At 65.5% G+C, this 55,828-nt stretch carries 54 protein-coding genes and 1 other RNA gene (1 of these 55 only partly in view); 21 read left to right on the top strand and 34 right to left on the bottom strand.

What is annotated here, in order from left to right:
* From FIU28_RS24110 to FIU28_RS24100, 3 genes are all read right to left on the bottom strand, one after another.
* Positions 1-195 carry the beginning of a carbohydrate porin gene (locus tag FIU28_RS24110; protein WP_143575631.1) on the bottom strand. The gene continues 1,776 nt to the left of window position 1, outside the view, so the window shows 195 of its 1,971 coding nt (coding positions 1-195); its start codon is at positions 193-195; its stop codon lies off the left edge, out of view.
* A gap of 290 nt (positions 196-485) precedes the next feature.
* Positions 486-767 (bottom strand): hypothetical protein, encoded by a 282-nt coding sequence (locus FIU28_RS24105; protein WP_143575630.1) that lies wholly within the window; start codon positions 765-767, stop codon positions 486-488.
* A gap of 282 nt (positions 768-1,049) precedes the next feature.
* Positions 1,050-1,868, bottom strand: coding sequence for a creatininase family protein (locus FIU28_RS24100; protein WP_143575629.1), 819 nt, complete (start codon positions 1,866-1,868; stop codon positions 1,050-1,052).
* 136 nt (positions 1,869-2,004) lie between these two features.
* Between FIU28_RS24100 and FIU28_RS24095 the strand changes: the two genes are divergently transcribed.
* The 5 genes from FIU28_RS24095 to FIU28_RS24075 all read left to right on the top strand — a co-directional run bounded on the left by FIU28_RS24095 (position 2,005) and on the right by FIU28_RS24075 (position 6,302).
* Positions 2,005-3,027 carry an ABC transporter substrate-binding protein gene (locus FIU28_RS24095; RefSeq protein ID WP_143575628.1) on the top strand — a complete coding sequence of 341 codons (1,023 nt, stop codon included), beginning with the start codon at positions 2,005-2,007 and terminating at the stop codon, positions 3,025-3,027.
* A gap of 3 nt (positions 3,028-3,030) precedes the next feature.
* Entirely contained in the window at positions 3,031-3,801 is a 771-nt protein-coding gene (locus FIU28_RS24090) for an ABC transporter ATP-binding protein (protein ID WP_143575627.1), read from the top strand.
* A gap of 62 nt (positions 3,802-3,863) precedes the next feature.
* Positions 3,864-4,625 (top strand): ABC transporter permease, encoded by a 762-nt coding sequence (locus tag FIU28_RS24085; RefSeq protein ID WP_246661042.1) that lies wholly within the window; start codon positions 3,864-3,866, stop codon positions 4,623-4,625.
* Positions 4,625-5,608 carry a 2-hydroxyacid dehydrogenase gene (locus FIU28_RS24080; RefSeq protein ID WP_143575625.1) on the top strand — a complete coding sequence of 328 codons (984 nt, stop codon included), beginning with the start codon at positions 4,625-4,627 and terminating at the stop codon, positions 5,606-5,608. Before FIU28_RS24085 ends, FIU28_RS24080 begins: the two co-directional genes overlap by 1 nt.
* Position 5,609: 1 nt before the next feature.
* Complete coding sequence (locus FIU28_RS24075; RefSeq protein WP_143575624.1) at positions 5,610-6,302, top strand: AprI/Inh family metalloprotease inhibitor; 693 nt, start codon at positions 5,610-5,612, stop codon at positions 6,300-6,302.
* 197 nt (positions 6,303-6,499) lie between these two features.
* Here FIU28_RS24075 and radC read toward each other — a convergent pair whose 3' ends face one another.
* The gene (gene radC / locus FIU28_RS24070) at positions 6,500-7,222 is read right to left on the bottom strand and encodes a RadC family protein (RefSeq protein WP_143575623.1); all 723 of its coding nucleotides are present in this window, start codon (positions 7,220-7,222) and stop codon (positions 6,500-6,502) included.
* Between the two features lie 79 nt (positions 7,223-7,301).
* Positions 7,302-8,126, bottom strand: a complete 825-nt coding sequence (gene map, locus FIU28_RS24065; RefSeq protein ID WP_143575622.1) for a type I methionyl aminopeptidase — start codon at positions 8,124-8,126, stop codon at positions 7,302-7,304.
* A 327-nt stretch (positions 8,127-8,453) separates the two neighbouring features.
* Here map and FIU28_RS24060 point away from each other — a divergent pair, with 327 nt between their 5' ends.
* Entirely contained in the window at positions 8,454-9,152 is a 699-nt protein-coding gene (locus FIU28_RS24060; RefSeq protein WP_168203027.1) for a LuxR C-terminal-related transcriptional regulator, read from the top strand.
* 57 nt (positions 9,153-9,209) lie between these two features.
* On the opposite strand, the gene FIU28_RS24055 is transcribed toward FIU28_RS24060, so the two are convergent.
* The 4 genes from FIU28_RS24055 to FIU28_RS24040 form a co-directional block, all read right to left on the bottom strand.
* Positions 9,210-11,114 (bottom strand): S8 family serine peptidase, encoded by a 1,905-nt coding sequence (locus tag FIU28_RS24055; protein WP_143575620.1) that lies wholly within the window; start codon positions 11,112-11,114, stop codon positions 9,210-9,212.
* 46 nt (positions 11,115-11,160) lie between these two features.
* Positions 11,161-11,403 (bottom strand): hypothetical protein, encoded by a 243-nt coding sequence (locus tag FIU28_RS24050; protein WP_143575619.1) that lies wholly within the window; start codon positions 11,401-11,403, stop codon positions 11,161-11,163.
* Positions 11,404-11,514: 111 nt separating this feature from the next.
* Positions 11,515-13,242: a hypothetical protein gene (locus FIU28_RS26725; protein ID WP_210247743.1), complete on the bottom strand. Its 1,728-nt coding sequence runs from the start codon at positions 13,240-13,242 to the stop codon at positions 11,515-11,517.
* A 254-nt stretch (positions 13,243-13,496) separates the two neighbouring features.
* On the bottom strand, positions 13,497-14,813 hold the full coding sequence (locus FIU28_RS24040) for a mechanosensitive ion channel family protein (RefSeq protein WP_143575618.1): 1,317 nt from the start codon (positions 14,811-14,813) through the stop codon (positions 13,497-13,499).
* Positions 14,814-15,006: 193 nt separating this feature from the next.
* Between FIU28_RS24040 and FIU28_RS24035 the strand changes: the two genes are divergently transcribed.
* Entirely contained in the window at positions 15,007-16,803 is a 1,797-nt protein-coding gene (locus FIU28_RS24035; protein ID WP_143575617.1) for a potassium/proton antiporter, read from the top strand.
* 104 nt (positions 16,804-16,907) lie between these two features.
* Here FIU28_RS24035 and modC read toward each other — a convergent pair whose 3' ends face one another.
* From modC to mepA, 4 genes are all read right to left on the bottom strand, one after another.
* Positions 16,908-17,576, bottom strand: coding sequence for a molybdenum ABC transporter ATP-binding protein (modC, locus tag FIU28_RS24030; RefSeq protein ID WP_143575616.1), 669 nt, complete (start codon positions 17,574-17,576; stop codon positions 16,908-16,910).
* 2 nt (positions 17,577-17,578) lie between these two features.
* Positions 17,579-18,274 carry a molybdate ABC transporter permease subunit gene (modB, locus tag FIU28_RS24025; protein ID WP_143575615.1) on the bottom strand — a complete coding sequence of 232 codons (696 nt, stop codon included), beginning with the start codon at positions 18,272-18,274 and terminating at the stop codon, positions 17,579-17,581.
* Between the two features lie 4 nt (positions 18,275-18,278).
* Positions 18,279-19,064, bottom strand: coding sequence for a molybdate ABC transporter substrate-binding protein (modA, locus tag FIU28_RS24020; RefSeq protein ID WP_143575614.1), 786 nt, complete (start codon positions 19,062-19,064; stop codon positions 18,279-18,281).
* A gap of 183 nt (positions 19,065-19,247) precedes the next feature.
* Positions 19,248-20,207, bottom strand: a complete 960-nt coding sequence (mepA, locus tag FIU28_RS24015) for a penicillin-insensitive murein endopeptidase (RefSeq protein WP_143575613.1) — start codon at positions 20,205-20,207, stop codon at positions 19,248-19,250.
* A gap of 397 nt (positions 20,208-20,604) precedes the next feature.
* Here mepA and FIU28_RS24010 point away from each other — a divergent pair, with 397 nt between their 5' ends.
* Positions 20,605-22,743: a sensor domain-containing protein gene (locus FIU28_RS24010; protein ID WP_441351658.1), complete on the top strand. Its 2,139-nt coding sequence runs from the start codon at positions 20,605-20,607 to the stop codon at positions 22,741-22,743.
* Between the two features lie 118 nt (positions 22,744-22,861).
* On the opposite strand, the gene FIU28_RS24005 is transcribed toward FIU28_RS24010, so the two are convergent.
* The 4 genes from FIU28_RS24005 to lepA all read right to left on the bottom strand — a co-directional run bounded on the left by FIU28_RS24005 (position 22,862) and on the right by lepA (position 26,641).
* Entirely contained in the window at positions 22,862-24,073 is a 1,212-nt protein-coding gene (locus tag FIU28_RS24005; protein ID WP_143575611.1) for an ABC transporter substrate-binding protein, read from the bottom strand.
* 126 nt (positions 24,074-24,199) lie between these two features.
* Entirely contained in the window at positions 24,200-24,541 is a 342-nt protein-coding gene (locus FIU28_RS24000) for a type II toxin-antitoxin system PemK/MazF family toxin (RefSeq protein ID WP_168203026.1), read from the bottom strand.
* Complete coding sequence (locus FIU28_RS23995) at positions 24,532-24,720, bottom strand: antitoxin MazE family protein (RefSeq protein WP_246660788.1); 189 nt, start codon at positions 24,718-24,720, stop codon at positions 24,532-24,534. The genes FIU28_RS24000 and FIU28_RS23995 overlap by 10 nt, the downstream gene beginning before the upstream one ends.
* 115 nt (positions 24,721-24,835) lie before the next feature.
* A complete protein-coding gene (gene lepA, locus FIU28_RS23990) occupies positions 24,836-26,641 on the bottom strand; it encodes a translation elongation factor 4 (protein ID WP_143575609.1) in 1,806 nt (601 codons plus the stop codon).
* Between the two features lie 123 nt (positions 26,642-26,764).
* Between lepA and FIU28_RS23985 the strand changes: the two genes are divergently transcribed.
* A complete protein-coding gene (locus FIU28_RS23985) occupies positions 26,765-28,399 on the top strand; it encodes a glycosyltransferase family 39 protein (RefSeq protein WP_143575608.1) in 1,635 nt (544 codons plus the stop codon).
* A gap of 183 nt (positions 28,400-28,582) precedes the next feature.
* Here the strand turns inward: FIU28_RS23985 and FIU28_RS23980 are convergent, their stop codons facing one another.
* The 5 genes from FIU28_RS23980 to FIU28_RS23960 form a co-directional block, all read right to left on the bottom strand.
* Complete coding sequence (locus tag FIU28_RS23980) at positions 28,583-28,921, bottom strand: HPr family phosphocarrier protein (protein WP_143575607.1); 339 nt, start codon at positions 28,919-28,921, stop codon at positions 28,583-28,585.
* On the bottom strand, positions 28,918-29,319 hold the full coding sequence (locus FIU28_RS23975; protein WP_143576368.1) for a PTS sugar transporter subunit IIA: 402 nt from the start codon (positions 29,317-29,319) through the stop codon (positions 28,918-28,920). The genes FIU28_RS23980 and FIU28_RS23975 overlap by 4 nt, the downstream gene beginning before the upstream one ends.
* Before the next feature lie 130 nt (positions 29,320-29,449).
* Entirely contained in the window at positions 29,450-29,974 is a 525-nt protein-coding gene (locus FIU28_RS23970; RefSeq protein ID WP_143575606.1) for an HPr kinase/phosphorylase, read from the bottom strand.
* Positions 29,971-31,776 (bottom strand): sensor histidine kinase, encoded by a 1,806-nt coding sequence (locus tag FIU28_RS23965; RefSeq protein ID WP_143575605.1) that lies wholly within the window; start codon positions 31,774-31,776, stop codon positions 29,971-29,973. Before FIU28_RS23965 ends, FIU28_RS23970 begins: the two co-directional genes overlap by 4 nt.
* 113 nt (positions 31,777-31,889) lie before the next feature.
* Entirely contained in the window at positions 31,890-32,591 is a 702-nt protein-coding gene (locus tag FIU28_RS23960) for a response regulator transcription factor (RefSeq protein ID WP_143575604.1), read from the bottom strand.
* A 216-nt stretch (positions 32,592-32,807) separates the two neighbouring features.
* Here FIU28_RS23960 and FIU28_RS23955 point away from each other — a divergent pair, with 216 nt between their 5' ends.
* Together FIU28_RS23955 and FIU28_RS23950 are read left to right on the top strand one after the other, a co-directional pair.
* The gene (locus FIU28_RS23955; RefSeq protein WP_143575603.1) at positions 32,808-33,545 is read left to right on the top strand and encodes a HugZ family pyridoxamine 5'-phosphate oxidase; all 738 of its coding nucleotides are present in this window, start codon (positions 32,808-32,810) and stop codon (positions 33,543-33,545) included.
* 180 nt (positions 33,546-33,725) lie between these two features.
* Positions 33,726-35,339 carry a phosphoenolpyruvate carboxykinase gene (locus FIU28_RS23950; RefSeq protein ID WP_143575602.1) on the top strand — a complete coding sequence of 538 codons (1,614 nt, stop codon included), beginning with the start codon at positions 33,726-33,728 and terminating at the stop codon, positions 35,337-35,339.
* A gap of 63 nt (positions 35,340-35,402) precedes the next feature.
* Here FIU28_RS23950 and FIU28_RS23945 read toward each other — a convergent pair whose 3' ends face one another.
* Genes FIU28_RS23945 through FIU28_RS23935 form a run of 3 tightly spaced genes read right to left on the bottom strand, consistent with a single transcriptional unit; the run spans position 35,403 to position 37,082 of the window.
* Complete coding sequence (locus tag FIU28_RS23945; RefSeq protein WP_143575601.1) at positions 35,403-36,197, bottom strand: sulfite exporter TauE/SafE family protein; 795 nt, start codon at positions 36,195-36,197, stop codon at positions 35,403-35,405.
* A gap of 13 nt (positions 36,198-36,210) precedes the next feature.
* Positions 36,211-36,741 carry a rhodanese family protein gene (locus FIU28_RS23940; protein ID WP_143575600.1) on the bottom strand — a complete coding sequence of 177 codons (531 nt, stop codon included), beginning with the start codon at positions 36,739-36,741 and terminating at the stop codon, positions 36,211-36,213.
* A 14-nt stretch (positions 36,742-36,755) separates the two neighbouring features.
* Entirely contained in the window at positions 36,756-37,082 is a 327-nt protein-coding gene (locus FIU28_RS23935) for an ArsR/SmtB family transcription factor (RefSeq protein WP_143575599.1), read from the bottom strand.
* An 81-nt stretch (positions 37,083-37,163) separates the two neighbouring features.
* On the opposite strand from FIU28_RS23935, the gene FIU28_RS23930 reads away from it, so the two are divergent.
* Complete coding sequence (locus tag FIU28_RS23930; protein ID WP_143575598.1) at positions 37,164-38,066, top strand: MBL fold metallo-hydrolase; 903 nt, start codon at positions 37,164-37,166, stop codon at positions 38,064-38,066.
* Between the two features lie 156 nt (positions 38,067-38,222).
* Entirely contained in the window at positions 38,223-39,587 is a 1,365-nt protein-coding gene (locus FIU28_RS23925) for an AmpG family muropeptide MFS transporter (RefSeq protein ID WP_143575597.1), read from the top strand.
* A gap of 193 nt (positions 39,588-39,780) precedes the next feature.
* Here FIU28_RS23925 and FIU28_RS23920 read toward each other — a convergent pair whose 3' ends face one another.
* From FIU28_RS23920 to ffs, 5 genes are all read right to left on the bottom strand, one after another.
* The gene (locus tag FIU28_RS23920; RefSeq protein WP_168203025.1) at positions 39,781-40,221 is read right to left on the bottom strand and encodes a hypothetical protein; all 441 of its coding nucleotides are present in this window, start codon (positions 40,219-40,221) and stop codon (positions 39,781-39,783) included.
* A gap of 17 nt (positions 40,222-40,238) precedes the next feature.
* A complete protein-coding gene (gene recR / locus FIU28_RS23915) occupies positions 40,239-40,844 on the bottom strand; it encodes a recombination mediator RecR (protein ID WP_143575596.1) in 606 nt (201 codons plus the stop codon).
* A gap of 1 nt (position 40,845) precedes the next feature.
* On the bottom strand, positions 40,846-41,166 hold the full coding sequence (locus tag FIU28_RS23910) for a YbaB/EbfC family nucleoid-associated protein (protein ID WP_143575595.1): 321 nt from the start codon (positions 41,164-41,166) through the stop codon (positions 40,846-40,848).
* Between the two features lie 18 nt (positions 41,167-41,184).
* Positions 41,185-43,044 (bottom strand): DNA polymerase III subunit gamma/tau, encoded by a 1,860-nt coding sequence (locus FIU28_RS23905; protein WP_143575594.1) that lies wholly within the window; start codon positions 43,042-43,044, stop codon positions 41,185-41,187.
* A gap of 131 nt (positions 43,045-43,175) precedes the next feature.
* Positions 43,176-43,272, bottom strand: an RNA gene (gene ffs, locus FIU28_RS23900) — signal recognition particle sRNA small type.
* 92 nt (positions 43,273-43,364) lie between these two features.
* Here ffs and FIU28_RS23895 point away from each other — a divergent pair.
* The 7 genes from FIU28_RS23895 to FIU28_RS23865 all read left to right on the top strand — a co-directional run bounded on the left by FIU28_RS23895 (position 43,365) and on the right by FIU28_RS23865 (position 48,687).
* Positions 43,365-43,748, top strand: coding sequence for a YkvA family protein (locus FIU28_RS23895; protein ID WP_143575593.1), 384 nt, complete (start codon positions 43,365-43,367; stop codon positions 43,746-43,748).
* Between the two features lie 96 nt (positions 43,749-43,844).
* A complete protein-coding gene (locus FIU28_RS23890) occupies positions 43,845-44,267 on the top strand; it encodes an HIT domain-containing protein (protein ID WP_143575592.1) in 423 nt (140 codons plus the stop codon).
* 3 nt (positions 44,268-44,270) lie between these two features.
* Entirely contained in the window at positions 44,271-45,206 is a 936-nt protein-coding gene (nudC, locus tag FIU28_RS23885; protein ID WP_143575591.1) for an NAD(+) diphosphatase, read from the top strand.
* A gap of 19 nt (positions 45,207-45,225) precedes the next feature.
* Positions 45,226-46,134 (top strand): sugar kinase, encoded by a 909-nt coding sequence (locus FIU28_RS23880; RefSeq protein WP_143575590.1) that lies wholly within the window; start codon positions 45,226-45,228, stop codon positions 46,132-46,134.
* 99 nt (positions 46,135-46,233) lie between these two features.
* Complete coding sequence (locus FIU28_RS23875) at positions 46,234-46,743, top strand: Lrp/AsnC family transcriptional regulator (protein WP_143575589.1); 510 nt, start codon at positions 46,234-46,236, stop codon at positions 46,741-46,743.
* A 184-nt stretch (positions 46,744-46,927) separates the two neighbouring features.
* Positions 46,928-47,215 (top strand): hypothetical protein, encoded by a 288-nt coding sequence (locus FIU28_RS23870; RefSeq protein WP_143575588.1) that lies wholly within the window; start codon positions 46,928-46,930, stop codon positions 47,213-47,215.
* 2 nt (positions 47,216-47,217) lie between these two features.
* A complete protein-coding gene (locus tag FIU28_RS23865) occupies positions 47,218-48,687 on the top strand; it encodes a methyl-accepting chemotaxis protein (RefSeq protein WP_143575587.1) in 1,470 nt (489 codons plus the stop codon).
* Positions 48,688-48,909: 222 nt separating this feature from the next.
* On the opposite strand, the gene FIU28_RS23860 is transcribed toward FIU28_RS23865, so the two are convergent.
* The 3 genes from FIU28_RS23860 to hrpB all read right to left on the bottom strand — a co-directional run bounded on the left by FIU28_RS23860 (position 48,910) and on the right by hrpB (position 53,891).
* A complete protein-coding gene (locus FIU28_RS23860) occupies positions 48,910-50,409 on the bottom strand; it encodes a phosphomannomutase/phosphoglucomutase (protein WP_143575586.1) in 1,500 nt (499 codons plus the stop codon).
* Between the two features lie 107 nt (positions 50,410-50,516).
* On the bottom strand, positions 50,517-51,029 hold the full coding sequence (locus FIU28_RS23855; protein WP_143575585.1) for a TIGR02281 family clan AA aspartic protease: 513 nt from the start codon (positions 51,027-51,029) through the stop codon (positions 50,517-50,519).
* 246 nt (positions 51,030-51,275) lie between these two features.
* Entirely contained in the window at positions 51,276-53,891 is a 2,616-nt protein-coding gene (gene hrpB / locus FIU28_RS23850) for an ATP-dependent helicase HrpB (RefSeq protein ID WP_143575584.1), read from the bottom strand.
* A gap of 180 nt (positions 53,892-54,071) precedes the next feature.
* Here hrpB and FIU28_RS23845 point away from each other — a divergent pair, with 180 nt between their 5' ends.
* Entirely contained in the window at positions 54,072-55,139 is a 1,068-nt protein-coding gene (locus tag FIU28_RS23845) for an acyltransferase family protein (protein ID WP_143575583.1), read from the top strand.
* Between the two features lie 4 nt (positions 55,140-55,143).
* Here FIU28_RS23845 and FIU28_RS23840 read toward each other — a convergent pair whose 3' ends face one another.
* A complete protein-coding gene (locus tag FIU28_RS23840) occupies positions 55,144-55,743 on the bottom strand; it encodes a hypothetical protein (RefSeq protein WP_143575582.1) in 600 nt (199 codons plus the stop codon).
* Between the last annotated feature and the right edge of the window lie 85 nt (positions 55,744-55,828).

Raw genomic sequence — 55,828 nt, 5'->3', positions numbered from 1 at the left:
GATCACGCCCTGCGCGGGCAGCGTGTTGGTGCCGGGGCCGAAGCTGCCGCCGCCCGTGCCGAAATGGCCACCAAGATAGAACCCGCTCCAGTCATAGGCCGGCGTCGTGCGCGGCGCCTTCACGCGCAGATCGGCCGCGACGGCGGAGCCGTCCAGCAGCGCGCCCAGGGCCAGGCCGGCCAGCACGCGCTTCATGGCAGCGGTCTCAAAAAATTCATATCGCTCGTCATTCCCGGCAATTCGCTAACGGCTAGCCAATCGCAATTTAATCCAAGAACCATCGATTCGACGGTAAGGCGAGCAATTTTCGGCTCGATCAGCAGCAAACGGCAGCGTGATGTGGCAGGAGATGATGACATCTAAATAACGGACGACCCGCCCGGGGGACAGCCGGGCGGGTCGATGCGACACGGGGAGGGTGGTACGACACGGGGTGGATGAGGCGCCCGTGCCGGACGCGGATCCACTTCGGTCGGACGGGAAGCTCAGTAGTTGCAGACCCGGGTGCGGCCGACGTAGTGGCCCCAGGCATCGTACTGGCGAACCAGGCCACAACGGCGATAGCCATAGCCGTAGCCGTAGCCGTAGCCGTAGCCGTCACTGGCGGCGATCGCGCTGCCGACGATGGCGGCGCCGGCGAGGCCGGCGGCGATGCCGTAGCCGTAGCCCGGGCCCTTGGCCTCGGCCTGCTGGGTCGAGGAAGCGATGGTGCCGGCGGCGGTCAGCGCGACGAGAGCGAAAGCAGCAATCCTGGTCTTGATCGACATGGGAAACTCCATCCGTTGGTGCGGCCGGTGTGGCCCGCATGCCCAGTAGTCGCAGGCTTCACGGACGGGGTTCGAGTGAGAGGTCGGCTATTTGGTTTCCGAAGGGTTTCATGGGTTTGCGAGAAGCGTTGCGCGGAGCCAAACTCACGGCCGTTATCCTGAGGTGCTCGTCCGAAGGACGAGCCTCGAAGGATGCGGCCACGGATGCCGGCGCTAGCGGCCATCCTTCGAGGCCGTCGCAACAGCGACGGCACCTCAGGGTGACGGCGGAGAGTGTGGCGACTAGCCGCTCTTCGGTCCATGGCTGAGCGCGGCCACGTCGAATCGCGCGACGTCTTCCAGCAACTCGCAGAACGCCTTCGCGCCGTGCGCGAGCAGCGCCTCGCCCTTTTCGGCTGATGCCTGCGTGGCGTTGCCAATCGCGCCGGAGCGGTTGAGGTCTTCGGCCTGCCAGGCGAACGGCGCCGGGCGCGAGGCCGACAGCCAGCGGTAGTCTTGCTCCATGGCGATCGCCGACGACGCGAAGTTCGCGATCTCCTTCTCGCGCACCAGCTGCGGATAGCGCGCCTGCATGATAGAGGTCTCGACCGCGCCGCCATGAATGCCATGTTTCAATTCATCGGCCGTGAACAGCCCGTCCGGCGCACCAAACCGGGCCCACGAGGTCGCGACGACCAGCATGCCGTATTCGGCGCGCAGATCCTGCGCCACCAGCGTCATCGCCGCCGAGTTGCCGCCATGGCTGGTGACCATCACCAGTTTCTCGATGCCGGCGCGCGACACGCTTTCGCCGATCGCCATCCAGTTCTGCAGCGCGACGTCGGTCGGCAGCGTCAGCGTGCCGGGGAAGGAAAGATGCTCGGTCGAGAGGCCGACCGGTTGCAGCGGCAGGAAGGTGGCGGGCACCTCGTCGGCCAGCTGCCTGCGGACCTCTGCCAGATAGGCTTCGGCGATCAGGATGTCGGTGCCGAGGGGCAGATGCGGGCCGTGCTGCTCGGTCGCCGCCAGCGGCAGCACGGCGATCCAGTCGGCGGGTTCGCCGCGGGCGATGTCGGGCCAGTGAATGGCGGTCCAGTCACGGGGAGGCAGCGCAGAAGTCATCGCAAGGCACGTTTCTTTGTCTGGATTTGCGGGGTATTTTGCAGCAACCCCCGGCGACGGGTAGCGTGTCAGACCGAACGCCTGTACCACCCTTTCGCTCGTGCATCATGGGCCAAAACGCGCCACGGAGTCCAATATGAGCCCGCTTTGCCTGTTGCGATCGTTAATCCTGGGCGTTGCCATGACCGCGTCGGTGCTGGCGCCGGCCCGTGCGCAAGCTACGCTGGACAAGGTCAGTTTCGGCACCAACTGGGTCGCCGAGGCCGAGCATGGCGGATTCTTCCAGGCCGTCGCCGACGGAACCTACAAGAAATACGGCCTCGACGTCACCATCGTGCCGGGCGGGCCGAATGTGAACAACCGCATCCTGCTGATCTCCGGCAAGCTCGATTTCTTCATGAGCGCCAACACGCTGCAGGGCTTCGACGCGGTGGCCAACAATGTGCCGGTGGTCGCGGTCGCCGCGGTGTTCCAGAAGGACCCGCAGGTGTTTCTGGCGCATCCCAATCCCAAGGTGAAGACGCTCCAAGACCTCAAGCCGATGACCATCCTGATCTCCAAGGAGGGCGTCGCCGGCTACTTCCAGTGGATGAAGAAGGAATACGGCTTCAGCGAAAGCAAGGTGAAGCCCTACACCTACAATGCGCAGCCGTTCATCGTCGACAAGAACAGCGCGATGCAGGGCTACGTGACCTCGGAGCCGTTCGTGGTCGAGAAGCAGGCCGGCTTCAAGCCGATCGTGATGCTGCTCACCGATTACGGCTTCGACGGCTATTCGACGCTGATCGAGGCGCGCCGCGACACGGTCGACAAGAAGCCTGACCTCGTGCAGCGCTTCGTCGATGCCTCGATGATCGGCTGGTACAACTACCTCTACGGCGACAACAAGGCCGCCAACGAGGTGATCAAGAAGCTCAACCCGGAAATGACCGACGAGTTGCTGGCCTATTCCACCGCCAAGATGAAGGAATACGGCATCGTCGATTCCGGCGACACGCTGAAGGACGGCATCGGCGCGATGACCGAGGCGCGTGTTGCCTCGTTCTTCGGCAAGATGTCGAGCGCCGGCGTGGTCAAGCCGGATATCGATTTCCGTCGCGCCTATACGCTGCAATTCGTCAACAAGGGCGTCGGCGTCGATCTCCGGCCGAAGAAGTAGCGCATGGCGGTATCCGCGATGCCGGCCACGAGCGACGCCGCGATCGCGCTGCGCGGCGTCACCAAGGTCTATGACAACGGCACGGTGGCCCTAGGCCCGCTCGACCTCACGGTGCGGCACGGCGAATTCGTCTCGCTGCTTGGCGCGTCGGGCTGCGGGAAGTCGACGGCGCTCCGCATCATCGCCGGGCTTACCCAGGCCAGCAGTGGCGTGGTCGATGTCGCCACGCGCTCCGGCCATACGATCGGCTTCGTGTTTCAGGAGCCGACCTTGATGCCGTGGTGCAACGTGCGCGACAATGTGCGGCTGCCGCTGAAGCTGGCGCATGTCGCAAATCGTGAGTCGGACGCGCGCGTCATGGAAGCGCTGGCGCAGGTCGGGCTTGCGGACTTCGCCAGCTCCTACCCGCGCGAACTGTCCGGCGGCATGAAGATGCGGGTGTCGCTGGCGCGGGCGCTGGTCACCGATCCGGATATTCTCTTGATGGACGAGCCGTTCGCCGCGCTCGACGAGATCACCCGCTTCAAGCTCAATAATGATCTGCTCGAGCTGTGGCGTCGCTTGCGCAAGACCGTCGTGTTCGTCACCCATTCGGTGTTCGAATCGGTGTATCTCTCGCAGCGCGTGGTGGTGATGACGCCGCGGCCCGGCCGCATCAGCGCAGACTGCCGGATCGATTCGACCGAGCCGCGCAGCGACGCGTTCCGCACCTCGGTCGCCTATGCCGAACATTGCCGCGACGTCTCGCAGGCGCTGATGCAGGCGAGCGCATGAACGGGCTGGAAGAGATCCCCGCCGCCACCCGCGAACCGCGCAGCCACGGACGCTGGCTGCGCATGCTGCTGCCGCTGATCGTGTTCGCCGTCGGGCTGTCCGCATGGGAGGCCATTGTCCGGCTTGGCGAAATCCCGCCCTATCTGCTGCCGGGCCCGTTGCTGATCCTGCAGACGATGATCTCCGACTGGACGGTGCTGTCGGAATCGCTCGGCGTCACGCTGCTCACGGCGCTGGAAGGCTTCGTCGCCGCAGCTATCGGCGGCATCGCGCTGGCGCTGCTGTTCAACCGCTCGCGGTGGCTGGAATATTCGCTGCTGCCCTATGCGGTGATCCTGCAGGTGACGCCGGTGATCGCGATCGCGCCATTGATGCTGATCTATCTGCCGCAGCAGACCGCCGTGGTTGTGTGCGCCTGGATCGTGGCGTTCTTCCCGGTGCTCGCCAATACCACGCTCGGGCTGAATTCCGTGGACCGGAATCTGGCGGGCCTGTTTCAGCTCTACGGCGCCACGCGACGGCAGATGCTGCTCTATCTCAAGCTGCCGGCGGCGCTGCCGGAAATCCTCGGCGGGCTGCGTATTGCCGGCGGGCTGTCGCTGATCGGCGCGGTGGCGGCGGAAATCGCCGCGGGCTCGGCCGGCGCCGGCTCCGGGATCGCCTATCGCATCTCCGAGAGCAGCTACCGGCTCAACATTCCCCGGATGTTCGCCGCCTTGCTGTTGCTCTCGGCCGCCGGGGTTGTCATCTATATGGTACTCGCGCTGCTGTCCCATGGGGTGTTGCGGCGCTGGCATGATAGTGCACTGCGAAAGGACAATTGATGGCCTCGGCAACTTCATCGGACAAGATCGACCTTCTGATCTACGGGCCGAGCAAGCCGCTGATCGAGCGCGGCTTCACCGATCAGTACGAATTGCATAAGTTCGAGACGCTGGCCGATCTCGAGCGACTCTCCGCTGAGGCCGCCGGGCGCATTCGCGGCATCGCAGTGACCGGCCTGGTGCCGACCAACGCGCCGGTGCTGTCGCGCTTTCCGAAGCTCGAAATCGTGTCCTCGTTCGGCGTCGGCTACGATCATATCGACGCCAAATACGCGGCCGAGCGCAACATCATCGTCACCAACACGCCGGACGTGCTGACCGAGGAAGTCGCCGACACCGCGCTCGGCCTGTTCATCGCCACCGCGCGCGAATTCATCAAGGCGGATAAATATGTCCGCTCCGGCCTGTGGGCGACGCAGCCCTATCCGCTGAGCGTCGGCTCGCTGCGCGACCGCAAGGTCGGCATGGTCGGCATGGGCCGGATCGGCCAGGCGATAGCGCGACGGCTCGAGGCCTCGCTTGTTCCGGTGGTGTATCACTCGCGCAACCCGGCCGCCGGCGTCACGCAGCAGCATTACCCGAACCTGATCGAGATGGCGAAGGCGGTCGACACGCTGATCGTGATCACGCCGGGGGGAGCCTCCACCGCCAACATGATCAATGCCGACGTGATGAACGCGCTCGGACCGCGCGGCATCATCATCAACGTCGCGCGCGGCTCGGTGATCGACGAGCCGGCGCTGATTGCGGCGCTGAAGTCCGGCACCATTCTCGCCGCCGGCCTCGACGTGTTCGCGCAGGAGCCGAAGGTGCCGGACGAACTGCGCGCCATGTCGAATGTCGTGCTGCTGCCGCATATCGGCTCGGCCTCGGTGGTGACGCGCAATGCGATGGACCAGCTCGTCGTCGATAATCTGAAAGTCTGGTTCAACGGCAAGGCGCCGATGACGCCGATCCCGGAAACCCCGGTGAGGGGCCGCTGAGATGCGCCTGCTGCTGCAGGCACTGGGGACCGTGCTGGCGATCGTGGGTGCGCTGCCGGCGTCGGCGCAGGATTCGGCAGCCTTGAAGAAAACCATGGTCGGGCAGTGGGAGCTGTCCACCACCGAGCGCAGCAAGACCTGCGTCGTGACGCTGAAGGCCGACGGCTCGCCGCAGGGACTGAAGCTCGAACTCGAGCCGACGTGCCCGAAGGCGCTGCCTTTTACGAAAGACATCGCGACGTGGTCGATCCGCGGTCTCGATATCGTCCGGCTGCAGGACGGCACCGGGCAGTCGGTGATCGACTTTACCGAAGTCGAGAGCGGAATCTACGAGGGCCTGCGCAGCGGCGAGGGCGTCTACATCCTGCAAAATCTGGCAGCGGCACGCTCGCTGGCGAAATCGATGGACCAGATGATCGGCGACTGGTCGATGATGCGCGGCAATGGCCGCAACATCTGCGGGCTGACGCTGACCAACACCGAAACGACATCGGACAATTTTGCGGTGTTCCTGAAGCCGCGCTGCGATCCTCTGGTGGCGGGCTTCAATCCGGTGCAGTGGCGGCTGGAGCGCGGCGCGCTGATACTGATGTCGGCTTCCGGCGAGACCTGGAGTTTTGAGGCCGACGACAACGCGCAGTGGCGACGGATGCCGGACAGCGCCGATCCGCTGATCCTGGTCAGGAATAATTGAAGTTGGAATAACTCGGTGTTCGTGTTGCACGCTGCCTTCGCATGTCGTCCCGCGCGAACGCGGGGACCCATACACGCTGTCGTGTTGCTTTGCTCGCTAGCAATAGCCTTTTTCAACTATAGCGTCGGAGGTTATGGGTCCCCGCGTTCGCGGGGACGACCGGAGAGTGCTGAGCGAACGACTGCGTCCGCGCCTTCCTAGATCAGCTTCAGCCCCTTCAAACTCGCATGACCGTTCTTGCCGACGATGATGTGGTCGTGCACCGAAATCCCGAGCGGCCTGGCGACGTCGATCACCGAGCGGGTCATCTGGATGTCGGCCTGCGACGGCGTTGGATCGCCGGAGGGGTGATTGTGCACCATGATGATCGCGGTGGCGGACAGCTCCAGCGCGCGCTTGACGACTTCGCGCGGATAGACCGGCGTGTGATCGACGGTGCCGACCTGCTGCACCTCATCCGAAATCAACTGGTTGCGCTTGTCGAGAAACAGGATGCGAAACTGCTCCTTGTCGGCGAAGGCCATCGCGGTACGACAATAGTCGATCACGGTGGCCCAGGACGACAATACGGTGCGGCTCTTCAACTGGCCTTTGCTGATGCGGGAGGCCGCCGCGGCGATCAGCCGGATCTCGGTGATCGCGGCCTCGCCGAGGCCGCCGACCTCACGCAGCCGCGCTTCGGGCGCGTTGACCGTTTCGGCGAACGAGCCGAACTTGCCGATCAGCGCCTTGGCCAGCGGCTTGACGTCGCGCCGCGGCAGCGCGCGGAATAGCACCATCTCCAGCAGTTCATAGTCGCTCAGCGCGTCGGCGCCGGCGCTGCGAAAGCGCTCGCGCAGCCGCTCGCGATGGCCGTGATAATGCGGGGCCTCTTCAAGGCCGGGGAGGGGATCGATGGGCTGCTTGGCATCTGCGGGCATGGACACAACAGGGCAGGTGGAACTGCCCGTCAGCATGCCGTGCCCGGCAGCTTTTGCAACTCCGAATTGCCGGCGGCGATCAGGCCGCGGTCGGCGGCTGTTCGTTATGCCGCTTCGACAGCGTGAAGATCTCGACGCCGGTGGCGGTGACGCCGACGGTGTGCTCGAACTGCGCCGACAGCGAGCGGTCGCGGGTCACGGCGGTCCAGCCGTCCGACAGCACCTTCACATGCGGCTTGCCGAGATTGATCATCGGCTCGATGGTGAAGATCATGCCGGGCTTGAGCGGCACGCCCTCGCCGGGGCGCCCGACATGGATGATGTTCGGTTCGTCGTGGAACAAGCGGCCGACGCCGTGGCCGCAGAAATCGCGCACCACGCTCATCTGCTGCGGTTCGACGAAGCTCTGGATGGCGTGGCCGATGTCGCCGGTGGTGTTGCCGGGCTTGACCACGGCGATGCCGCGCATCAGCGATTCATAGGTGACGTCGATCAGCCGCTCGGCCTTGCGGGCGATCGGACCCACGGCATACATCCGGCTCGAATCGCCGTACCAGCCATCGACGATCAGCGTGACATCGATATTGACGATATCGCCTTCCTTCAGCGCGCGGTCGCCCGGCATGCCGTGGCAGACCACATGATTGATTGAGATGCAGCTCGCGTAGCGGTAACCGCGATACATCAGCGTCGCCGGAAATGCGCCATGGCGGAAGCCGAACTCGCGGACGAAATCGTCGATGTTCGAGGTCAGCACGCCCGGCTTCACCAGATCGGTGAGCTCGTCGAGACACAGCGAGGTCAGCGCGCCGGCCTTCCGCATGCCGGCAAAGGCGCCGGGTCCGTGCAGCTTGATCTGCCCGGTCTTTCGCTGGGCGGCTTCGGTGGCTTCGACGTAACTCATCTGATTCTTGCCAGGCGGGTCAGGGACGGTGATGTCTGATTTGAATATTCAACTTAATGGCTTGAGCGCGTAGCGCAAGTCATGGCGGCGGTGTCCTGATGCTCCATTCAGGCAGGCTTGCTTGAGCGGGAGGCATCCAGCCATGCCGCGCAGCACGTACAGGTGTGGCATCCTGCCATATCAAATAGGGCGCATGCGACATTCAGACCTTACTGTTTCATGTTCTGGTCAAGATTGACTAGCACAATACACTTCCAGGTTGTCGTCCGGTCCTTTTTTTCAATTGCGCTCTCACGCCCCAATGCATCACACCGTCAGGAGAGCCAGATGGCGCGCCGATCTCAGGCTGCATCGTCCTCGAAGGCCGCCATTCGCATCGACGGCGCGCCGAGGCTGTGTACGCCGGTCCGGACCCTGATTATCAGCGACGTCCGGCTTTACCGCGATGCGCTTGCGCTACGGCTCGCCCAGAATGCCCGCATCAATATCGTCGGGGCGGCCGAACATCGCGGCGCGATGCCGGATGTCGAACGGCTCGAGCCCGAGATGCTGCTGCTCGATGTCTGCGACTGGCAGCATCTCGATCTGGTTCATACCCTGACGAAGCTGCGGCCCGGGCTTGGCATTGTGGCACTTGCGGTGCCCGAGGTGGCCGGCAACGTGATCTCCACCGCGCTGCAGGGGATTGCGGGCTGCGTGCCGCGTGACGGATCGATCGACGATGTCATCGCACTGATCGAACGGCTCGCGAGTTGCCGCGACGCCATCGCGCGCTCGGTCTCGATCGTGCCGCCTTCGGGGGATACCAACCTCAATGGCGAAGGCGTTCTAATCGATCTGACGCCGCGCGAAAGCGAGATCGCGCAGATGATCGAACTCGGCCTCTCCAACAAGGAGATCGCGCGCCACCTCGGCATCGAGGTCGGCACGGTCAAGAACCACGTGCACAATATCCTGGAAAAATTGCAGGTGCGGCGGCGCCATCAGGCCGCGCACCGGATACGCGGACGGCTCGCCTCGCTGTAAGGCATGCGGCCCGACCAAGCCGGCCGATCCGCTTCGCGCGGATCGGCCGGACGTTCATCACAGCAATCCTGCTGCCCGCAACTGGGCCAGCCGCTGCAGCAGTGCCGGGTGGATGCCCGGCGACGGCATCGGCGCGGCTGCAAACGGCGAGAATTGTCCCTGTTGCCCGCCGAAGGGCGCGTACACATTGCCCGGGAATGCCGCCGGAGCGAATTGGCCGGCCGCCTCGGCCAACGGGACGTTCTGGGCGGGAACCGCGAACGCACCGGGCGCAGCGGCGGCGGGCTGTGCGGAAGCCTGCGCGACGCCGGCCAGGCCGGAGGTCTGCAGATCCGGCAGCCCGGCGCCTTCGCGCGTCGGATCGCCGAGGAAGCGGACGCCGCCATTGGCGAGGATGGCGAAGAGCTGCGCGACCCGCTGCTCGCTGCGCGCCTGGCTGGCGTCGCGGAGCAGGGGGTGGTGGGCGAGCAGCAGCGCGCCGAGGCCCGTGACGTGCGGTGTCGCCATCGACGTGCCGTCCCAGGCCGCGTAGCCGCCGCCCGGCACGGTCGAGACGATCGCGACGCCGGGCCCGGCGATCGCTATCTGCGGACCAAAGCAGGTGAACTTCGGCGAGAACATCTGTCCGGCCACCATGTTGGGCACCACGTTCTGCGCATGGTAGCTGTCCGGCGGAAACTGGCCGAGCATCCCCATCGCCGCGACCGTGAAGACCGACGGCAGCATGCCGGGGAACTGCACCGGGCCGCTGGCATTGCCGGCGGCGACGATGCAGGCGACGCCGCTGCGCCGCGCCTCCACCAGCTTGTTGGCGACCAGCTCGGAGCCCGCGCTGCTGCCGAGACTCATATTGACGATATCGAGCCGGCGATCGATCGCCTGGTCCAGCGCATCGATCAGGTCGCTGAAGCGGCCGCCGGGAAATACTTTCAGCGCATGGACTTCGGCCTGCGGCGCAAAGCCGCGAATTCCGGCCACGGCGTTCGATGCGGCCGCGATGATGCCGGCACAATGGGTGCCGTGCGACATCGTATCGTTGGTCCAGCTCGTGGCATCACGGTTGTTGGTGAGGTCGACGCCGCGCGTGATGTGGGTGAGCTGCGGATGGCTGTTGTCGCAGCCGGAGTCGATGATGCCGATCTTGACGCCTTGCCCGGCGAGCGAGCCGGCGATCTGGTCGAGCTTCATCTGCCGCTGTCCCCAGCCGACCATCCCGGTATTGGGGAAGTTCGGGAAGGTGTCGCTCAGCGGGCGGAGCTGCAGCGTGTTGACGCCGCTGGACAGCCCCGGTCGTTGAATCATGCGATCCCAGTGATCGGCGAACGGCTTCACATAGATCGCCTGCACCGTTTCGATCGGGCCGCCGAACAGAGTGACGGAAACCTCGCCCCTGTCGTCGGTCTGGCCCTGCGCCGGGAAGCCCTGCCCGTACACATAGACGGTGGCCTTCGGCAGCGGACGACCGCCGAGGCCGACCACGCGGATCCGGATATCGATGCCGACGCCCGGCGCGAAGGCGAAGGCATTGTTGAAGGCCGTAAATCCCGCATCGTCGGCGTGCTGCAGCAGCGCGTCGCGCTCGATGATGACATTCGGCGGCGCGGAAGCGCTGAGCGCCAGGCCGCGCGCCGGATCCATCTCCGCGACGATGATCTCGCCGGTGGTGCCGGCACCGGCCGAGAACGCGCCGAAGCCGCGCGGCTGCACGCGCTTGACGATGCGGACGTCCGGCATGCTGTTCAGCGTCGAGAGAATGACCTCGGTCGCCATCGGCTGGACGCCGGGGATCGGCCGCGAGGCGACCAGATAGCGCGCCGGCCGCACCGCGACGGTGGCATCGACCGTTGTGCGTGGCGGCGCGCCGCCATTGCCGGATGAACTACCATTCGTGCCGTTCGTGGAGCCATTGCCAGACCCCTGGGTCTGGCCATGCGGGGAATCATTGTTGGTCGGCTCAGCCATTGCGTGTTCCTCTCACATTGGTACTGGATGAGCGCCGGCCGCGCGGTCAGAACGGCGTCAGCCTGGCGTTGGGCTCGATGATCAGCGTGTCGTTGAAGCGGGAGCGCAGTTCGTCGAACGACTGCGTCGGCAGATTGACGACCAGCCGCGGCTGGTCCGCGCGTCCGCCGCGCTCGAGAATTTGCGCGCCGGGAATTTTTTTGAGATGCTCTTCGAAGGCGGAAAGGTCGGCCGCGTTGCCGCGCGGCGCGATCAGGAATTGGTCGAAGTCGCCTGACCCATTGGCCATGATGTTCGTCCTTGCTGGAGGGAAGCGCCCGCGGCGATTCCGCCGCAGGCGCCTCGCAATGTGTCAGGTCCGCCGCGGCACGCAAGCGCCGCGGCGGACGATGTTGTCGCGTCACCCGATGTAGCTGCCGGGGTAACCGTAGTTCTGATAGATCGGGACATTGCCGAGACCCTGCGGGCCGGCTTCGAATGGCAGCAGGGTGCCAAGAGCCCCGCCCGCTATCCTGCCGATGTTCTGCCCGAGGTTGCGGTTGCCGAACGCCCGACCGATCGCACCGCCGCCGAGGCCGCCAAGCACGCTTCCGGCAAGGCCGCCGAAGAAGCCCTGCGGCGCGAGTTGCCCATTGGCATCCTGCTGCTGGGCCTGGGCGTAGGGGTCATAGCCCTGCGGTCCGGCCTCGAACGGCAGCAGCCGGCCGATCTGTCCGGCGATGCCGCCGACCTGCTGGCCAAGGCCGCGGTTGCCGAAGCGTCCGCCGATCCATCCGCCGACCGGACCTGCGATCTGGCCGATGGCGTCACCGATGAAACCCTGCGGCGCGAGTTGCGCAGCGGCTTGCTGCTGATATTGCCCATAGGGGTCGTAGCCTTGCGGTCCGGCTTCAAACGGCAGCAGCCGGCCGAGTTGTCCGGCGATGCCGCCGATCTGCTGGCCGAGACCGCGGTTGCCGAGACGCCCGCCGATCGCGCCGCCGATCTGCCCGCCGAACTGGCTGGCGAGGTCGCCGAAGAATCCCTGCGGCGCGAGCTGGCCGCCCGCATCTTGCTGCTGGTATTGCGCGTAGGGATCGTAGCCCTGCGGTCCGGCCTCGAACGGCAATAGCCGGCCGAGCTGTCCGGCGATGCCGCCGACCTGCTGGCCCAGCCCGCGATTGCCAAGGCGTCCGCCGATCCATCCGCCAACCGGGCCGGCGAGCTGGCCGATGGCGTCACCGAAGAATCCCTGCGGCGCGAGCTGACCGCTCGCATCCTGCTGCTGATACTGCGCGTAGGGATCGTAGCCCTGCGGTCCGGCTTCGAACGGCAACAGGCGGCCGAGCTGTCCGGCGATGCCGCCGATCTGCTGGCCGAGGCCACGGTTGCCGAACCGTCCGCCGATCGCGCCGCCGAGCGGGGCACCGACCTGTCCGAGCAGATCGCCGAAGAAGCCCTGCGGCGCAAGCTGCGCGGCGGCTTGTTGCTGGTACTGCGCATAGGGATCGTAGCCCTGCGGTCCGGCTTCGAACGGCAGCAGGCGGCCGAGCTGTCCGGCGATTCCGCCGATCTGCTGGCCGAGACCGCGGTTGCCGAACCGTCCACCGATCGCGCCGCCGAGCGGGGCACCGACCTGTCCGAGCAGATCGCCGAAGAAGCCCTGCGGCGCAAGCTGCGCGGCGGCTTGTTGCTGGTACTGCGCATAGGGATCGTAGCCCTGCGGTCCGGCTTCGAACGGCAGCAGGCGGCCGAGCTGTCCGGCGATTCCGCCGATCTGCTGGCCGAGACCGCGGTTGCCGAACCGTCCACCGATCGCGCCGCCGAGCGGGGCACCGACCTGTCCGAGCAGATCGCCGAAGAAGCCCTGCGGCGCAAGCTGCGCGGCGGCTTGTTGCTGGTACTGCGCATAGGGATCGTAGCCCTGCGGTCCGGCCTCGAACGGCAGCAGGCGTCCGAGCTGGCCGGCGATTCCGCCGATCTGCTGGCCGAGGCCCTGATTGCCGAACCGCCCGCCGATCCATCCGCCGAGCGGACCGCCGAGCTGGCCGAGGGCATCGCCGATGACACCCTGCGGTGCGAGTTGCTGGCCGGCCAGCATTCCTGGCGGCGGCGAGGCGGGTTGGTATCCGTAGAACTGCGAATTCATGGTTGCTTCCTTTTCCGGTGCTGTCGCGATGAAGCTCACGCTCTGATGCGATCCCCGCGCGACGATGAGGGATCGCAGAGAGGCCGGACGATAATTTCGGGGAAGCAGGGCTGGGAATGGATCATATGATCCAGACGAAGGCACATGAACGATTGCGCCCGTTACGACGTGATGCGGCCTGCGCCAGTGAACGAGTGCGAAGCCGAAGAATTTCTTTGTTCAGGATAGCGTCGCGCGACGAAAAATTTTCCGCGCTAACCCGGCATCTCGATCACGGCATTCTCCACCGGCAGTGCGCCGCCGCGAATTCGTAGTTCGCGCACGGGATATGGAACGCGTATGCCTTCGCGCTTGAAGGCGTCCCACAGGCCGAGCATCACGTCGCTCTTGACTGCGTCCATGCCGTCCGGCGAGTCGATCCAGAAGGTCAGCGCGAACTTCATGCCGGCTTCGGTGAATTCGGCCAGCAGGCAATTCGGCGGCTTGGCCAGGCTTGCGCGCGGCGAGGCCGCCGCGACCTCGATCGCGAGCTTGCAGACGAGGCGCGGATCGGCGTCGTAATTGGCACCGAAACTGACCTTCACCAGCGTATCCTTGTCGGTGTAGGTCCAGTTCACCACCTTCTGGGTGATGAGGTCCTCGTTCGGAATCAGGAATTCGCGGCCATCGCCGGCAGCGACCGAGATGTAGCGCGTGTTCATCGCGCTGATGCGGCCGGAACTGTCGCCGATGGTGACGAGATCGCCGGGCTTCACCGATTTGTCGGCCAGCAGGATGACGCCGCTGATGAAATTGGCGACGATCTTCTGCAGGCCGAAGCCGATGCCGACGCCGACCGCGCCGGAGAACACCGCCAGCGCCGACAGGTTGATGCCGACCGCGCCCATCACCAGCGCGATGGCGAACACCATCAGCAACAGCCGCACCAGCTTGACCAGCAGCACCTGGATCGACGGCGTGAGGTCGTGCGCCTGGTTGATGCGGCCTTCGAGGAAGTTGCTGGCGAGGTTCGACAGCCACAGCGCCACCGCCAGCAGCACGCCGAGCTTGATCAGCAGCAGCGGCGTCAGGCGGAGGTCGCCGAGTTCGATGCCGACGGAGTCGAGCAGCGCGATGGTGGCGCCGAGCTGGCCGAGAATACTCAATGCGGCGACCAGCCAGGCCGAGATCGCCACCAGCCGGACCATGAACTCGTTGCGGATCACGCTGGTGACCAGCCGGATCACCAGCCAAGCCAGTGCCAGCTTGGCGGCGACCGCGAGCAGGTAGCTGCGGCTCGGCCAGGTCGAGTGTGACATGACGATGCGGGCGATGGTCATCAGCACGGCGAAGGCCGCGGTGGAGGCGCTGCTGATCAGGATGCGCGTCAGCATCCGCAGCGGGCCGGGCCAGCCCATCGCCAGCGCGGTCAGGTCGGTCCGGGCCCGGATGGCCGCGCCGATGGCAAAGGCGACGCCCGCGCCGGTCAGCATCACGCCGAACTGCAGGTAGAACCACGGCGAGGTGACCTCGGCGCCCCATGACCGGGCCGCGGCCAGCAGCATTTCGTAGCCGTCGTTGAGTTCAAGCATCGTGACGCCCCGCCGCGCGCTGGTTGATTCGATGGGCGGTAGATTCACACAAGCGCCGCGCCGGCGCCATCGGCGGGCATGCTCGGCGTGGCAGGCCGTGCTGCAGCGGTTGGATTGCTCCGGGCAGAAATCGGTTGGCCTCCACCGGAGCCGACGATAGACATGCAGGTGCATCCTTTCACCGCGGAGTCTCATGGCCTCACTCGATTCAGTCAGCCTTTCCATTCTGCTCGGCAGCGTGCTGGTGATGGCCGGGATGCTGTCGAGCCTGCTTGCGCTGCGCTTCGGCGCGCCGTTGCTGCTGTTCTTTCTTTTCATCGGCATGCTGGCGGGCGATTCTGGGCCGGGCGGTATTCGCTTTGACGACGTCCACACGACCTATCTGGTCGGCTCCGTGGCGCTGGCGCTGATCCTGTTCGACGGCGGGCTGAAAACGCGCTTCCAGAGTATCCGCGCCGTGCTCGCGCCCTCGATGATGCTGGCCACCGTCGGCGTGTTGCTGACGGCGCTGATCACCGCCCCGGTGGCGAAATTCGCGCTCGGGCTCGACTGGACCGAGGCACTGCTGATCGGCGCGGTGGTCGCCTCGACCGACGCTGCCGCGGTGTTCCTGCTGATCCACGGCCAGGGCCTGCGGCTGCGGCCGCGCGTCGGCGCCACGCTGGAGGTCGAATCCGGCACCAACGATCCGTTCGCGGTGTTCCTTACCCTGATGCTGGTCAAGATCATCGCGCTGGGCAGTGCCACGGCGGGCCATGTCGCGCTGGAATTCGCCCAGGAGGTCGTGCTCGGCACCTTGATCGGCGTGGTCGGCGGCCGGATGGTGGTGCTGTCGCTGAACCGTGTCGCTCTGCCGCAGGGGCTGCATGCGCCGTTCGTCTGCACCGCGGCGCTCGTGATCTTCGGCCTGTCGCAGATGCTGCACGCCTCCGGCTTCCTGGCGGTCTATCTCGCCGGCATCGTGATAGGCAACCGGCCGACGCGGGCGCATAATTCGGTGGTGGCCTTCCTCGATGCCGCGACCTGGCTGGCGCAGATCGTGATGTTCGTGATGCTCGGCCTGCTGGTGTCGCCGCAGCGCCTGATCGTGAGCATCGTGCCCGCGGTCGCCGTGGCGCTGGTGCTGATGCTGGTGGCACGGCCGGTCGCGGTGTTCCTGTGCCTGGCGCCGTTTCGCTTCAACTGGCGCGAGAAGCTGTTTGTCGCCTGGGTCGGGCTGCGCGGCGCGGTGGCGATCTTCCTGGCCTCCATTCCGATGCTGGTCGGGCTGCCCAAGGCCTATCTGTATTTCGACGTCGCCTTCGTCGTGGTCATCATCTCGCTGCTGCTGCAGGGCTGGACGCTCGCCTTCGCCGCGCGAAAGCTGCTGGTCGCGTTGCCGCGCTCTGACAAGGGCCCGCGGCGCATCGAACTCGACCTGCCGGGCCAGCTCGAACAGCAACTGGTCGGCTATTCGGTGCGGCCGAAGAGTCTGTATCTCAAGCGCGGTTTGATTCCGTCGTGGTCGAAGCCGACGTTGGTGATCCGCGACGAGCGGATTCTCACGCCCGCCGAGGCCGATCCGGTCGAGGCCGGCGATTATCTGTATCTGCTGGCGCCGCCGGAAAAGGCCGAGTCGCTCGATCGCTTCTTCGTCGATATGCCGCCGAGCACCGCGCCGGATCCGCATCTGCTCGGCGATTTCGTGGTGTCCGGCGAGATCACGCTCGGCGACCTCGCCGCGATCTACGGCATCGCCGTGGACCCGGCCGAAACCGGCCTGACGCTGGCGGATTATTTCGACGTCCATCTCGACCGCGCGCCCACCGTCGGCGCCGCGCTGCCGGTGGATGCGATCGATCTGGTGGCGCGCAGCCTCGGCGGCGGCCGGGTCAACGTCGTCGGCTTGCGGTTGCCCGAAGACGAGGAGGCGCCGGCGCCAAAGCTGACACGACGGCAGTTCGCCAAGCGTCGGCTGCTGAAGGTCTGGAAGTCGCTGTCGGGGGCGTGACGGTTTCGTAGGGTGGGCAAAGCTCTGGCGCGCGAAGCGCGTCGGGGCGTGCCCACCGCCAATCGTAACGCGGTGGGCACGGCGCAAGGGCGCCTTTGCCCACGCTACGGCTGAGGCAACACCTCGACGCCGCCAAACGCAGCCACCCTGCCGCGCTTCAGGATCACCACATCCGTCGCCACTTGCCGCATCTCGTCGGGGTCGTGGCTGACATAGACCATCGGGATGTCGGCCTCGTCGCGCAACCGCACCAGATAGGGCAGGATTTCGGTCTTGCGCTCGTCGTCGAGCGCGCCCAGCGGCTCGTCGAGCAGCAACAGCCGCGGCCGTGACAGCAGCGCGCGGCCGAGCGCCACGCGCTGGCGCTCGCCGCCGGACAGGCTGCCGGGACGGCGCTGCAGGAGATCGCCGATATCCAGCAGCGCATTGATGCGGCTCTCCTGCGCAGGATCGCGCGGAAGCGCATTCATCCGCCGCCCGTAATCGAGATTCTGCGCGACGTCGAGATGCGGAAACAATCGCGCGTCCTGGAACACGTAGCCGATGCGGCGACGATGCGGCGGGACATCGAGACCGGCCGCGGTGTCGACCAGTGGTTCGTCGTCGATGCTGATGTGGCCGCGATCAGGCGTCTCCAGGCCGGCGATCAGGGAGACCAGCGAGGTCTTGCCGGCGCCGGAGCTGCCGAACAGACCGGTGACCCGGCCCTCGGTGGTGAAGGCGACTTCAAGGTTGAAATGGCCGAGCTTCTTGCTGACATCGACACGCAGCATGGTCAATTCCCGTGCAGGCGAAGGGTGGCGCGGCGCGCGAACCACTCGGAGGCGATCAGGGCCGCGACCGCGATGCCGATCGAGATGATCACCAGCCGAAGTGCTGCGGTGTCGCCGTCGGGCGTCTGGATCAGCGAATAGATCGCCGAGGCAATCGTCTGGGTCTCGCCGGGAATGTTGGAGACGAAGGTGATGGTGGCGCCGAACTCGCCGATCGCCTTGGCAAACCCCAGCACCATGCCGGCCAGCACGCCGGGCATCGCCAGCGGCAGCGTCACGGTGGCAAACACTTTCCACGGGCTGGCGCCAAGCGTGGCGGCCGCCTGTTCGAGCTTGCGGTCGACCGCCTCGATCGACAGCCGGATCGGCCGCACCAACAGCGGGAACGACATCACGCCGCAGGCGAGCGCGGCGCCAGTCCAGCGAAACGCGAATACGATGCCGAAATGCTCGGCCAGGAAGCTGCCGACCATCCCGCGCTTGCCGAGCGTCAGCAGCAGCAGATAGCCGGTCACCACCGGCGGCAACACCAGCGGCAGATAGATCACGGCATCGACCAGCGACTTGCCCCAGAAATTGCGCCGCGCCAGCAGCCAGGCGACGCCGATGCCGAGCGGGGTAGAGACCAGCGTGGCGATCACGGCGACCTTGAGCGAGAGCAGGATCGCCGTCCATTCGGTGGGGGAGATGTCGAACACGTCGTCAGGTCGTCGGGCTGATCAGGAAGTTGAAGCCGTATTTCTCCAGGATCGTCTTCGACGCCGTGGTCTTCAGGAAGGCGAGATAGCCGGCGGCTTCGGGCTTCGCCATTGCGGTCGCGGCGACCGGATAGATGATGGCCGGATGTGACGAGGCCGGGAAGGTGCCGACGATCCTGACGCCGGGATCGATCCTGGCGTCGGTGGCGTAGACGATGCCGAGCGGCGCCTCGCCGCGCGACACCAGCGCCAAAGCGGCGCGGACGCTGTCGGCCATCGCGAATTTCGGCTCGGCGGCCGCCCAGCTACCGAGCTTTTCGAGCGCCGCTCTGGCGTATTTGCCGACCGGCACCGACTTGACGTCGCCGGTGGCGATCCGGCCGTCGCCGGCGAGTTTCGCGAGATCGAAGCCCTGATCGATCGTGACGTTGTCGAGCTTGGAATCCTTGGCGGCGATCAGCACCATGCTGTTGCCGAGCAGGTTGACCCGGGTCGGCTCGTTGATGGTCTTCTTTACAATCGCGTAGTCCATCCAGTCGGTATCGGCGGACACGAACACATCGGCCGGCGCGCCCTGTTCCATCTGTTTGGCGAGGACCGAACTGGCGGCGTAGGACGCCGTGACCTTGATACCGGTCCTGGCGAAATAGGCGGCGTTGATATCGTCCAGCGCGTTCTTCATCGAGGCGGCGGCGAACACTGTCAGGCTTTTGTCCTGGGCCTGCGCGGACGAATAATTCGCTCCGAGCAGCATCATGAAAGCGAGGGCAGTTACAGAGAATCGGTTCATCTGGCGCTCCATGCAGGTCCACAGCGCGAAGCGCACGCATACCCGGCGTTGTCGAGGGAGGGGGCGACAGGCGGAAGCGCCGTTCCAGCAAGCCCGGCGATTTACGATCGTCGGGCATATCGCGTAGCAACATTAGCAGGCTGAGGGACGGCGTAAAGCCCGATGATGAGCCGTCATCTGTGACTACGGTGCGGCCAGCACCTGCCGGCAGGCGGGCGGCAACTCGGCCAGCGTCATCGGCGGCTTCGGTTTCGGCGGCACCAGCGGCGGCTTCGGATGCAGCACCGCGTCGCTGAACCAGTAGCCCAGTTCGGCCGTGCCGCAGCCCTCGCTGTCCGTCGGCGGCGGCTGCGACTCGCAGTCGGCGCTGCCCGCCGGACATTTGATGCGGACGTGGAAGTGATAGTCGTGTCCGTACATCGGCCGCACCTTGGACAGCCAGTTGCGATCGCCTCTGGCCTCGCGGCACAGCGCCTTCTTGATCGCGGCATTGACGAAGATGCGCTCCACCGCCGGCTCCTGCGCCGCCGCGCGGATGACGGGGAGATGGCTCGGCGTCCACACCGCGGGATCGATATCCAGCCGGTCGCGCCGCACCATCATCACCGCCGACATTTCCTCGCGCTCGTTGCGCGACAATTGCCGGTTGGGCATCGGGGTCAGCCAGATGTCGGCATCGAGCCCGACCTGATGGCTGGCATGGCCGGTGATCATCGGGCCGCCGCGCGGCTGCGACATGTCGCCGACCAGCAGGCCGGGCCAGCCTGCGATCCGGTTGGCTTTGGCCGCCAGCCGCTCCAGCACGTCGATCATCTGCGGATGCGCCCAGTTGCGGTTGCGCGACAATCGCATCACCTGCCAGTTCGGCCCGTTGATCGGCAGCGCTTCGGCGCCGGCGATGCAGCCCCGGGCGTAGAAGCCAAATACCTGCGTCGGCGTCCGCGACGGCAGCACCTTGCGGCCGAACAACTCCTTGGCGCCGAGCTGCGGGTCGTTCGGATTGGCCAGCGGCGGCAGCGGCTTCGGCTGCACACTGCCCTTGTCCTGCGCCCACGCGCCGTCGATCAAAGCGATCGCGACGATGGAAGCGATCGCGACCATCGTCGCGGGAAGTAGCAGCGATGCCATCAGACGTCTGTTCATGCCGGTCCATGTTAGCGCAACTGGACGTCCATTTCAGCCGTGATCCGTTAACACTTCGCTAACTTAATCTTCGACTGGCGCAATTATCGGCACCCCTTTCCCGACGCTGTCATGCGCTTATTTTATCTCGCTTTATGAGTGCTTTATGCCGGTCATCCGGTGGCCGAGGACGCCGTTCCGCCGGTTTGTGCCTATTGTCCAGGCAGGTCGATGTACAATGACTCACTACCGCCAAAGCAGAACAACATGGTCACGGCGAAGTGATACCAATTTTTTAGAGACTTTCCCGCACAACCACTTCTTGCAGGATGCAAGTGGAAGCGACATGCCGAAATTCCGGCCAGCGGCGAAGAAGAATCTGAAAGCCGGCGAACCTCCGATCCGCATCGGCCGCACGATGCAAGCTGCGCCAAAGCTGGCGACACGCCGGCGCGCCAGCGAGATCGGCGAGATCGTGCGCCAGCGCGCGCAAGCCGAGGCGGCGGTCGCCGACGCCCGCAAATCCCACGAGCGGCTGCGCGAGGCGATCGACATCCTGCCGCAGGGCGTCGTGTTTCTCGATTCCGACGGTCGCTACATCCTCTGGAATAAAAAATACGCGGAGATCTACAACCGCAGTTCGGACCAGTTCGTGCCCGGCGCGCGGCTGCAGGATACGATCCGCGTCGGCGTCGAGCGCGGCGACTATCCGGAGGCGATCGGCCGCGAGGACGAATGGATCGCCGAGCGGGTCGCCCGGCTGTTTCATCCCGGCGAACGCCATGAGCAGACCCTCGCCGACGGCCGCGTCATCCTGATCGAGGAGCGCCTGACCGTGGGCGGCGACGTCATCGGACTGCGCGTCGATATCACCGAGCTGAAACAGCGCGAGGCCTCGTTCCGGCTGTTGTTCGACAGCAACCCGGTGCCGATGATCGTCTGCGCCCTCGACGACGAACGCATTGTCGGCGTCAACGACGCCGCGGTGGAGCATTATGGCTATACCCGCGCCGAGTTCGAGCGGCTGACGATCCGCCATCTGCAGGCGTTCGAAGCCGAGGCGCCCTGGGCGCGCGACCAGTCCAGCGACGAGCAGGCGGCGCGGACCTGGAAGCACGTTAAGGCCGACGGCTCGCTGATCGATCTGGCGATCTATTCTCGCCACCTGACCTATGGTGACGAGCCGGCGGTGATGCTGGCCCTGATGGATATCACCGAGCGCAAGCGCGCCGAGATGCGGCTGGCGTTCATGGCGCATCACGATGGCCTGACCGGGCTGCCGAACCGCAACCTGCTTCGCCAGCGGCTCGACGAGGTGCTCGCGCACTCCCGTCGCGGCGGCGAGAAGGCCGGCATCTTGTTTCTCGGCCTCGACAATTTCAAGTCCATCAATGACACGCTCGGCCACGGCATCGGCGACAAGCTGCTGCGCGGCGTGGCGCGCCGGCTGCGCTCGACCGTGCGCGAGGAAGACGCGGTCGCGCGGCTCAACTCCGATGAATTCGCCATCATTCAGACCGGCATCAACCGTCCCGAGGACGTCGTGCTGCTGGCGCGCCGGCTGCTCCAGGCGATCAGCGAACCCTTTCTGCTCGATGGCCATTCGGTGGTGATCGGCGCCAGCGTCGGCATCGCGATGGCGCCCTCCGACGGCGACGATTCCGAGCGGCTCATGAAGAACGCCGACATGGCGCTGTCGCGCGCCAAGAACGATTCGCGCGGCACGTTCAGCTTCTTCGAAGCCGGCATGGATGCGCGTGCCCAGACCCGGCGCAAGATCGAGCTCGATTTGCGCGCCGCGCTCCAGGGCGACCTGCTGCGGCCGCACTACCAGCCGCTGATCGACCTCAAGAGCGGCCGCATCACCGGGGTCGAGGCGCTGGTGCGCTGGCAGCATCCGGAACGCGGCATGATCTCGCCGGGCGATTTCATCCCGGTCGCCGAAGACACCGGCCTGATCAATGTGCTGGGCGCGCAGATCCTGCGCCGCGCCTGCATGGAGGCCGCGGCGTGGCCGGACCCCGTGCGCGTCGCGGTCAATCTGTCGCCGCTGCAGTTTCGCGTCGGCAATCTGCTGTCGATCGTGATGGATGCGCTGAAGCAATCCGGCCTGCCGGCCCGGCGACTGGAGCTGGAGATCACCGAGACGCTGCTTTTGGAAAAGAGCAGCCAGGTGCTGGCGACGCTGCATGCGCTGCGTGCGCTCGGCGTGCGGATTTCGATGGACGATTTCGGTACCGGCTATTCGTCGCTCAGCTATCTGCGCAGCTTTCCGTTCGACAAGATCAAGATCGACCAGTCCTTCGTGCGCGACCTCGGCGCCAACCGCGATGCCCAGGCGATCGTGCGCGCGATCATCAGCCTCGGCGTGGGCCTCGGCGTCACCATCACCGCCGAAGGCGTCGAGACCGAGGACGAACTGGCCTGCCTGCGCGCCGAGGGCTGCCATGAGGCGCAAGGCTACCTGTTCAGCCGCGCCCGGCCGAATGTCGAGATCGTCGAATTGCTGCGCGCGCAGAGCATCGTGCCGGAAGCGGACGAGGCGCAGGTGGCGTAGAGCCTGTAGCCCGGATGGAGTGGACGTGTCGCGTAAGCGGCGCGACCACGCAATCCGGGAAGCGTAGCTTGATCGATAAGCCGGCCCCGGATTTCGCTTCGCTCCATCCGGGCTACGCTCACTTCACATATTGGCACCCGCCGTCCTTCATCGGGCGAAACACCTGCTCGCCCGGCACTTCGGCCAGCACCTTGTAGTAATCCCACGGCGCCTTGGACTCCTCCGGCTTCTTGACCTCGAGCAGGAACATGCTGTGCACCATGCGGCCATCCTTGCGCAGCACGCCGTTGTCGGTGAAGGCGTCGCGCACCGGCGTCTCGCGCATCTTGGCCAGCACCGGCTTGGTGGCGCGCGTGCCGGCGGCCTTCACGGCGTTGAGATAATGCAGCGTCGCGCTATAGGTCGCCGCCTGGTTCATGGTCGGCATCCGCTTCATCTTGTCGAAGAACTTCTTGCCGAAGGCGCGGGTGCGGTCGTTGAGGTCCCAGTAATAGGCCTCGGTGATGATCAGGCCCTGCGCCATTTTCAGCCCGAGCGAGTGGATGTCGGAGATGAACATCACGATGCCCGCCAGCTTCTGCCCGCCGGCGACGATGCCGAATTCGGAGGCCTGCTTGATGGTATTGATGGTGTCGCCGCCGCCATTGGCGAGGCCGACGATCTTCGCCTTCGACGCCTGCGCCTGCAGCAGGAACGAGGAGAAGTCCGCGGTGTTGAGCGGATGTTTCGAGGAGCCGACGACTCTGCCGCCTGCGGCGCGCACCACGTCGCCGGTGTCGCGCTCGATCGAATGGCCGAACAGATAGTCGGCTGTGATGAAGTACCAGCTATCGCCGCCCTGCTTGACGATGGCGCTGCCGACGGTGTGGGCATTGCCGTAGGTGTCGTAGGTCCAGTGCGCGGTGTAGGGCGAGCATGACTTGCCGGTGATGTCGGACGACGCGGCGTCCGTCACGATCATGATCTTCTCGAACTGCTTCGACATCTCCATGCCGGCCAAAGCGGTCGCCGAGGTCGGCATGTCGATGATCATGTCGACATTTTCCGCCTCATACCATTTGCGCGTGATGGTGGCCGCGACATCGGCCTTGTTGAGCGCATCGGCCGTCACCAGCTCGATCGGCTTGCCGAACATCTGGCCACCGAATTCCTCGATCGCGATCTTCGTCGCCTCGACATTGCCCTGGCCACCGATGTCGGAATAGACCGAAGCGAAATCGGCCAGCACGCCGATCTTCAGCGGCAGATTGGATTGCTGCGCCTGTGCATTCGTCCCCAGCCAGATTGATACAGCCAGCGTCGTCGCCGCCACCATGCGGTGCGAGATCATTCCGTCCTCCCGATGTTATGTCACGCGCCGTTTTCGGCGTCGTCGTCGCAGCATGGGTCGGCATGAAGCTGCAGGCAAGCGGATTGGATGTTGCGGTGCGCTGGGGCACGCTATCAATCGCTTCAATCAGGCTTGCCGCGCAAGGCCAAGAACGACCAGAAGCGAGCGATCGAGTTGTTGGGCGGTTTCGACGTCGATATGGCCGATCAGGCTGCGAATTTGTTCGCGGCGGATAGCAGCCATCTTGTCCGTCATGATCTGCGAGCGCAGACGTAGTCCGTTTTCCGCGCTCGGATCGACATATGGTCTCAGGGGAAAGCCGTCTTGAATGTCGGTTGTCATCGGACAGATAAAGATCGTCGAAAACTCGGCGTTGAATTCATCGGCTTGAACGATGACGCCAGGCCGCGGTCGTCCAAGATCGCGCGGGGCAATCATCAGAACGATGTCCCCGCGTTTTATCTCCATTCGTCCCAGTCGATCGCCTTGTCCAGCCAATCGTCGAGTTCGGCATTCTGCGGATGCTGCGCCATCAGTTTTGCCTGACGCTTCAGGTCGGCGACCACAGCCGGATCGCGCAGATCCGGTACCCAGTACTGCACCGGCCGAAGCCCCTGCGCGCGCAACCGCTCGCGCCGCGACGCCATGCGTTGCTGCGATGTTTGGGCACCAGTTTTCTTTGGCGTCGTAGACATCTAGAGTAACGTAACATGTTACGAGTTAAGTGCAACAGTCAGCGTGCCGCAAGAAAGCGGCAGCCCATCAACTATCCACCTTCAGCGCGGCAATAAACGCTTCCTGCGGGATTTCGACCTTGCCGAACTGCCGCATCTTCTTCTTGCCTTCCTTCTGCTTCTCCAGAAGCTTGCGCTTGCGGCTGATGTCGCCGCCGTAGCACTTGGCTGTCACGTCCTTGCGCATCGCGCGCACCGTTTCGCGGGCGATCACCTTGCCGCCGATTGCGGCCTGGATCGGGATCACGAACATATGCGGCGGGATCAGGTCCTTCATCTTCTCGACCATCGCGCGGCCGCGGCCTTCGGCGCGGTTGCGATGCACCAGCATCGACAGCGCATCGACCGGCTCGTTGTTGACCAGGATCTGCATCTTGACGAGATCCGCGGCCTTGTAGTCGGTGACGTGATAGTCGAACGAGGCGTAGCCCTTGGAGATCGACTTGAGGCGATCGTAGAAATCGAACACCACTTCGTTGAGCGGCAGGTTGTACTTCACCATCGCGCGGGTGCCGATATAGGTCAGCTCCTTCTGCGTGCCGCGGCGGTCCTGGCACAGCTTCAGAACCGAGCCGAGATATTCGTCGGGAGTGAGGATGGTGGCTTCGATCCATGGCTCATGGATCTCGGCGATCTTGACGACGTCCGGCATGTCGATCGGATTGTGGATCTCGATCTCGCTGCCGTCGGTCAGGTGCATTTTGTAGATCACGGAGGGCGCGGTCGCGATCAAATTGAGATCGAACTCGCGGGAAAGGCGCTCCTGGATGATCTCCAGATGCAGCAATCCTAAGAAGCCGCAGCGGAAGCCGAAGCCCAGCGCGGCGGAGGTTTCCATTTCAAACGAGAACGAGGCGTCGTTGAGCCGCAGCTTGCCCATCGCGGCGCGCAGCGTTTCGAAATCGTCGGCGTCGACCGGGAACAGGCCGCAGAACACCACGGGGACGGCGGGCTTGAAGCCCGGCAGCATCTCGGTGATCGGGTGCTTGTCGTCGGTGATGGTATCGCCGACGCGGGTGTCGGCGACTTCCTTGATCGCCGCGGTGATGAAGCCGATCTCGCCGGGGCCGAGTTCGTCGACCGCGGTCATCTTCGGCGTGAAGAAGCCGACGCGCTCCAGATCATAGGCGGCGTTGGTGCCCATCATGCGGACGCGCATGCCCTTTTTCATCACGCCATCGACGACGCGGACCAGCACGACGACGCCGAGATAGACGTCGTACCAGGAATCGACCAGCAGCGCCTTTAGGGGTGCTGCGCGGTCGCCCTTCGGCGGCGGCAGCCGGGTGACGATGGCTTCCAGCACGAGATCAATGCCGATGCCGGTCTTGGCCGATATCATCACCGCGTCGGAGGCGTCGATGCCGATGACGTCCTCGATCTGCTGCTTGACCTGGTCGGGTTCGGCGGCGGGCAGGTCGATCTTGTTGAGCACCGGCACGATCTCGTGGCCGGCGTCGAGCGCATGATAGACGTTGGCGAGCGTCTGGGCTTCCACGCCTTGCGAGGCGTCGACCACCAGCAGCGAACCTTCGCAGGCCGCCAGCGAGCGCGAGACCTCATAGGCGAAGTCGACGTGGCCGGGCGTGTCCATCAAATTGAAGATGTAGTCCTGGCCATCCTTGGCGAGGTAATTCAGCCGCACCGTCTGCGCCTTGATGGTAATGCCGCGCTCGCGTTCGATGTCCATCGAATCGAGCACCTGCTCCTTCATTTCGCGCGCCTGCAACCCCCCGGTCTGCTGGATCAGCCGGTCGGCCAGGGTCGACTTGCCATGATCGATATGAGCGACAATGGAGAAGTTGCGGATGTTCGAAATCGGGACGGTTGTCATGCGCGCGGGATAGCATTCGCGCCCCCTTGCGGCAACCTTATTGCGCTTTTCCAGCCGATTCCGGGGCTGCGGCCTCACGGCATCCTGATTTCCCCGCCGGCGGAAACGCGCTAGGCAGGGCACATGAAGAAAGCTGTTCGACGCGCCGTTGCCCCGCCAATCTCTCGTCTTCGCCGCCGCGGGTTCGGCCGTCGCGGCGCGGCGCGGCTGATCGCCTGGGCCCGGCACGAGCGCCTCGCGACGTGGCTGGTCGCCGGCTTCGCGCTGGCGCATGGCGTGCTGTGGACCGCGATCCTGACCCAGTTGAAGGCCGCGCAGGACGTGCATTTCGACGTCGCCGAGGGCTACGCCTGGGGCCAGAAGCTGCTGCTGGGCTATGGCAAGCATCCGCCGCTGTCGGGCTGGGTCGCGGGGGCCTGGTTCGACGTGTTTCCGCCGACCGACTGGGCGACCTATGGTCTGGCGATGGCCACGGTCAGCGTCGGCATGATGATCTGCTGGCAGATCGCCTTGCGCGTGGTCGATCGCCGCCGCGCCTTTCTCGTGGTGGTGATGCTGGCGCTCTATCCGATCTTCAATTTCAAGGGCTTCAAATACAATCCCGATCTGCTGCAACTGGTGACGCTGCCGCTGCTGGTGCTGGCCTATCTGGACGCCTTCGACAAGCGAACGTTGCGCTCGGGCATCCTGCTGGGTGCGGCCGGCGCGCTGGCGCTGATGACGAAATACTGGGTGGTGACGATGATCGGCGCGATCGGCCTCGCCGCGCTGATCCATCCGGCGCGGATGCTGTTCCTGCGTTCCCCGGCACCATGGGCGGCGATCGTGACGCTGGCCGCCTTGATGATACCGCATGGCATCTGGCTCAAGCAGGTGAATTTTGCGCCGTTCCTCTATGCCGGCGGGACCTATGCGATCTCCAGCCATCTGCAGAGCGTGCAACTGGTGCTGGGCTATCTCGGCCACAATGGCGCGCTGCTGGCACTTCCGCTGGTGCTGGCCGCGCTGGCGCTGGCGTGGAGCCCGCGCCGCTGGAAGCTGCCGTGGCAGGATCCCCGCGCGTTCCTGGCCGAGCCGTGGTCGATGCGTGACAATCAGGGCGTCCGGCGCGATCAGGCGCTGAACATCTGGCTGATCCAGGGCATCGTCGCGGTCGGGCCGCCGCTCGGCGCGCTGGCATTCAACGTCTATCTGAAGACCGACTGGGGCATTTCGCTGTTTTTCCTGGTGCCGCTGGCCGTGGTCGCGATCCCCTCGCTGCGGGTGCCGGGGGCTGCCGTGGTGCGACTCGCCGCGATCTGGCTGGTGCTGACGCTGTTGACCCTGGTGCTGGCGCCGCAGATCGCCATCGCCACGCTGCCGCACGATGCCGAGGGCCGCTTCACCCACATCTCGTATTCGCAGCTCTCCCGCCAGCTCACCGAGATCTGGCACGCGCGCTTCCATTCGCCGTGGAAGGTGGCCGCCGGCTACACCGACGTCGGCGAGCAGATGACCTTCTACAGCCCCGACCATCCGATGCCGCTGACGCCCTACGAGCCGTGGCCGTCCGGCCTGACGTCGCTGGAAGAGGCCAAGCGCGAGGGCTTCATCGGCATCTGCCAGATCGACGACTGGAAGCAGGCGATGTGCGACCAATGGATGAGGGAAAACGCCGCGAACGGCGAGAGGATCGTGGTCTCGACGCGGCATTTCTTCAAGGGCCAGGCCAGTGCCGCGACGAAGTGGAACGTGGTGATCGTGCCGCCGGGAAGGTAGGTCCCTTTTTCTTCCTTCTCCCCTTGTGGGAGAAGGTGGCACGGCCGAAGGCCGTGACGGATGAGGGGGATTGAACAAGCCCGGAGATTGTGGCGACCCCTCACCCGGCCGCGCTGGCGCGCGTCCACCCTCTCCCACCTAGCGAAGCTTCGCTTCGCGCGGGGGAGAGGGAAGCAAGAAATTCTATTCTTCGCCGAACTTGTTGCCGACCAGTTCCGTGATGGCGTCGAGGGCGGCTTGCGCTTCGGCGCCCTTGGCGGACACCAGGATGGTGGTTCCGGGCCCGGCGGACAGCATCATCAGGCCCATGATCGAGGTGCCGCCGACCTCTTCGCCATTGCGGGTCACGGTGACCTCGGCATTGAAGCGCTCGACCATCTGCACGAATTTGGCGGAGGCCCGCGCATGCAGGCCACGCTTGTTGATAATGGGGATTTCGCGGGACACGCCGCCGGCTGACGACGCTGCATCGGGCGCGGTCTCGCCGCCGTTCGAACTTGCCTGGTCGGTCCCGTCGGTCATTTGCCGGCCAGAACCCGGCTGGCGATGGTGACGTATTTACGGCCGGCCTCCTGTGCCGCGGCAATCGCCTCCGGCAGGGGCATGTCGGCGCGCACCTTGGCGAGTTTGACCAGCATCGGCAGGTTGATACCGGCCAGCACTTCGACCTTCGGCCGGCTCATGCAGGAGATCGCCAGGTTCGACGGGGTGCCGCCGAACATATCCGTCAGGATAGCGACCCCGGCGCCGCTATCGACGCGGGCGACCGCATCGATAATGTCGCTGCGACATAAATCGGAATCATCCTCGGCGCCGATGGTGACGGCTTCGATTTGCTTCTGTGGACCCATCACGTGCTCAAGCGCCGCCTTGAACTCGTCGGCAAGGCGCCCGTGGGTCACAAGTACTAGACCAATCATAGGAAACTCCTCGTGGGCGCTGCTTGGTGCGCCGCACGAAAGGGCCACTTTGACCATCCAGAGCCCGCTTGCAAGGGGACTCTTCGCAATTCTCCCTTAAAATACCATCTATCGGGAAGCGGTTGCGGGTCTAGTCGGTGGCGATAGTGGGACTAATATGGTTACCAATTCCCTTTGAGCAATCGTCCTGGACCTGCTGGGATGTCGCACCCTCGGTCGTGGTCAGGGCGGCCATGACCAGCAGCAGCGCCGAATAGCCGGCCCCGACGGGAATTCTCGGCAGTTCGACGCCGTCGATGACGGTCCGCAGCGCGGAAGGTTCCGGCAACCGTGCGGCGTCCGGGGCATCGAGATCGACCACCCATCCGACAATGGCGCTCGCCGCGTGATCGAGCCGGCGGAGGCCGAGGCCGCGCACCTCGATCAGCCCGGCCAGTTGGGTTGCCGGGCGCACCCACAGCCGGCCCTCTCGCGCCTCGAGGTGGACCCGGTCATCGCCGACCAGTAACGCGGCGTCGAGCGGCCCGGCCTGTCCGGCCCAGATCAGCTCCAGCACCAGCCGCGACTTGCCGGCGCCGGAGGGACCGCGGACCAGCACGGCGCGGTCGCCGATCAGCACGGCCGAGGCATGGACCGTGGGGCTCGACGCGCTCATGTCGCCGGCAACCGGACGACGAAGCGGGCGCCGTGGACCTCGATCTGGCCGTCGGCATCGACCGGGCCAATCCGGTTCTCCGCCCAGATTTTTCCGCGGTGTGCCTCGACGATCTGTTTGGAGATCGACAGACCGAGCCCGGAATTCTGGCCGAAACCCTGGTGCGGCCGGTCGGTGTAAAAGCGTTCGAAGATCCGCTCCAGCGCATCGGGCTCGATGCCCGGGCCGTCATCATCGACCAGGATCTCGATGTCGGCCTTGAGCCGCCGGCACACGATCCGGACCTTGCTGCCAGGCGTCGAGAACGACTGCGCATTGGTGACGAGGTTGGTAATGACCTGAAACAGCCGCGAATCATGGCCGGGCACCGAAAACGTATCGGAGGCCGCACCCTCGAAGCGCAATTCGACGCCGACGTCGTGGCCGAGCTTGGTCTCGTTGGCGACGCCGGTCAGCGTCGTCAGAAGCCGCCGCACATCCACCGGGGCGACGTCGTTGCGCTGCAGTTCAGCGTCGAGCCGGCTGGCATCCGAAATATCGGAGATCAGCCGGTCGAGCCGCCTGACGTCGTGTTCGATCACCGCCAGCAGCCGGCCGCGGCTGTTCTCGTTTTTGGCCAGCGGCAGCGTCTCCACCGCGGAGCGCAGCGAGGTCAGCGGGTTCTTCAACTCGTGCGAGACGTCGGCGGCGAAGGTCTCGATCGCCTCGATGCGGTTGTACAGCGCGTCGGTCATGTCGCGCAGCGCGCCGGAGAGGTGGCCGATCTCATCGCGGCGGTCGGTGAAGTCGGGGATTTCGACGCGGTGGCGGATGCGGCGGCGGACGCGCTCGGCCGAGTCGGCGAGGCGGCGAACCGGGCCGGCAATGGTGGACGCCAGCAGCAGCGACAGCACGATCATCACCACGGCGGCCACCGCGAACACTTTCAGGATCGCGAGGCGCTCGGCGGTGACCATCTGGTCGATATCGTCGCCCTGGGTCGACAGCATCAGCGCGCCCCGCACCGCGCGAAACCGCTGCACCGGGACGGCCACCGAGACGATCACCTCGCCGCGTTCGTTGATCCGAACCATGCTGCTTTTCACGCCGTCGAGCGACTGCGTCACTTCCTGATAGCCGTTGCCGTTCTCCGGGCCGAGTTCGCGGTACAAAGGCAGGTCGCCGCGGTTCAGCCAGGTCCGCACCCCGATCATGGCGCGCTCGGCGAAGCCGGGTTTTTCGCTATTGGGGGGCGGCAGTTCGAAACGCATCACGTCGCCGCGCGCGAACTGGCTGCGGCTGTCGAGGATCAGGACGCCGTCGCGGTCATAGATGCGCGCCCGGGTCTTGGTCGGCGAAATCAACTGGCGCAACACGGGGGCGACGCGTTCCGGGTTGATCGGGAAGTCCAGCCCGGAAAACTCATCCGGCGCGCCATAGGTCTCGCCGGGCTTGAGGTCGAGCAGCCGGTCGGGATCGATGGTGATGGTGTTGGTCTCGACCGTCGCCGAGGCCGCGATCGCGCCGGCGATGATCTCGGCCTGGACCAGCAGGCTCTGCGCGCGGGCATCGATCAGGCCGGCGCGGAACTGCGACAGATAGAGAATACTGGTCACGAGGGCGACCAGGCCGAGCAGATTCAGCGACACGATGCGGCGGGTCAGGCTGGAGAAGGTCAGCGCGACGAAGTACTGCCGCAGGCTGCGCAGCCAGTTCAACGGCCGCTGCCAGGCCCGCACGGGGGTTCCGATGTCGGAGTCCGGCTGCGACGGCGCGGGGCCATCGACATCCGGGTTGCCATCGGGCTGCGTTCGATCCAGCAAAACCAAGCCTGCCTGTTTGTGTGCACGACGCCGCGCCGCCCGCGCGAGCAGGCGCAATCTACGCCACGGCGGCGGGGCCGTCAGGCCCCATCCGCGGCTGCGCGCCGGTCCGATCAGGTTTCCTTGAAGCGGTAGCCGACACCGTACAGGGTCTCGATCATCTCGAAGTCGTCGTCGACCACCTTGAACTTCTTGCGAAGCCGCTTGATGTGGCTGTCGATGGTGCGGTCATCGACATAGACCTGGTCGTCATAGGCGGCGTCCATCAGGGCGTTGCGGCTCTTGACCACGCCGGGACGGGTCGCCAGCGCCTGCAGGATCAGGAATTCGGTGACGGTCAGGGTGACCGGCTCGTTCTTCCAGGTGCAGGTATGGCGTTCCGGGTCCATCCGCAGCAACCCGCGGTCGAGCGCCTTAGCGTCGGTTTCCTTCGGCGGGGCGGCTGGATCCTTCGGGGCGGCGCGGCGCAGCACCGCCTTGACGCGCTCGACCAGCAGGCGCTGCGAGAACGGTTTGCGGATGAAATCGTCGGCACCCATCTTGAGGCCGAACAATTCGTCGATCTCCTCGTCCTTCGAGGTCAGGAAGATCACCGGCAGATCCGACTTCTGGCGCAGCCGGCGCAGTGTCTCCATACCGTCCATGCGCGGCATCTTAATGTCGAGGATCGCCAGATCGGGCGGGCTGGTGCGGAAGCCGTCGAGGGCCGACGCGCCATCCGTATAGGTCATGATGCGGTAGCCCTCGGCCTCCAGCGCGATCGACACGGATGTGAGAATGTTGCGGTCGTCGTCGACCAGAGCGATTGTGGGCATGAGCCTGCTTTCCGAAGCGGGAGTGACGGAGGCGAAGATTCGACGATCCGTCGAGAGAGGTGGCCTTAAGAACACAGTCAACGAGCAATGCAAGCTGGGCTGAAATGTGGCCGAGTTCCATTGAACGTATGAGCTGGGGATGGGTTCCATTTCCCTATAGCCACTCCGTGGGCCGAGAAAAAGGCAGTTAGTGCAATGAAATTCTGGATTTAGCCGATGCAGCCGACCCCCGGTTTCGACCCCGCGGCACTGGCCCGGTCGCTGTTGCGACGCAGCCGGCAGGGCGCGCTGGCGACGCTACGGCCACCGAAAGGTGATCCGTATTGTTCGCTGGTGAACGTCGCCAGCGCCGCCGACGGCGCGCCGATCCTGCTGATCTCGCGTCTTGCAGTGCACACGACAAACCTGTTGGCGGACCCCAGGGTGTCCCTGATGCTCGACGAGCGCGCGCCCGGCGATCCCCTGCAGGGCGCACGCATCATGCTGGCCGGCACGGCGCAGCAGGCCGAAGGCGACGCGGCGCTGGCGCTGCGGCAGCGGTATCTCGCGGTGCACCCGTCGGCGGAGATGTTCGTCGACTTCAAGGACTTTTCGTTCTTCAGGATTGTGCCCAGCGGCGCGCATCTGGTCGCCGGCTTCGGCCGGATCCACGATCTTTCGCCCGACGAGTTTCTGACCGACCTGACCGGCGCCGCGGCGATGCTGGAGGCGGAGCAGGGCGCCGTGGCGCATATGAACGCTGACCACCGCGATGCGCTTGGCCTCTATGCCACCCGATTGCTGGGAGCGGCGCCGGGCGACTGGTCGTGCACCGGCTGCGATCCCGACGGACTCGATCTGCAAGGCGGTGCCATGGTGCAGCGGCTGAACTTCCCGCGACGGATCGACACGCCTGCCGCCTTGCGCGCGGTGCTGCGCGAACTGGCGGAACAGGCGCGGGCGATCCCGGATTGAGCGACATCAAGGCGGGCCACCCGAAAAACCAAATATGACCGTTCCGTCTTGTTTCCCCCCACGCTGCCCACTATTAGGTCGCCCGACCGTGACCAGACGGTCTATATTGAAGCCTACCGCGGCTGACGGTGCCTGGTGACAGGCGACCGGTGGTGACCGCGGACTCAAGGAGGATACTTCGTGAAAGAAACGGGCGTACGCAACGCGGCCTATGGTGCCGACAAATTCGGACTGACCAACCTCAAGGCCGTGAACTGGAATTTCGGCGCCCCTCAACTCTATGAGCACGCGCTGCGGGTCGGTGAGGCCGAACTCTCCGCCGATGGCGCGCTCTGCGCCGACACCGGCGTCTTCACCGGCCGCAGTCCGAAGGACAAGTACACCGTCAAGGATGCTTCCACCGAGAACATGTGGTGGGCCGGCAACCAGGCGATCACGCCCGAGCAGTTCGAGGCGCTCTACGTCGACTTCAAGAAGCACGCCGAAGGCATGGAGCTGTTCGCGCAGGACCTCTATGGCGGCGCCGACCCGACCTTCCAGATCAAGACCCGCGTCTTCACCGAGCTGGCCTGGCATTCGCTGTTCATCCGCACGCTGCTGATCCGCCCCGAAGCCGCCGCGCTGGCGGACTTCGTGCCGGAACTCACCATCATCGACCTGCCGAGCTTCCGCGCCGATCCGAAACGCCACGGCGTCCGCTCGGAGAACGTCGTGGCCATCGATTTCGCCCGCAAGATCGTCCTGATCGGCGGGTCTTATTATGCCGGCGAGATGAAGAAGAGCGTGTTCACCACGCTGAACTATTATCTGCCCGCGAAGGGCGTGATGCCGATGCACTGCTCGGCCAATGTCGGCCCGGGCGGCGACAGCGCGATCTTCTTCGGCCTGTCCGGCACCGGCAAGACCACGCTGTCCGCCGACCCCAAGCGCACGCTGCTCGGCGATGACGAGCACGGCTGGGGTTCTGACGGCATCTTCAACTTCGAGGGTGGCTGCTACGCCAAGACCATCAAGCTGTCGGAAGAGGCCGAGCCCGCGATCTATGCGGCCTCCAAGCGGTTCGGCGCCGTGCTGGAGAACGTCATTCTCGACAAGCACACCCGCGTGCCGGATTTCGACGATGGCTCGAAGACCGAGAACACCCGCTCGGCCTATCCGCTCGAGTTCATCCCCAACGCCTCTCGCACCGGCCGCGCGCCGCAGCCGAAGAACGTGGTGATGCTCGCCGCTGACGCATTCGGCGTGCTGCCGCCGATCGCCAAGCTGACCCCGGCGCAGGCGATGTATCACTTCCTGTCTGGCTACACCGCCAAGGTGGCGGGCACCGAGCGCGGTCTCGGCAACGATCCCGAGCCGGAATTCTCGACCTGCTTCGGCTCGCCGTTCCTGCCGCTCGATCCCTCCGTCTACGGCAACATGCTGCGCGACCTGATCGCGAAGCACAATGTCGATTGCTGGCTGGTCAACACCGGCTGGACCGGCGGCAAATACGGCACGGGCTCGCGGATGCCGATCAAGGTGACGCGCGCGCTCTTGACGGCGGCGCTCGACGGCTCCTTGCGCAACGTCGAATTCCGCACCGACAAGTACTTCGGTTTCGCGGTACCGACCGCGCTGCCCGGCGTACCCTCCGAGATCCTCGACCCGGTCAACACTTGGGCCGACAAGGCCGAGTTCGACGCCACCGCGCGAAAACTGGTCGGCATGTTCCAGAAGAACTTCGCCAAGTTCGAAGCGCAGGTCGATGCGGATGTGCTGGCCGCAGCACCGGATCTGAAGCTCGCGGCGGAGTAGTTTTCGCCGCTATCGTCACGATTGAAAAGGCGGCTCATCGAGCCGCCTTTTTGTTGATGCCACTCACATGAATTGCAGCGCGCCGCGGATGCAGACGTAGCCGCCGGTGACGATCACCACGCCGGCGAAGACGGAGCGCAACACGCGGTCATGCGCGCCGATCAGTCGGCCGGCCGCAATGCCGGCGAAGCCGCCGAGCAGGCCGCCGGCGATGAAGATCGCCGCCAGTCTCCAGTCGGTCAGGCCGGAGAACGAATAGCTCGCGGCGGTCGAGGCGCCGAAAGCGACGACGGCCACCAGCGAGGTGCCGATCGCCGCATTCATCGGCATGCCGGTCGCCAGCATCAGGCCCGGCACGATCAGGAAGCCGCCGCCGATCCCGAAGAAGCCCGACAGAATGCCGACGGCAAAGCCGATGCCGACCAGCATCGGCAGCAGTTTTCGCGCGGTGGCCTTGGTGAGGCGGATGGCAGCATCGCCGCCGCCGCCGCGCCGGTGCAGCATCAAGGCGCCGATCGCGATCATCAACAGGCCGAACAGCACCAGCAGCTTCTGGCCGTCCACCTGCTTGGCGACGGCAGAGCCGGCGAAGGCGCCGACGATGCCGGCCAGCGAGAACACGATGGCGCAGGGCCAGCGGACATTGCCGGCGCGCCAGTGCGACAGCATGTTGGCGAAGGCGCTGACCGCCACCGCAACCGCGCTGGTGCCGATCGCGACATGCGGCGAGGCGACGCCGACCCCGTAGACCAGCAGCGGCACGGCGAGGATCGAGCCGCCGCCGCCGACCACGGCCAGCACGAAACCGACCAGCCCGCCGGACAACAGCGTCGCGATGTCAGCGGCAGTCATCAGCATCGTGAGACCTCGTTCAGCCGTGCGCCGGCGTGGCGCGGCGATTCCACGGTGCCAGCGCCAGCACCTTCGCCATCATGCAGGTGCCGGAGACGCCGGCGAAGACCAGCCCGGCGCCGACGAAACCCGACAGCGCGTAGAAGCCGGGATGCAGCAATGCGCCGAGCACGGCGCCGGTCACGACCATTGAACCGGCGACGATCTGCACCTGCCGCATCATTTCGATCGGCTGTTTCTTGTCCTCGACGACCGGCAGGCCGGCGCTCTTCCAGGCCTCGATGCCGCCTTCGAGGATGAAGGCCTCGCAGTCTGTCGATGACGCCAGGCGCTCGACATTGGCCGCGGTCCGGCCGCCGGACTTGCAGTGGAAGATCACGGCCGGCGCGTCGGCGCCCGGATCGATGGCGCCGAGCTTCGACAGCGGCTCATGGCGAGCCTGCGCGATGCGGCTGCGCGCGTGTTCGTCGGCCTCGCGGATATCCACGAGCACGGCGCCGCTGGCAACCATCTGCCGGGCCTTTTCGGGGGAAATGTGGGGAAGGGTCATGCTGAACTCCTGGGTTAAACGGGTTGGGTGCGGCAGAACAGGCGATGCAGTTCGGCCATCAATTGCTCGATGCGAGGGTCGGCGATCCGGTACCAGAGGGTCTGGCTGTCGCGGCGGAAAGTCACGATGTTCTCGTCGCGCATTTTCGCGAGGTGCTGCGACAGCGCCGACTGGCTGAGGCCGACGGCCTCGACCAGCGCGCCGACCGTCATCTCGCCGGATTCCACCAGCTTGCACAGGATCATCAGCCGCCGCTCGTTGCCGAGCGCGCGCAAGGTGTTGGCCACCTCAAGGGCGTTGGCGGCGAAGTCGTTAATGTCGAGCGAAGGGCTGGCCGTCATGGTGATCTCATCTATTAGCTATTGCTTATTTAGAATAAGCTAATATAAATGTCAACAGCAATCGACACAGGAGTTCGAGACATGACGTCATCCAAATCCCCGAGCCCGGTCATCAGGGCGTTTTTTGACGAGCCGACCAACACCATCAGCTATCTGGTCAGCGATCCCGTGACGCGGCGTGCGGCCGTGATCGATCCGGTGCTCGACTACGACCACCGCGACGGCAGCGTCGATGTGCGCTCCGTCGAGGCGATGCTCAAGGCGGCGGCCGACGACGGCCTGACCATCGAATGGGCGCTGGAGACCCACGCCCATGCCGACCATCTGTCCGGCGCGCCCTACATCAAGGCGAAGACCGGCGCGAAGATCGGAATCGGCGAGCACATCAAGGACGTGCAGAAGATCTTCCGCCCGGTGTTCAACGCCCAGGATTTGCGCACCGATGGCAGCGACTTCGACCATCTGTTCGTCGATGGCGAAACGTTCCGGATCGGTGATCTGACGGTGGAGGCGCTGTACACGCCCGGCCATACGCCGGCCGACCTGTCCTACAAGATCGGCGATGCGGTGTTCGTCGGTGATACGCTGTTCATGCCGGATTACGGCACGGCGCGCGCGGATTTCCCGGGCGGCGATGCGAACCAGCTCTATCGCTCGATCCATCGGCTGCTGGCGCTGCCACCGGAAACCCGATTGTTCATGTGCCACGACTACAAGGCGCCGGGACGCGACGATTATGCCTGGGAAACTACCGTGCAGGCGCAGCGCGACGGCAATGTCCACGTCAAGGCGGGCGTGACCGAAGACCAGTTCGTCGCGATGCGGACAGCGCGCGATGCCACGCTGTCGGCACCGACCCTGTTGCTGCCGTCGATCCAGGTCAACATGCGTGCCGGGCATTTCCCGAAGGCACAGCAGAACGGCGTGCATTATCTGATGCTGCCGGTCCACGCCAAACCGGGCGCCGAAGCGGGGATCGCCTGACGGCGCGCGCCGCCACAACACATCGATAGCATCGGCGTTTACTGAGTCGTCCGGTCAAGCCGGGCGACGACAGCGGAGTGTGGGCAGACGGCCGCATTTCGCCAGCGGCGGACGCCCGGTTACACCTGCTTCCGCCGAATCTGCTAGCAGTGGCGCATGACATCTGCGCCTTCCGCGTCCGAATCGCCCGTGTTGAAACCCCGTGCCAGCTGGCGCGAGAGCATGGCGGTGTATTTGCAGCCGCGCGTGCTGATCGTGCTGCTGCTCGGCTTTTCCTCCGGGCTGCCGTTGGCGCTGTCGGGCTCGACGCTGCTGGTGTGGATGCGCGAGTCCGGCGTCGACCTCGGCACCATCGGACTGTTCGCGCTGGTAGGCACGCCCTACACGCTGAAATTCCTTTGGGCGCCGCTGGTCGATGCGCTGCAGGTGCCGCTGTTCACCCGCCGCTTCGGACGCAGGCGGGGCTGGCTGGTGTTCTCGCAATTGCTGCTGATCGCCGCGATCCTGCTGCTGGCGCTGACGGACCCTGCGAAGTCGCCGCTGTTCGTGGCGCTCGGCGCGCTGCTGGTGGCGGCGATGTCGGCGACGCAGGACATCGTGGTCGATGCGTTTCGCGTCGAAAGCCTGCCGGAGAGCGAACAGGCCGCCGGCATGGCGTCCTATGTGGCGGCGTACCGGATCGGCATGCTGGTCTCCACCGCCGGCGTGCTGTTCCTGGTCAGCGGATTCGAGAGCGCCGGGCTGGCGCGCTCCACCGCCTGGATGTGGGGCTATGTGGCGATGGCGGCGATGGTGCTGCTCGGCACCATCACCGCGCTGGCCGCCACCGAGCCGGAGGCGTCGGCCGTTGCCGAAGCGGCAACGCGCGGCGAGAGCGCGTTTGCGCGCGTGCTGAAGGCGGCGGTTGGCGCGTTCTCGGAGTTTCTGGGACGCAAGGATGCCTCGGCGGCTTTGGCTTTCGTCGTGCTGTTCAAGCTGACCGATGCATTTTCCGGCACCATGACGGCGCCGTTCGTGATCGATATCGGCTTCACCCGCAACGACTATGCCGCGATCGTCAAGGGCGTCGGCCTCGCTGCGACCCTGATCGGCGGCTTTGCCGGCGGCTTTGTCGCGCGGCGCTATTCGCTGGCGGCGAGCCTGTGGATCGGCGCGGTGCTGCAGGCGCTGTCGAACCTCGCTTTTGCGTGGCTGGCTCTGGTCGGCGTCAACCAGTGGGCATTGGCGCTGGCGATCACGGTAGAGAATTTTACGGGTGCGATCGGCACGGTGATCTTCGTCGCCTATCTCTCGGCGCTCTGCAAAAACCCGCTGCACACCGCCACGCAATACGCGCTTCTCACAGCACTGGCCGCGGTCGGGCGCACCTACCTCTCGGCCGGCGCCGGCTATGTCGCGCAGGCGACGGGCTGGCCGGTGTTCTTCGTCATCAGCATGGCGGTGGCGCTGCCCAGTCTCGTGCTGCTGCTGTGGCTGCAGCGGCGTGGACATTTCGAGGCGCTGGGACCGGTGCGGATTTAGCGTCGGAAATTTTGCGTGAGGTTACAAAGCTCAGGCGGTGCGACACCTCTCCCCGCCGGGGAGAGGTCGACCGGCGAAGCCGGGCGGGTGAGGGGGGGGGCCGTCGATGGTGCCGCCCCCTCACCCGGCGCTACGCGCCGACCTCTCCCCAACGGGGAGAGGTGACCCAACACCGCTGCCGATGCCTGACTTGCTAGTTCGGCGTCGACACCACGCTCCACTTCGTCACCAGCGCTTCGCTCATCTGCCCGGCCTGTTCGGCGCAGGCGACCTCGGTGACTTTCAGCGACACGTCCTTGTTGAGCAGCTTTTGCAACTGTTTGGTCTGCGCGTCGTTGGCCGCGACGATCTCGAAGGTTTCCGGACCGGTCTCGAGATTGCACAGGCCGGCCGGGGCGGGCAGCCGGCGTGGCTCGCTGACCAGCTGGAAGCTGTTGGCGCGCTTGCCCTTCGCGGCGCGGACGCGCAGCGCGCTGAGCTTGCCGCTCAGCACGTCGCCGAGTTGCATCGGCTTTGGCACCACCGGCGCTGCCGGGGCGGGCGCAGGCGCCGGCGTCTGCGCGTGGGCCGCGCCGGCGAAGGACAGCGCCAGCACCAGGCTGCCGAACAGATTCAGAATAGAGGACCGTGTCATTCAGTTTCTTCCAGTGTCTAGAACAGCGTCCGCTGCTTCATCGCAGCCGACAGCGTGCCTTCGTCGAGATAATCAAGTTCGCCGCCGACCGGCACGCCATGCGCCAGCCGGGTGATTTTGACGCCGGCCTCCGTCAGGAGGTCGGTGATGTAATGTGCTGTGGTCTGGCCATCGACCGTGGCATTCAGCGCCAGGATGATTTCCGTCACCATGGGGTCATGGCTGCGCGCGACCAGCGCATCGATGGTCAGATCGTCGGGACCCACGCCATCCAGCGGCGACAATGTGGCGCCGAGAACGTGATAGCGTCCGGTTGTGGCATTTGCGCGTTCGAGCGCCCACAAATCCGAAACATCGGCGACCACCACGATGGTCGCGGGGTCGCGGCGCGGATCGGTGCAGATCGTGCACGGATTCTGCGTATCGATGTTGCCGCAGCTTTTGCAGACCTGGATTTTATCGATCGCCACCTGCAGCGCGCCGGCGAGCGGCGCCATCAACGCCTCGCGCTTCTTGATCAGGTGCAAGGCCGCGCGCCGCGCCGAGCGCGGGCCAAGCCCCGGCAAGCGCGCCAGGAGCTGGATCAGCCTTTCGATTTCCGGTCCGGCGACGCCAGCGGCCATCTCAGGTGAGGCCCAGCCCCGGCGGCAGGCCCATGCCACCGGTCAGCGACTGCATCTTCTCCGCCATGGCGGCCTCGGCCTTGCGGCGGGCATCATTGAGCGCGGTGACCAGCAGGTCTTCGAGAATCTCGATCTCGTCGGCCTTGACCAGCGACGGGTCGATCTTGACGTTCTTGACTTCCATCTTCGCCGTCATGCGGACCGTGACGAGGCCGCCGCCGGACAGGCCCTCGACCTCGACGTGCTCGAGCTCGTCCTGCATCGCCTTCATCTTCGACTGCAGCTGCGCTGCCTGCTTCATCATGCCGAGAAAATCAGCCATGGGCGTATCCTTGCGTGTCTAGAGATCGTCGTCGCTTTCGAGCGCGTCGGTCGAGTCCTCGCCGGTAAGGTCGGCGTCGGTGGTGCCGGTGCCTGGCAATTCTTGAACAATCGGGCGCACCGTCACTTCCGTGCCGGGAAACCGCGCCAGTACTTCCTGTACCCGCGGGTCGGCTAGAGCTGCTTGCTTGCGGGCGTCCTTCTGCTGGTCAAGTTGCCAACGCAGCGTCGGCTGGCCTTCTTCGTTGGAAACGATCACGCTCCAGCGCCGGCCGGTCCACTGCTCGAGCTTTCGCGAAAGATCGTTGATCAGCGTGCGGGACGCGGTGCGCTCCATCGCGAGCTCAAGCCGGCCGTCCTCTATCCTGATAAGCCGGACGTCGGCTTCGAGTGCGGCGCGCACCATCAGGTCGCGTTTGGCGCCGGCCAGGGCCACCAGTTCGGGAAAGGTCGAGATCGTCAGCACGGCGGGCTGCGCGGCGGCCGGTGCCGGCGCGCTCATCTGGGGGCGCGGCGACATCTCGACGCCGCCACGCTGCAGCGAAGCGCGCGGCGAAGAGGATGGCATCGACGATACCGTCGAACCTGACGATGACGACGCACCGCCTCCATTGCCGTTGCCGCCGATCATCGGCGCCGATCCGCCATTATTCTGGCCGATCATCTTGATCGCCTCGTCCGGCGTCGGCAGGTCGGCGACATAGGCGATCCGCACCAGTACCATCTCGGCGGCCGCGGCGGGGCGCGTCGCGCCCTGCACCTCGGTGATGCCCTTCAGCAGCATCTGCCACATCCGCGACAGCACGCGCATCGACAGCTTCGAGGCATAGTCGCGCGCGCGCAGCCGCTCGGTCTCGCCGAACGCGACATTGTCGGCGGTGGCCGGGACGATCTTCACGCGGGTGACGAAATTGACGAATTCGGCAAGATCCGACAGCACCGCGATCGGGTCGGCGCCGACGTCATATTGCTCGCGGAATTCGGCGAAAGCGCTGGCGATGTCGCCGCGCGCCAGCGAATCGAACAGGTCGATGACCCTCGTACGGTCGGCCAGGCCCAGCATCTGCCGCACCGAATCGGCGCGCACGGTGCCGGCCGCATGCGCGATCGCCTGGTCGAACAGCGACAGCGAATCGCGCACCGAGCCTTCGGCGGCGCGGGCGATGATCCCCAGCGCTTCCGGCTCGACCTCGACGTTCTCTTTGCCTGCAATATTCGCCAGATGCTTCATCAGCACGTCGGCATCGACGCGGCGCAAATCGAAGCGCTGGCAGCGCGACAGGATCGTCACCGGAACTTTGCGGATTTCGGTGGTGGCGAACACGAATTTGGCGTGTTCCGGCGGCTCCTCCAGCGTCTTCAGGAAGGCGTTGAACGCCGCCGTCGACAGCATGTGGACTTCGTCGATGATGTAGACCTTGTAGCGCGCGCTAGACGGCGCATAGCGCACGCTGTCATTGATCTGGCGGACGTCGTCGACGCCGGTATGCGACGCGGCGTCCATTTCCAGCACGTCGATGTGACGGCTTTCCATGATCGACTGGCAGTGCACGCCAAGGCCGGGCATCTGGATGGTCGGGCCTTTGATCGAGCCGTCGGCCAGTTCGTAATTCAGTGCGCGCGCCAGAATGCGCGCGGTGGTGGTCTTGCCGACGCCGCGCACGCCGGTGAGGATCCAGGCCTGCGGAATTCGCCCGGTCTCGAACGCATTGGAGACGGTGCGGACCAGCGCGTCCTGGCCGATCAGGTCGTCGAAGCTGTTTGGGCGATATTTGCGGGCGAGGACGCGGTAGGGCTTGCCGACGGCGGGCGCACCGCCGATGTCGAAGCCGCCCTGCGTGTCATCGGTGGGCGGGACAGGCAAGCCGGCGTCGGTCATCGATCAATCCGCAATGTGTTGTCTCAAGGGGCCGGATTGCGGAACAACGGGCGGCGGGACGGCAAACCGGTCGCTGCCGAAAGTGCTGGTCTTCTGATCGAGCAGAGCACTGATTTTGCTCGACAAAACAAGTAGGAGACTGACGAGCGACCCGATCCGGATCTCGTTAGGGCTGCTTCCTTCCGGACCTGACCCGATTGGCGAGTGGCTCGTCCACCGCCAATCTCCCGGGGCTTATTTGGGGCCAAAGCGGGCGGAAAGCAAGCGGGGCTTGCGCCGGGACCGCCTGCGAATTCAAATTGGCCCGGAGGCAGGGAGCCATGGCGATGCTCGGTCAGGTCAGGCAATGGGCGCGCGGAATCGTGCGCGATGTTCTGGCGCTGTGGCTGGCCGCGCGCGACCCGCGGGTGCCGTGGATCGCCAAGGCGGTCGCGGCCGTTGTGGCCGCCTATGCGCTCAGTCCGATCGATCTGATTCCGGATTTCATCCCGGTGGTCGGCTATCTCGACGATCTCGTGCTGGTCCCGCTCGGCATTCTGCTGGCGGTGCGCCTGATTCCGCCGGACCTGATGGCGGAATTCCGCGCGGCGGCGCAGGATCGCGCCAAGCCGGTCAGTCGGGCGGGGGCGGTGATCATCGTGGCGATCTGGATCGCCTGCATCGCGATCATCAGCTGGATCGCATGGCCGATGCTGGCGCAATAGCACCTCGGCAAATGCCGCAACGTTATGGGCCACCGATACCCGTTTGCCGTCCCCGCAAAACCCTCTAGACTCCCTGCAGCCTCATCCGGAATCCCCATGACCTCCTCTTCGACCTGGTCGCTGCACCCACAATTGCAGAAAGACACCATCGACATCGGCGATCTGCCGCTCAGCCGCGTGCTGGTGGTCAAGGACGCGCATTATCCCTGGCTGATGCTGGTGCCGCGCCGCGCCGATACGGTCGAGATCATCGATCTCGACGAGGTCGCGCAGGGTCAGTTGATGACCGAGATCAATCGCGTCGGCCGCGCGCTGAAAGAGATCACCCAATGCGACAAGCTCAACGTCGCGGCGCTTGGCAACGTCGTGCCGCAGCTGCACGTCCACATCATCGCGCGCCGCACCTCGGACGCCGCCTGGCCGCGGCCGGTGTGGGGCGTGATGCCGCCGCTCGCCCACGATGCCGCCGAAGTGCAGCGCTTCATCAGCGAACTGCGCCGCAAGATCTGGCTTGGTTGACCCATGACACCCAATGATTTGTTTCCGCTGGACCATCCGGCGTTCGTCTCGCACCAGCTCGACCGCGCCGCGCATCTGCGCTTCAGCGACGAAAAACTGTTCGCGCTGGAGGCCCACCGCGACAGTCGCGCCTATGTGGTGCATCGCGATTCGCTGGTGCTGAAGCAGCAACCGAATGGCCCGCGGCCACTGCTGACCGTTCCCGAGGCGCTGCAGGCCGGCGCTAATCCCGGCACCATCTTCCTCGGGCTGCGCGACGGCGCCGCGGTGTTCGGCATGGGAATATCAGCGCCGGCGGTGGAAGCGCTGCTGACCCGCCAGGACTACGTATTGTCCGAGCTGCGCGGCATGGCGATGCAGGGCGTGGTGCCGCCGGACCAGCTTTCGGCGATCGCGATGGCCAAGTCGCTGGTGTCGTGGCATCAGCGCCACGGCTTCTGCGCCAATTGCGGCGTGCGTTCCGCGATGGCGGAGGGCGGCTGGAAGCGCGTCTGTCCCAGTTGCAAGATCGAGCACTTTCCGCGCACCGATCCGGTGGCCATCATGCTGGTGGAGAACGGCGACAAATGCCTGCTCGGCCGACAGAAGCAGTTTCCGCCCGGCATGTATTCGTGCCTCGCCGGCTTCATCGAGGCCGCCGAAACCATCGAGGACGCGGTTCGCCGCGAGATATTCGAAGAGGCCGGCATCCGCTGCACCGACGTGACCTATTACATGACGCAGCCGTGGCCGTATCCGTCGTCGCTGATGATCGGCTGCCAGGCGCGCGCTTTGACGGATTCGATTACCATCGACCGCATGGAACTTGAAGACGCCCGGTGGTTTGACCGGGACGAGGCGACGTTGATGCTGAACCGCGAACACCCCGACGGGCTCGCCGGACCGCATCCCTTCGCCATCGCCCATCATCTGCTCGGCCGCTGGCTGCAGCCGGCCTGAGACCTACCGGGGAAACGTCATGAGCTCGAAAAAGAACATCCTGTGCATCGGCATGCCGGTACGCGACCTCACCTTCGGCGTCCAGGCGGTCCCCGGCCGCGGCCAGAAATTCCACGCCGACCGCTTTGCGCAGATCTGTGGCGGCAATGCGCTGAATGCCGCGATCGGCATCAACCGGCTCGGCGGCCATGCCCTGCTGACCGGCCCGATGGGCGACGCGGGCGAGTCCTCCAGCCAGTATATTTTCGACGACCTCGCCAAAGAGGGTATCGACACCACGCATCTGGTGCACATGCCCGGCCTGGTGACGCCGATCTCCGGCATCATGATGGACCCCTCCGGCGAGCGCACCATCATCTCGTTCCGCGATCCCGAATTGTGGAAGGTGAAACTGCCTTCTGCAGACGTGCTGCTCAAGGATTGCGACGCCATCCTGATCGAGAGCCGCTGCGCTGGCTTCAGCACCGACCTCTGCCACGAAGCGCGCCGTCGCGGCATTCCCGTGGTCGTCGATATCGACAGCACGATGTCGCTGAGCGAGGGCCTGCTCAGCGCCTCGTCGCATCTGATCTTCTCTGATGAGGCGCTGCAGGGCACCGCGGGGATCACCGACGACGGGGCCGCGTTGCGCAAGATGGCCAAGCACACCACGTCGTTCCTGGCGGTGACGCTCGGCCCGAAGGGCACGCTGTGGCTCGACGACAAGCACGAGCTGCAGCGCACGCCGGCGTTTCCGGTCCATACCGTGGACACGCTGGGGGCCGGCGACATCTTCCATGGCGCCTTCGCGTTGGAATTTGCGGCCGGCAGCTCCATCCCCGAGGCGCTTCGCTTCGCTTCCGCCGCGGCGGCGCTGAAATGCACGCGCCACGGTGGCGCCTTTGCCTGCCCGCAACGCGCTGAAGTGGAAGAGCTTTTGGCCAAGTGAGGCGGTTTGGCCTGATGTTGCCGAGAACTCGGGCTTGATTTGGAATAATGTTCTATGTATGAGGGTTCCTGGCCTCAATATTAGAACAAAGTTCTTCCCATGACCGATCTCGCCACTCCGCTACCGGAATCCACCCGCCGCCTCGATGCCATCGATCGCAAGATCCTGATGGTGTTGCAGGAAGACGCCTCGCTGTCGGTCGCCGAAATCGGCGATCGCGTGGGACTGTCGTCGACGCCGTGCTGGAAGCGGATCCAGCGGCTGGAGGCCGACGGCGTGATCCTGCGCCGGGTGGCCCTGGTCGACCAGAACAAGATCGGGCTGGGTCTTTCGGTATTTGTTTCGGTGGAAAGCGGCGACCATTCCGACGCCTGGCTGAAGAAATTCGCCGACGCCGTCAGCGCGATGCCCGAGGTGATGGAATTCTACCGGATGGCCGGCGACGTCGACTACATGCTGCGCGTCGTCGTCGCCGACATGCAGAGCTACGATATTTTCTACAAGAAGCTGATCGCTGCGGTGTCGCTCAAGAACGTCACCTCGCGTTTCGCGATGGAGAAGATCAAGTCGGTGACGGCGCTGCCGGTGCCGGCGATGCCTGCGGCATGATGACTATCGCCGCACAGGATACCAGCTTCGGCTACAATGATACCTGCTCGTCGACGACACCGTAGTATCCCGGTGTTTCACCGTTCATGCTCGATTAGTCTTGTAGGGCTACTCCGGGCATATGGGGCGGATTGCGCAACTCGATACGGGGACCAGATGGCCGGCGTGGTTGAACGCCGGGCTCTTGCTGCTCGTCAGCTGGATCGCGGTTGCCGCTCTGTCGTTGCAGGTGCGTGCCGGGGCCGAGGTCGTCGCGGTGGCGTTCCCGCCGTGGTGGAGCACGCAGCAGGTATTTCTAGCCACGGCGTCGGCCAATGCGGCGATCGTGCGCACCAGCGCGCTGAGCTCAATTCTGATCGTGCGACCGGACGACAGCAACGGCCTGACGCGATTGCGTGACGCCGGCGTATGGCTGGCTGTTGATCCCCAGGCGATTGCCGCCTGCTTCACCGATATCAACAAGGACATTTGACGATGACTCTCGGCAATAGCGGTCTCGACGCGCTCCGTGAAACCGCCAGCAAGATGCTGATCGCGCTGCTCTGGCTGCATGTGCCGATCGCCTTGGCCATCGGCATGACGCGCGGCGGCGACTGGCTGCTGCCGACGCTGTTCACCGCGATCCTTGCCGCCGTGGCGACGGCTTCGTGGAAAACGAGCGGCAACGGCCTATCGACGTGCCTGGTGGTCGCGGTCGCGGTGATGGGCGGCGTCTCGATGTTTACTTACCAGTTGGCCGGCCACGCATGGCAGATCGACGTCCACATGTACTTCTTCGCCGCACTGGCCTGCCTGGTCGCCTATTGCGATTATCGGACGGTGGTGGCCGGCACCGTGGCGGTGGCGCTGCATCACCTGGCTCTGAACTTCCTGGTCCCCGCGGCGATCTTCCCGGGCGGCAGCGATCTCGGCCGCGTCGTTCTGCATGCCGTGGTGCTGGTGATGGAAGCCGGCGTGCTGGTCTGGCTTGCCCACCAGCTCGAGCGGCTGTTTGCGACCACGGCTGCGAAGACCGCGGAGGCCGACATGGCAAACGCCGCAGAAGCCCGCGCCAACGCCGAGCGTGGCGAGGCCGAGCGCCGCGCCAAGCTGGAATCGGACGCCGCCCTGCGCGGCCTGGCCGATGCCTTCGAGCGCAAGATCGGGCATATCGTCGAGGCCGTCGCCGTGGCGGCCGTCGAAATGCAGGGCATGTCGGCGGTGATGAGCTGCAACAGCGAGGAGACGTCGCGCCAGACCGACGCCGCGGCCGCGGCCTCCCGGCAGGCCTCCATGAATGTTGGCACCGTGGCGTCGGCCACTGAGCAACTCTCGGCCTCGATCAGTGAGATCGCTCATCAGGCAGCCCGTTCTGCGGAAGTTACCGGCAAGGCCGCCGAAGAGGCGCGCCGCACCAATGCCGTGGTCGAGGGCTTGGCCGGCGATACGCAAAAGATCGGCGACGTCGTGACGTTGATCCAGAACATCGCCAGCCAGACCAACCTGCTGGCCCTCAACGCGACCATCGAGGCGGCGCGCGCCGGCGAGCACGGTCGCGGTTTCGCCGTGGTTGCCTCTGAAGTGAAGGCGCTGGCCAACCAGACCGCGCAGGCCACCGGAGAGATTTCGGCGCAGGTGCAGAGCATCCAGGCCGCCACCGGTCAGGCCGTGGCCGCGATTCTGGCGATCGGCAACACCATTGCCGAGATCAACGACATCAGCAACGCGATCGCCTCTGCCGTCGAGGAACAGGGCGCGGCGACCCGCGAGATTTCGGGCAACGTGCAGCAGGCTGCCAGCGGCACCAGCGAGGTCAATGACAATATCGGTGGCGTCGCCCAGGCCTCCTCGGAAGCGGGTGCTGCGGCGTCGAAGCTGCTCGGCGCGGCTAACGGCCTGTCCGCGCAATCGGAGCGGCTGCGCTCGGAAGTGGACGGCTTCCTGGCCTCGGTCCGCGCGGCGTAGTCCTTTTTTTCCTCTCCCCCAGCAAAGCGAAGCTTTGCGTCATGGCAGAGGGTGCCGAGCGTAGCGAGGCGGGAGAGGGAAAGCCGCTAGCGACGGTGCTTTGCGGCAAGCGCCCCCTCTCCCGTCTCGAACCCCGCTTCGCGGGGCTTCGAGCCACCCTCTCCCGCCAGCCGCCACTATGCGGCGGCCGTGGGAGAGGGGAAGAAAGAGCCGCGCCGCTCCTCAGATCGTCTGGTTGTACGCGCCGACTTCCGCATGCGTTCGCAGCACCACGTTCATCGCCTCGAACATGTCGTGCATACGCTGCTCCGACACCGGGCTTTCGACCACCACCACCAGTTCCGGCTTGTTGGATGACGCCCGCACCAGGCCCCACGAGCCGTCGGCGCAGGTGACGCGGACGCCGTTGACCGTGACGAGATCGCGGATCGGCTGGCCGGCGACCTGATCGCCATTCGCCTGCGCGGCCTCGAAGTGCTTCACGACGTCGGCGACGACGCCGTATTTGGTCTCGTCGGCGCAATGCGGCGACATGGTCGGCGACGACCACGTCTTCGGCAGCGCGTCCTTGAGATCAGCCATGGTCTTGCCCGGCGCGCGGTCGAGCATCTCGCAGATCGCAATCGCCGACACGAGCCCGTCATCATAGCCGCGGCCGACCGGCGCATTGAAGAAGAAGTGCCCGGACTTCTCGAAGCCCGCCAGCGCCTTGGTCTCGAAGGTCCGGCGCTTCATGTAGGAATGGCCGGTCTTCCAGTAGGTGGTCTTGGCGCCCTGCGCCTGCAGCACCGGATCGGTGACGAACAGGCCCGTCGACTTCACGTCGACCACGAAGGTCGCGTCCTTGATCACCGCCGACATGTCGCGCGCCAGCATCACGCCGACCTTGTCGGCAAAGATTTCCTCGCCGGTGTTATCGACCACGCCGCAGCGGTCGCCGTCTCCGTCGAATCCGAGGCCGACATCGGCCTTGTGCTCGAGCACGGCATCGCGGATCGCGTGCAGCATCTCCATGTCTTCGGGATTCGGATTGTATTTCGGAAACGTGTGATCGAGCTCGACGTCGAGCGGGATTACCTCGCAGCCGATCGCTTCCATCACCTGCGGCGAGAACGCGCCGGCGGTGCCGTTGCCGCAGGCGACCACGACCTTGAGCTTGCGCTTCAGCTTCGGGCGATTGGTGAGATCGGCGATGTAGCGCGCCGGATAGTTCTCGTGAAACTGGTAGGAGCCGCCGGGCTTGTTGTCGAACTCGGCGTTCAGCACGATCTCCTTCAGGCGGTTCATCTCGTCCGGGCCGAAGGTCATCGGGCGGTTGATGCCCATCTTGACGCCGGTCCAGCCATTGTCGTTATGCGACGCGGTGACCATCGCGACGCAGGGCACGTCGAGATCGAACTGCGCGAAATAGGCCATCGGCGTCACCGCGAGGCCGATGTCGTGGACCTTGCAGCCGGCAGCCATCAGGCCGGTCATCAGCGCATATTTGATCGAGGCGGAATAGCCGCGGAAATCGTGGCCGGTGACGATCTCCTGCTTCTGCCCGAGTTCGGCGATCAGTCGGCCGAGCCCCATGCCCAGCGCCTGAATGCCCATCAGGTTGATTTCCTTGCCGAACAGCCAGCGCGCGTCGTATTCGCGAAAACCGGTCGCCTTCACCATCGGCTCGGATTCGTAGGCATAGGTGTTGGGGACGAGAAGGGGCTTCGGCTTCGGAAACATCGGCGGCCTCGCTGTAGGGAACAGTTCCCCAGCCTTAGCCAAACCACGCGGCGCTGGAAAGGCAAGCGCGTGTCATCGCTGCGACACTGGCCCGATGTCGGGATGCCTTACTGCTCGAGCACCATGCGGCCGTTGGCATATTCGAAGCGCTTCAGCCGCGACAGGAACGACAGGCCGAGCAGGTTCTCCGACAGCGCCTCGTCGGGCAGCACCATCGCTTCGACATCGCGCACCACCAGCCCACCGATTTCGACCATCGCGAGCCTGGTGCGGGCGGCCTTGATGGTGCCGTTGGCGGTGGTCACGTTGGCGTTGTAGTCGGCGCGCGACGGCCGCAGGCCGAATCGGGCGGCGGATTTTTCGTTCAAAGCGATGACCGAGGCGCCGGTATCGACCATGAAGCCGATGCGCTGGCCCTCGATGCGGCCTTCGGCCTGGAAATGACCGCGCGGATCGCTCGACAGGCTGAGGCTGCGGCCGGTGGGCGGGCTGTCCTGCCGGGCGGCGCTCAGCGTGCTCTTGGCCATCGCCGGGGTGACGGTCGTCATCCGGTCAGCGACCTGCGCCATCACGGTGCCCAGTCCGATCAGGATCGCCGCCAGGAACATGATGCCACGCATACGCCAACCCCACTGATCGCCGCCGATAGAGGACGATCTCATCACATGCCTTCGGCACCGTCCGTTCCGGACGGAAGCCGTTGCTGCTATTTTGGCGAAAAGGATGAGTAACGGGTTAATGTGGGCGGATTAGCCGCCCCAAACTCAGGTGTCGTCCTCCGCGAAAGCGGTAGCGAACCAACCCGCTGGCGTTGCCTTCTCTTCACCTCTCCCCAGCGGGGAGAGGTGAACGCCGACGCCTGAGCTTCACGTCCCCCGCGGCTTGACCCGCCGTGTCGGCGCGGCGCTGGCGGGGTCTTCCGGCCAGGGATGGCGGGGATAGCGCCCGCGCAGGTCGGAGCGGACGTCCTGGTAGGAGCCGCGCCAGAAGCCGGGCAGGTCGCGCGTCACCTGCACCGGGCGGTGTGCCGGCGACAGCAGTTCGAGCACCAATGGCACCTTGCCGCGCGCGACCGCGGGATGGCGGTTCATCCCGAACAGTTCCTGCAGGCGCACCGCAATGGTCGGGCCCTGTTCGGCCTCATAGTCGATCGGCAGCATCGTGCCGGTCGGCGCCTCGAAATGCGTCGGCGCTTCCTTGTCGAGCCGGGCACGGCTTTCCCACGGCAACAACGCGATCAGCGCGTCCGACATGTCGCCGGCCGAAAACTCCTTCAGCGACAGCGTGTCGTAGAGCGCCGGCATCAGCCAGGCCTGCCGGTTCTCGGCCAGCGCCGTGTCGGACAGGTCCGGCCAGGCGTCGCCCTCCGCGGCGCGCAAAAACATCACCCGGCCGCGCCACTGTTGCAGCGGTTTCGACCATGGCAGCCGATCGATCCCGGCGGCGACAAGGCCGTCGGCGAGAACCGGCGCCGTGGCCATGGAGGCAGCCAGCGCAAACGGCTGCTCCGACAGCGTGATGGCGTGCAGGATGCGTTTGCGCCGGCCGCGCAGCGCCATCGCCGCGCGGTCGAAGGTGATCTCGTCGATCGCCTCGATCTGGTCGGCGAAGCGCGTCTCGATATCGGCCTGGGCGATTGGCGCCGCCAGCAGGATGCGGCCGTTGGCGGCGGTGCCCGTGAGTTCGGCGACGGCGATATAGGGCGCGCGTGCCAGCGCCTGGGTCTGGTCGATCGACGCGCCGCGGCCATTGGCGAGCACGAAGGAGCCCTTGCCACGGTTTTTGGCGACGCGATCGGGGAAGGCGAGGGCGAGCATCACGCCGGTGGTTAGATTATCTGCGGCTGGGTGCAGGCCGTGGTGCTCCCTTCCCCCTTGCGGGGAAGGGTCGGGGATGGGGGTAGCCCCAAACGCGACTCTCTCGCCTGTGGACCCCCCTCCCCGACCCTCCCCCGCAAGGGGGGAGGGAGCTGATAGCGCGGAGCTTGTGGCTTTTTCATTTGATGCAACTTGTGAAGCCCAGCGCTGCGCCAGTTGTCGGGCGCTCTGCGCACGTTGCGAGCGGTCGCGGCGGAATTGCTCAAGCCGGTGATCGAGATCGACGCTGTCGCCGCCGAGGCCGCGTTCGGTGAGGATCGCGGCGATATCGGCGGCGTCCTCGCCGCAGCCCAGCCGATGCGAATCCACGATCATGCGCGCCAGCCGTGCCGGCAGCGCCAGCGCGCGCAGCGATTCGCCTTCGGAGGTGATGCGGCCATCGCCATCCAGCGCGCCGAGCTCGCGGAGCAGCGCGCGGGCCTCCTTCAGCGCGGGCGCGGGCGGCGCGTCGAGGAAGGCGAGCTGCGCCGGGTCGGCGACCCCCCATTGCGCCAGATCCAGCACCAGCGAGGTGAGGTCGGCGCTGAGGATTTCCGGCTGGGTATAGGCCGGCAAGGACGCGGTCTGCGGCTCGTCCCACAGCCGATAGCAGATGCCGGGCTCGGTGCGCCCGGCGCGGCCGCGGCGCTGGTCGACCGCGGCGCGCGAGGCGCGCACGGTTTCCAGCCGGGTCAGGCCGATGTCGGGCTCATAGCGTGGCACCCGGGCGAGGCCGCAATCGACCACGATGCGGACGCCCTCGATGGTCAGCGAGGTCTCGGCGATCGAGGTCGCCAGCACCACCTTGCGCAGTCCTTTAGGCGCCGGCTGGATCGCGCGATCCTGCACGGCGGCGTCCAGCGCGCCGAACAGCGGCACGATCTCGATCGAAGCATCATGGATGCGCTCGGCGAGAAACGTCTGGGTGCGGCGTATTTCGGCGGCGCCCGGCAGGAACGCCAGCACCGAGCCGGGATCGGCACGCAAAGCGGTGGCGATGGCGTCGGCCATCTGCCGCTCGATCTGGGCGTCCGCCTTGCGGCCGAGGTAGCGCGTCTCGACGGGGTAGGCGCGGCCGAGGCTTTCAATCACCGGCGCGTCGCCGAGCAGCCTGGCGATCCGCGCGCCGTCGATGGTCGCCGACATCACGAGGATGCGCAGGTCCTCGCGCAGGCCGATTTGCGCGTCGCGCGCCAGCGCCAGCCCCATGTCGGCATCGAGCGAGCGCTCGTGGAATTCGTCGAACAGCACGGCGGCCACGCCGGTCAGTTCGGGGTCGTCGAGGATCTGGCGCGAGAAGATACCCTCGGTGACGACCTCGATGCGGGTGTTGCGCGAGATCTTCGAGCCGAAGCGGACGCGGTAGCCGACGGTGTCGCCGACGCGCTCGCCTAGCGTCTTCGCCATCCGTTCGGCGCTGGCGCGGGCGGCGATGCGCCGCGGCTCCAGCATGATGATCTTTCTGCCCTTCAGCCACGGCGCATCCAGCAGCGCCAGCGGCACCCGCGTGGTCTTGCCGGCGCCGGGAGGGGCCACCAGCACCGCGGCATTGCTGCGCGCCAGCGCCTGCGCGATGTCGCCGAGCACGTCGTCGATCGGGAGGGGCGTGTCGAAGGAGCGGGTCAATGGTTAATGCTTTCTCGCGGCTTCGGGCGTCTTAGCGCAGGCAATGCCGCAGGGCAAAAGCGGTAATCCATTCATCACAATCCGCTGAGAACCGCAGATTCCGCGATCCCGGAAAGGTGGTATAAACTGGTGCTCCCCGATAATGGCGCCAACAGGCAGGGCGGACCACGAGGGATCACCATGACCACCAGCGGCAGTTTCGCGGTCGTCGACCGGGCGGCGCTTTCCGGCTCGGAGCGGATCGACTGGGTCGACTACGCCAAGGGCATCTGCATCGTCATGGTGGTGATGATGCATTCGGTGCTGCGGGTCGAACTGGCCGCCGGGCAGACCGGCTACATGCACGGGCTGGTGGAATTCGCCAAGCCGTTCCGCATGCCGGACTTCTTCCTGATCTCCGGCCTGTTCCTGGCCCGCGTCATCGATCGCGACTGGCGCACCTATCTCGACCGCAAGGTGGTGCACTTCGTCTATTTCTACGCGCTGTGGGTGACCATCCAGTTCGCCTTCAAGGCGCCGGGCCTTGCCGCCGAGCACGGCGGCTGGGGCGGGGTCGCAGCGCTCTATCTGCAATCCTACATCGAGCCGTTCGGGACGCTGTGGTTCATCTACATGCTGCCGGTGTTCTTCATGCTGACCAAGGCGCTGCGCCGGGTGCCGCCGTGGCTGGTGTGGGGCGTCGCGGCGCTGCTGGAGACCGCGCATATCGTCACCGGCTGGACGATGATCGACGAGTTCTGTTCGCGGTTCGTGTATTTCTATTCCGGCTATTTGTTTGCCACGCAGGTGTTTGCGCTGTCGGACCGTGCCCGCGCAAAACCCGTGCAGGCGCTGGCGGGCCTCGTCGCCTGGGCGCTGGTCAATGGCGCGCTGGTCCATGCCGGTATCAGTGGATGGCCGGTGGTGTCGCTGGCGCTTGGCTTCGCCGGCGCGGTGGCCATCATCGTGGCGGGAACGCTGCTGGCAAAAATGCAGTGGCTGCAGTTGCTGCGTTTCTGCGGCGAGCATTCGATCGTGATTTATCTCGCCTTCTTCCTGCCGATGGCCACGGCGCGGGTGTTGCTGCTGAAGTTCGCTTCGCTCGACATAGGCACCATCGCGCTGCTGGTCACGCTCAGCGGCATCATCGGCGCGCTGATTATCTGGCGGCTGGCGCTGCTGGTCGGCGCGACCTTCCTGTTCGAGCGGCCGGAGAGGTTCTGGATCGCGCCAAAGCGCAAACCCGCAGCACTGCAGCCGGCGGAGTAGCGGCTCACATCGCGTTCGGGGGGCGGTCCAGCTTCACGCCATCCTTCAGCGCCGCCATCCTGTCGCGAAAACCCTGGGCGTCGCCGAAATCGGCGAAGCCGACGTAATGCGGGTGCGGGCCCAGCATGCGGCGGGCGTGTTTGATCGGGCACCAATAGATCTCGGTGCGCGCGGTGACCTCGCGGACGAAGCCGGCGACGCCATTGCAATAGGAGCAGTAGGCGCAATTTATCTTCTCGATGATGTTGAGATAGGCCAGATGGTGGCGGTCGAACACGAGGTAGTCGCGGCGCCGCACCTTGGGGATGCCGTAGACCGGAAAGCAGATCGCCTGATAGGCCATCACCATCAGGTCGACCAGCACGAAGGGGACGATCAGCGAATAGATCACCGGCGCGGTCAGCACGATCAGCGGATTGGCGTTGAACAGATATTTCGAGGCCCGCACCTTGATGGCGCGCTGCAGCTCCTCGATGCTCCGGTCGAATACGATTTTGCGGTTCTCGATGTGGAAACGCAGCTCCTCGCGCCGCCGCGACAGTTCGGTCTCGATCTCGGTCTCCACCGCCTTCATCTTGTCCATCAGTTCGGCGAGTTCGGGCATCGGGGGTCTTCCTGCGGGCGATATGGTCGTTCAGGGGCTCATGGAACTGCCGTGGATGCAAGGTTCCTTACACTCAACTGTCGTC

The sequence above is a fragment of the Tardiphaga sp. vice154 genome (genome assembly GCF_007018645.1).
Lineage (GTDB): Bacteria > Pseudomonadota > Alphaproteobacteria > Rhizobiales > Xanthobacteraceae > Tardiphaga.
This window is presented reverse-complemented; position numbering and strand designations above follow the sequence as displayed.

Excerpts from the sequence above, each read along its gene's own strand:
- FIU28_RS24105 (WP_143575630.1), bottom strand. The coding sequence starts at position 767 with ATGTCGATCAAGACCAGGATTGCTGCTTTCGCTCTCGTCGCGCTGACC.
- FIU28_RS24100 (WP_143575629.1), bottom strand. The coding sequence starts at position 1,868 with ATGACTTCTGCGCTGCCTCCCCGTGACTGGACCGCCATTCACTGGCCC.
- FIU28_RS24095 (WP_143575628.1), top strand. The coding sequence starts at position 2,005 with ATGAGCCCGCTTTGCCTGTTGCGATCGTTAATCCTGGGCGTTGCCATG.
- FIU28_RS24090 (WP_143575627.1), top strand. The coding sequence starts at position 3,031 with ATGGCGGTATCCGCGATGCCGGCCACGAGCGACGCCGCGATCGCGCTG.
- FIU28_RS24085 (WP_246661042.1), top strand. The coding sequence starts at position 3,864 with ATGCTGCTGCCGCTGATCGTGTTCGCCGTCGGGCTGTCCGCATGGGAG.
- FIU28_RS24080 (WP_143575625.1), top strand. The coding sequence starts at position 4,625 with ATGGCCTCGGCAACTTCATCGGACAAGATCGACCTTCTGATCTACGGG.
- FIU28_RS24075 (WP_143575624.1), top strand. The coding sequence starts at position 5,610 with ATGCGCCTGCTGCTGCAGGCACTGGGGACCGTGCTGGCGATCGTGGGT.
- radC (WP_143575623.1), bottom strand. The coding sequence starts at position 7,222 with ATGCCCGCAGATGCCAAGCAGCCCATCGATCCCCTCCCCGGCCTTGAA.
- map (WP_143575622.1), bottom strand. The coding sequence starts at position 8,126 with ATGAGTTACGTCGAAGCCACCGAAGCCGCCCAGCGAAAGACCGGGCAG.
- FIU28_RS24060 (WP_168203027.1), top strand. The coding sequence starts at position 8,454 with ATGGCGCGCCGATCTCAGGCTGCATCGTCCTCGAAGGCCGCCATTCGC.
- FIU28_RS24055 (WP_143575620.1), bottom strand. The coding sequence starts at position 11,114 with ATGGCTGAGCCGACCAACAATGATTCCCCGCATGGCCAGACCCAGGGG.
- FIU28_RS24050 (WP_143575619.1), bottom strand. The coding sequence starts at position 11,403 with ATGGCCAATGGGTCAGGCGACTTCGACCAATTCCTGATCGCGCCGCGC.
- FIU28_RS26725 (WP_210247743.1), bottom strand. The coding sequence starts at position 13,242 with ATGAATTCGCAGTTCTACGGATACCAACCCGCCTCGCCGCCGCCAGGA.
- FIU28_RS24040 (WP_143575618.1), bottom strand. The coding sequence starts at position 14,813 with ATGCTTGAACTCAACGACGGCTACGAAATGCTGCTGGCCGCGGCCCGG.
- FIU28_RS24035 (WP_143575617.1), top strand. The coding sequence starts at position 15,007 with ATGGCCTCACTCGATTCAGTCAGCCTTTCCATTCTGCTCGGCAGCGTG.
- modC (WP_143575616.1), bottom strand. The coding sequence starts at position 17,576 with ATGCTGCGTGTCGATGTCAGCAAGAAGCTCGGCCATTTCAACCTTGAA.
- modA (WP_143575614.1), bottom strand. The coding sequence starts at position 19,064 with ATGAACCGATTCTCTGTAACTGCCCTCGCTTTCATGATGCTGCTCGGA.
- mepA (WP_143575613.1), bottom strand. The coding sequence starts at position 20,207 with ATGAACAGACGTCTGATGGCATCGCTGCTACTTCCCGCGACGATGGTC.
- FIU28_RS24010 (WP_441351658.1), top strand. The coding sequence starts at position 20,605 with ATGCAAGCTGCGCCAAAGCTGGCGACACGCCGGCGCGCCAGCGAGATC.
- FIU28_RS24005 (WP_143575611.1), bottom strand. The coding sequence starts at position 24,073 with ATGATCTCGCACCGCATGGTGGCGGCGACGACGCTGGCTGTATCAATC.
- FIU28_RS24000 (WP_168203026.1), bottom strand. The coding sequence starts at position 24,541 with ATGGAGATAAAACGCGGGGACATCGTTCTGATGATTGCCCCGCGCGAT.
- FIU28_RS23995 (WP_246660788.1), bottom strand. The coding sequence starts at position 24,720 with ATGGCGTCGCGGCGCGAGCGGTTGCGCGCGCAGGGGCTTCGGCCGGTG.
- lepA (WP_143575609.1), bottom strand. The coding sequence starts at position 26,641 with ATGACAACCGTCCCGATTTCGAACATCCGCAACTTCTCCATTGTCGCT.
- FIU28_RS23985 (WP_143575608.1), top strand. The coding sequence starts at position 26,765 with ATGAAGAAAGCTGTTCGACGCGCCGTTGCCCCGCCAATCTCTCGTCTT.
- FIU28_RS23980 (WP_143575607.1), bottom strand. The coding sequence starts at position 28,921 with ATGACCGACGGGACCGACCAGGCAAGTTCGAACGGCGGCGAGACCGCG.
- FIU28_RS23975 (WP_143576368.1), bottom strand. The coding sequence starts at position 29,319 with ATGATTGGTCTAGTACTTGTGACCCACGGGCGCCTTGCCGACGAGTTC.
- FIU28_RS23970 (WP_143575606.1), bottom strand. The coding sequence starts at position 29,974 with ATGAGCGCGTCGAGCCCCACGGTCCATGCCTCGGCCGTGCTGATCGGC.
- FIU28_RS23960 (WP_143575604.1), bottom strand. The coding sequence starts at position 32,591 with ATGCCCACAATCGCTCTGGTCGACGACGACCGCAACATTCTCACATCC.
- FIU28_RS23955 (WP_143575603.1), top strand. The coding sequence starts at position 32,808 with ATGCAGCCGACCCCCGGTTTCGACCCCGCGGCACTGGCCCGGTCGCTG.
- FIU28_RS23945 (WP_143575601.1), bottom strand. The coding sequence starts at position 36,197 with ATGCTGATGACTGCCGCTGACATCGCGACGCTGTTGTCCGGCGGGCTG.
- FIU28_RS23940 (WP_143575600.1), bottom strand. The coding sequence starts at position 36,741 with ATGACCCTTCCCCACATTTCCCCCGAAAAGGCCCGGCAGATGGTTGCC.
- FIU28_RS23935 (WP_143575599.1), bottom strand. The coding sequence starts at position 37,082 with ATGACGGCCAGCCCTTCGCTCGACATTAACGACTTCGCCGCCAACGCC.
- FIU28_RS23930 (WP_143575598.1), top strand. The coding sequence starts at position 37,164 with ATGACGTCATCCAAATCCCCGAGCCCGGTCATCAGGGCGTTTTTTGAC.
- FIU28_RS23925 (WP_143575597.1), top strand. The coding sequence starts at position 38,223 with ATGACATCTGCGCCTTCCGCGTCCGAATCGCCCGTGTTGAAACCCCGT.
- FIU28_RS23920 (WP_168203025.1), bottom strand. The coding sequence starts at position 40,221 with ATGACACGGTCCTCTATTCTGAATCTGTTCGGCAGCCTGGTGCTGGCG.
- recR (WP_143575596.1), bottom strand. The coding sequence starts at position 40,844 with ATGGCCGCTGGCGTCGCCGGACCGGAAATCGAAAGGCTGATCCAGCTC.
- FIU28_RS23910 (WP_143575595.1), bottom strand. The coding sequence starts at position 41,166 with ATGGCTGATTTTCTCGGCATGATGAAGCAGGCAGCGCAGCTGCAGTCG.
- FIU28_RS23905 (WP_143575594.1), bottom strand. The coding sequence starts at position 43,044 with ATGACCGACGCCGGCTTGCCTGTCCCGCCCACCGATGACACGCAGGGC.
- FIU28_RS23895 (WP_143575593.1), top strand. The coding sequence starts at position 43,365 with ATGGCGATGCTCGGTCAGGTCAGGCAATGGGCGCGCGGAATCGTGCGC.
- FIU28_RS23890 (WP_143575592.1), top strand. The coding sequence starts at position 43,845 with ATGACCTCCTCTTCGACCTGGTCGCTGCACCCACAATTGCAGAAAGAC.
- nudC (WP_143575591.1), top strand. The coding sequence starts at position 44,271 with ATGACACCCAATGATTTGTTTCCGCTGGACCATCCGGCGTTCGTCTCG.
- FIU28_RS23880 (WP_143575590.1), top strand. The coding sequence starts at position 45,226 with ATGAGCTCGAAAAAGAACATCCTGTGCATCGGCATGCCGGTACGCGAC.
- FIU28_RS23875 (WP_143575589.1), top strand. The coding sequence starts at position 46,234 with ATGACCGATCTCGCCACTCCGCTACCGGAATCCACCCGCCGCCTCGAT.
- FIU28_RS23865 (WP_143575587.1), top strand. The coding sequence starts at position 47,218 with ATGACTCTCGGCAATAGCGGTCTCGACGCGCTCCGTGAAACCGCCAGC.
- FIU28_RS23860 (WP_143575586.1), bottom strand. The coding sequence starts at position 50,409 with ATGTTTCCGAAGCCGAAGCCCCTTCTCGTCCCCAACACCTATGCCTAC.
- FIU28_RS23855 (WP_143575585.1), bottom strand. The coding sequence starts at position 51,029 with ATGCGTGGCATCATGTTCCTGGCGGCGATCCTGATCGGACTGGGCACC.
- FIU28_RS23845 (WP_143575583.1), top strand. The coding sequence starts at position 54,072 with ATGACCACCAGCGGCAGTTTCGCGGTCGTCGACCGGGCGGCGCTTTCC.
- FIU28_RS23840 (WP_143575582.1), bottom strand. The coding sequence starts at position 55,743 with ATGCCCGAACTCGCCGAACTGATGGACAAGATGAAGGCGGTGGAGACC.